53 protein-coding genes, 1 pseudogene and 1 CRISPR repeat array (2 of these 55 cut by a window edge) are annotated in these 57,671 nt (G+C 38.0%); of the genes and pseudogenes, 49 read left to right on the top strand and 5 right to left on the bottom strand.

Features of this window, described 5'->3' with window-relative positions; genetic code table 11:
• The 4 genes from AB3H93_RS03070 to AB3H93_RS03085 all read left to right on the top strand — a co-directional run.
• Positions 1-31 carry the 3' portion of an HD domain-containing protein gene (locus tag AB3H93_RS03070; RefSeq protein WP_368020106.1) on the top strand. 653 nt of this gene lie to the left of the window's left edge, so the window shows 31 of its 684 coding nt (coding positions 654-684); its start codon lies beyond the left edge, outside the window; the stop codon is at positions 29-31.
• Between the two features lie 851 nt (positions 32-882).
• Positions 883-2,073 (top strand): glycine C-acetyltransferase, encoded by a 1,191-nt coding sequence (locus AB3H93_RS03075; RefSeq protein WP_034697827.1) that lies wholly within the window; start codon positions 883-885, stop codon positions 2,071-2,073.
• 190 nt (positions 2,074-2,263) lie between these two features.
• Entirely contained in the window at positions 2,264-3,217 is a 954-nt protein-coding gene (locus AB3H93_RS03080) for an L-threonine 3-dehydrogenase (protein ID WP_176581770.1), read from the top strand.
• A 66-nt stretch (positions 3,218-3,283) separates the two neighbouring features.
• A complete protein-coding gene (locus AB3H93_RS03085; RefSeq protein WP_010719237.1) occupies positions 3,284-4,636 on the top strand; it encodes an APC family permease in 1,353 nt (450 codons plus the stop codon).
• Between the two features lie 92 nt (positions 4,637-4,728).
• Here AB3H93_RS03085 and AB3H93_RS03090 read toward each other — a convergent pair whose 3' ends face one another.
• Positions 4,729-5,055, bottom strand: coding sequence for a hypothetical protein (locus AB3H93_RS03090; protein WP_034697837.1), 327 nt, complete (start codon positions 5,053-5,055; stop codon positions 4,729-4,731).
• A gap of 131 nt (positions 5,056-5,186) precedes the next feature.
• On the opposite strand from AB3H93_RS03090, the gene AB3H93_RS03095 reads away from it, so the two are divergent.
• Both AB3H93_RS03095 and AB3H93_RS03100 read left to right on the top strand, forming a co-directional pair.
• Positions 5,187-6,332 (top strand): VanZ family protein, encoded by a 1,146-nt coding sequence (locus tag AB3H93_RS03095; protein ID WP_161652374.1) that lies wholly within the window; start codon positions 5,187-5,189, stop codon positions 6,330-6,332.
• 100 nt (positions 6,333-6,432) lie between these two features.
• Positions 6,433-7,782 (top strand): DEAD/DEAH box helicase, encoded by a 1,350-nt coding sequence (locus AB3H93_RS03100; RefSeq protein WP_123874800.1) that lies wholly within the window; start codon positions 6,433-6,435, stop codon positions 7,780-7,782.
• A gap of 130 nt (positions 7,783-7,912) precedes the next feature.
• On the opposite strand, the gene AB3H93_RS03105 is transcribed toward AB3H93_RS03100, so the two are convergent.
• Positions 7,913-8,344: a GNAT family N-acetyltransferase gene (locus tag AB3H93_RS03105; protein ID WP_010719233.1), complete on the bottom strand. Its 432-nt coding sequence runs from the start codon at positions 8,342-8,344 to the stop codon at positions 7,913-7,915.
• Between the two features lie 363 nt (positions 8,345-8,707).
• Here AB3H93_RS03105 and alaS point away from each other — a divergent pair, with 363 nt between their 5' ends.
• The 3 genes from alaS (at position 8,708) to AB3H93_RS03120 (ending at position 13,595) form a co-directional block, all read left to right on the top strand.
• On the top strand, positions 8,708-11,350 hold the full coding sequence (gene alaS / locus AB3H93_RS03110) for an alanine--tRNA ligase (protein ID WP_368020107.1): 2,643 nt from the start codon (positions 8,708-8,710) through the stop codon (positions 11,348-11,350).
• Positions 11,351-11,838: 488 nt separating this feature from the next.
• Positions 11,839-12,435: an ECF transporter S component gene (locus AB3H93_RS03115; protein WP_010737525.1), complete on the top strand. Its 597-nt coding sequence runs from the start codon at positions 11,839-11,841 to the stop codon at positions 12,433-12,435.
• Between the two features lie 20 nt (positions 12,436-12,455).
• Positions 12,456-13,595 (top strand): cation diffusion facilitator family transporter, encoded by a 1,140-nt coding sequence (locus tag AB3H93_RS03120; RefSeq protein ID WP_034697851.1) that lies wholly within the window; start codon positions 12,456-12,458, stop codon positions 13,593-13,595.
• A gap of 51 nt (positions 13,596-13,646) precedes the next feature.
• On the opposite strand, the gene AB3H93_RS03125 is transcribed toward AB3H93_RS03120, so the two are convergent.
• Complete coding sequence (locus AB3H93_RS03125; RefSeq protein ID WP_096710376.1) at positions 13,647-14,048, bottom strand: ribonuclease HI family protein; 402 nt, start codon at positions 14,046-14,048, stop codon at positions 13,647-13,649.
• 77 nt (positions 14,049-14,125) lie between these two features.
• On the opposite strand from AB3H93_RS03125, the gene AB3H93_RS03130 reads away from it, so the two are divergent.
• Together AB3H93_RS03130 and AB3H93_RS03135 are read left to right on the top strand one after the other, a co-directional pair.
• Positions 14,126-14,548 carry an EbsA family protein gene (locus AB3H93_RS03130; protein WP_034697854.1) on the top strand — a complete coding sequence of 141 codons (423 nt, stop codon included), beginning with the start codon at positions 14,126-14,128 and terminating at the stop codon, positions 14,546-14,548.
• A gap of 385 nt (positions 14,549-14,933) precedes the next feature.
• Positions 14,934-15,323: a hypothetical protein gene (locus AB3H93_RS03135; protein WP_240187678.1), complete on the top strand. Its 390-nt coding sequence runs from the start codon at positions 14,934-14,936 to the stop codon at positions 15,321-15,323.
• An 852-nt stretch (positions 15,324-16,175) separates the two neighbouring features.
• Here the strand turns inward: AB3H93_RS03135 and AB3H93_RS03140 are convergent.
• A complete protein-coding gene (locus AB3H93_RS03140; protein ID WP_010719225.1) occupies positions 16,176-16,382 on the bottom strand; it encodes a cold-shock protein in 207 nt (68 codons plus the stop codon).
• Positions 16,383-16,564: 182 nt separating this feature from the next.
• Here AB3H93_RS03140 and AB3H93_RS03145 point away from each other — a divergent pair, with 182 nt between their 5' ends.
• From AB3H93_RS03145 to AB3H93_RS03285, 29 genes and pseudogenes are all read left to right on the top strand, one after another.
• Positions 16,565-18,235 carry a formate--tetrahydrofolate ligase gene (locus AB3H93_RS03145; RefSeq protein WP_368020108.1) on the top strand — a complete coding sequence of 557 codons (1,671 nt, stop codon included), beginning with the start codon at positions 16,565-16,567 and terminating at the stop codon, positions 18,233-18,235.
• 309 nt (positions 18,236-18,544) lie between these two features.
• Positions 18,545-18,997 (top strand): LMxysn_1693 family intestinal colonization protein, encoded by a 453-nt coding sequence (locus AB3H93_RS03150; RefSeq protein ID WP_368020110.1) that lies wholly within the window; start codon positions 18,545-18,547, stop codon positions 18,995-18,997.
• A gap of 362 nt (positions 18,998-19,359) precedes the next feature.
• A complete protein-coding gene (locus tag AB3H93_RS03155) occupies positions 19,360-19,689 on the top strand; it encodes a lysostaphin resistance A-like protein (RefSeq protein WP_368020213.1) in 330 nt (109 codons plus the stop codon).
• A 260-nt stretch (positions 19,690-19,949) separates the two neighbouring features.
• Positions 19,950-20,336 (top strand): hypothetical protein, encoded by a 387-nt coding sequence (locus AB3H93_RS03160; RefSeq protein WP_053766061.1) that lies wholly within the window; start codon positions 19,950-19,952, stop codon positions 20,334-20,336.
• Positions 20,323-21,021: a hypothetical protein gene (locus AB3H93_RS03165; protein WP_368020111.1), complete on the top strand. Its 699-nt coding sequence runs from the start codon at positions 20,323-20,325 to the stop codon at positions 21,019-21,021. The genes AB3H93_RS03160 and AB3H93_RS03165 overlap by 14 nt, the downstream gene beginning before the upstream one ends.
• A 4-nt stretch (positions 21,022-21,025) precedes the next feature.
• The gene (lspA, locus tag AB3H93_RS03170; protein ID WP_010719219.1) at positions 21,026-21,490 is read left to right on the top strand and encodes a signal peptidase II; all 465 of its coding nucleotides are present in this window, start codon (positions 21,026-21,028) and stop codon (positions 21,488-21,490) included.
• Positions 21,487-22,398, top strand: coding sequence for an RluA family pseudouridine synthase (locus AB3H93_RS03175; RefSeq protein ID WP_368020112.1), 912 nt, complete (start codon positions 21,487-21,489; stop codon positions 22,396-22,398). Before lspA ends, AB3H93_RS03175 begins: the two co-directional genes overlap by 4 nt.
• Before the next feature lie 238 nt (positions 22,399-22,636).
• Positions 22,637-23,176: a bifunctional pyr operon transcriptional regulator/uracil phosphoribosyltransferase PyrR gene (gene pyrR / locus AB3H93_RS03180; protein ID WP_010719217.1), complete on the top strand. Its 540-nt coding sequence runs from the start codon at positions 22,637-22,639 to the stop codon at positions 23,174-23,176.
• A 13-nt stretch (positions 23,177-23,189) separates the two neighbouring features.
• Positions 23,190-24,473 (top strand): solute carrier family 23 protein, encoded by a 1,284-nt coding sequence (locus AB3H93_RS03185; RefSeq protein ID WP_053766058.1) that lies wholly within the window; start codon positions 23,190-23,192, stop codon positions 24,471-24,473.
• 12 nt (positions 24,474-24,485) lie between these two features.
• Complete coding sequence (locus AB3H93_RS03190) at positions 24,486-25,412, top strand: aspartate carbamoyltransferase catalytic subunit (protein ID WP_010719215.1); 927 nt, start codon at positions 24,486-24,488, stop codon at positions 25,410-25,412.
• A gap of 18 nt (positions 25,413-25,430) precedes the next feature.
• Entirely contained in the window at positions 25,431-26,711 is a 1,281-nt protein-coding gene (locus AB3H93_RS03195; protein ID WP_034697867.1) for a dihydroorotase, read from the top strand.
• A 5-nt stretch (positions 26,712-26,716) separates the two neighbouring features.
• The gene (locus tag AB3H93_RS03200; protein WP_010737537.1) at positions 26,717-27,793 is read left to right on the top strand and encodes a carbamoyl phosphate synthase small subunit; all 1,077 of its coding nucleotides are present in this window, start codon (positions 26,717-26,719) and stop codon (positions 27,791-27,793) included.
• Between the two features lie 2 nt (positions 27,794-27,795).
• Complete coding sequence (carB, locus tag AB3H93_RS03205; RefSeq protein WP_053766056.1) at positions 27,796-30,981, top strand: carbamoyl-phosphate synthase large subunit; 3,186 nt, start codon at positions 27,796-27,798, stop codon at positions 30,979-30,981.
• A gap of 178 nt (positions 30,982-31,159) precedes the next feature.
• Positions 31,160-31,936: a dihydroorotate dehydrogenase electron transfer subunit gene (locus AB3H93_RS03210; RefSeq protein ID WP_368020113.1), complete on the top strand. Its 777-nt coding sequence runs from the start codon at positions 31,160-31,162 to the stop codon at positions 31,934-31,936.
• A complete protein-coding gene (locus AB3H93_RS03215; protein ID WP_034697879.1) occupies positions 31,933-32,862 on the top strand; it encodes a dihydroorotate dehydrogenase in 930 nt (309 codons plus the stop codon). The genes AB3H93_RS03210 and AB3H93_RS03215 overlap by 4 nt, the downstream gene beginning before the upstream one ends.
• Entirely contained in the window at positions 32,859-33,575 is a 717-nt protein-coding gene (gene pyrF, locus AB3H93_RS03220) for an orotidine-5'-phosphate decarboxylase (protein ID WP_010719209.1), read from the top strand. Before AB3H93_RS03215 ends, pyrF begins: the two co-directional genes overlap by 4 nt.
• Positions 33,557-34,207, top strand: a complete 651-nt coding sequence (pyrE, locus tag AB3H93_RS03225) for an orotate phosphoribosyltransferase (RefSeq protein ID WP_164445105.1) — start codon at positions 33,557-33,559, stop codon at positions 34,205-34,207. Before pyrF ends, pyrE begins: the two co-directional genes overlap by 19 nt.
• 184 nt (positions 34,208-34,391) lie before the next feature.
• A CRISPR array of direct repeats spans positions 34,392-34,692; the repeat unit is 36 nt; unit sequence GTTTTAGAGCTATGTTGTTTTGAATGCTTCCAAAAC.
• 239 nt (positions 34,693-34,931) lie between these two features.
• Positions 34,932-35,573, top strand: coding sequence for a YfbR-like 5'-deoxynucleotidase (locus tag AB3H93_RS03230; protein WP_010719207.1), 642 nt, complete (start codon positions 34,932-34,934; stop codon positions 35,571-35,573).
• 31 nt (positions 35,574-35,604) lie between these two features.
• Positions 35,605-36,309 carry a carbonic anhydrase family protein gene (locus AB3H93_RS03235; RefSeq protein ID WP_368020114.1) on the top strand — a complete coding sequence of 235 codons (705 nt, stop codon included), beginning with the start codon at positions 35,605-35,607 and terminating at the stop codon, positions 36,307-36,309.
• Positions 36,306-37,214: a LysR family transcriptional regulator gene (locus AB3H93_RS03240; protein WP_053766051.1), complete on the top strand. Its 909-nt coding sequence runs from the start codon at positions 36,306-36,308 to the stop codon at positions 37,212-37,214. The genes AB3H93_RS03235 and AB3H93_RS03240 overlap by 4 nt, the downstream gene beginning before the upstream one ends.
• A 722-nt stretch (positions 37,215-37,936) precedes the next feature.
• Complete coding sequence (locus AB3H93_RS03245; protein ID WP_178286290.1) at positions 37,937-38,110, top strand: hypothetical protein; 174 nt, start codon at positions 37,937-37,939, stop codon at positions 38,108-38,110.
• Between the two features lie 243 nt (positions 38,111-38,353).
• Positions 38,354-39,559: a hypothetical protein gene (locus AB3H93_RS03250; protein WP_368020115.1), complete on the top strand. Its 1,206-nt coding sequence runs from the start codon at positions 38,354-38,356 to the stop codon at positions 39,557-39,559.
• A gap of 146 nt (positions 39,560-39,705) precedes the next feature.
• Positions 39,706-40,265 (top strand): annotated as a pseudogene (locus AB3H93_RS03255) (transposase); the annotation flags it as partial.
• 405 nt (positions 40,266-40,670) lie between these two features.
• Entirely contained in the window at positions 40,671-41,393 is a 723-nt protein-coding gene (locus AB3H93_RS03260; RefSeq protein ID WP_081129050.1) for an ATP-binding cassette domain-containing protein, read from the top strand.
• Positions 41,390-42,061 (top strand): methionine ABC transporter permease, encoded by a 672-nt coding sequence (locus AB3H93_RS03265; protein ID WP_094940265.1) that lies wholly within the window; start codon positions 41,390-41,392, stop codon positions 42,059-42,061. The genes AB3H93_RS03260 and AB3H93_RS03265 overlap by 4 nt, the downstream gene beginning before the upstream one ends.
• 11 nt (positions 42,062-42,072) lie before the next feature.
• A complete protein-coding gene (locus tag AB3H93_RS03270; protein ID WP_088775142.1) occupies positions 42,073-42,885 on the top strand; it encodes a MetQ/NlpA family ABC transporter substrate-binding protein in 813 nt (270 codons plus the stop codon).
• Positions 42,886-43,147: 262 nt separating this feature from the next.
• Positions 43,148-43,957: a YusW family protein gene (locus AB3H93_RS03275; protein ID WP_368020116.1), complete on the top strand. Its 810-nt coding sequence runs from the start codon at positions 43,148-43,150 to the stop codon at positions 43,955-43,957.
• A gap of 172 nt (positions 43,958-44,129) precedes the next feature.
• Positions 44,130-44,465: a PadR family transcriptional regulator gene (locus AB3H93_RS03280; protein WP_368020117.1), complete on the top strand. Its 336-nt coding sequence runs from the start codon at positions 44,130-44,132 to the stop codon at positions 44,463-44,465.
• Positions 44,458-46,005, top strand: coding sequence for a DUF4097 family beta strand repeat-containing protein (locus AB3H93_RS03285; protein WP_368020118.1), 1,548 nt, complete (start codon positions 44,458-44,460; stop codon positions 46,003-46,005). The genes AB3H93_RS03280 and AB3H93_RS03285 overlap by 8 nt, the downstream gene beginning before the upstream one ends.
• Before the next feature lie 145 nt (positions 46,006-46,150).
• Here AB3H93_RS03285 and efbA read toward each other — a convergent pair whose 3' ends face one another.
• Entirely contained in the window at positions 46,151-47,860 is a 1,710-nt protein-coding gene (gene efbA, locus AB3H93_RS03290; protein WP_368020119.1) for a fibronectin-binding protein EfbA, read from the bottom strand.
• A gap of 202 nt (positions 47,861-48,062) precedes the next feature.
• On the opposite strand from efbA, the gene AB3H93_RS03295 reads away from it, so the two are divergent.
• The 9 genes from AB3H93_RS03295 to AB3H93_RS03335 all read left to right on the top strand — a co-directional run.
• Positions 48,063-48,707 (top strand): hypothetical protein, encoded by a 645-nt coding sequence (locus AB3H93_RS03295; protein WP_368020120.1) that lies wholly within the window; start codon positions 48,063-48,065, stop codon positions 48,705-48,707.
• Between the two features lie 356 nt (positions 48,708-49,063).
• Positions 49,064-50,104, top strand: a complete 1,041-nt coding sequence (gene trpX, locus AB3H93_RS03300; RefSeq protein ID WP_368020121.1) for a tryptophan ABC transporter substrate-binding protein — start codon at positions 49,064-49,066, stop codon at positions 50,102-50,104.
• On the top strand, positions 50,101-50,982 hold the full coding sequence (locus tag AB3H93_RS03305; protein WP_010737553.1) for an ABC transporter permease: 882 nt from the start codon (positions 50,101-50,103) through the stop codon (positions 50,980-50,982). The genes trpX and AB3H93_RS03305 overlap by 4 nt, the downstream gene beginning before the upstream one ends.
• 2 nt (positions 50,983-50,984) lie before the next feature.
• Positions 50,985-51,755, top strand: a complete 771-nt coding sequence (locus AB3H93_RS03310; protein WP_034697918.1) for an ABC transporter ATP-binding protein — start codon at positions 50,985-50,987, stop codon at positions 51,753-51,755.
• Positions 51,756-52,020: 265 nt separating this feature from the next.
• Entirely contained in the window at positions 52,021-52,884 is an 864-nt protein-coding gene (locus AB3H93_RS03315; protein WP_368020122.1) for a shikimate dehydrogenase, read from the top strand.
• A 127-nt stretch (positions 52,885-53,011) separates the two neighbouring features.
• Positions 53,012-54,199 carry an LCP family protein gene (locus AB3H93_RS03320; RefSeq protein ID WP_368020123.1) on the top strand — a complete coding sequence of 396 codons (1,188 nt, stop codon included), beginning with the start codon at positions 53,012-53,014 and terminating at the stop codon, positions 54,197-54,199.
• Positions 54,200-54,461: 262 nt separating this feature from the next.
• On the top strand, positions 54,462-56,651 hold the full coding sequence (gene topB, locus AB3H93_RS03325) for a DNA topoisomerase III (RefSeq protein WP_368020124.1): 2,190 nt from the start codon (positions 54,462-54,464) through the stop codon (positions 56,649-56,651).
• A gap of 102 nt (positions 56,652-56,753) precedes the next feature.
• Complete coding sequence (locus AB3H93_RS03330) at positions 56,754-57,038, top strand: hypothetical protein (RefSeq protein WP_174270245.1); 285 nt, start codon at positions 56,754-56,756, stop codon at positions 57,036-57,038.
• Positions 57,039-57,593: 555 nt separating this feature from the next.
• On the top strand, positions 57,594-57,671 hold the start of the coding sequence (locus tag AB3H93_RS03335) for a hypothetical protein (protein ID WP_368020125.1). Its footprint extends 1,614 nt past the window's final position; 78 of the gene's 1,692 nt are visible here — the first part of the coding sequence; it begins with the start codon at positions 57,594-57,596; the stop codon falls past the right edge of the window.

Consider the following 57,671-nt stretch of genomic DNA (forward strand, 5'->3'; position numbering starts at 1 on the left):
TCCCGAAAGCTGGTTGGCAACAGGAGGTTGAGACAAAAGTGTTTAGCATCAAGAAATAAGAAGGAATTTCCGAAAATTGACAAGAAACACAAAAACTTTTTTTTGATGTTGATTGTTACCTACTTGGTGCTTCTCAAATTTTTGGTAAATTTCGGCAAATTTTCCGAAGATGCTGCTTTTGTCTCACCGTGAACAAGAGGTCGTGAAAAGAGTGCCTTGACCTGAGCGCTCACCAAGTAAAAACTGCGACGAGTAATCGCAGGAGCATTAAGGATGAAAATCTCGAAACAGCTCCCCATGTTTTGAGATTTTTTGACTTATCGCCGAAGGTCAGCTCTTTGAACACCGTTTATTCGATTTTAGAGAGACCAGAAGAGACTGAGGCAAGGTTTGTCTCAGTCTCTTCTTGTGGTCATGAGTAGTAACTGATGACCATAGGGAACGTTTTTTGTGTTGGGAGAAAGACTCCTTAAAATAGCTACAGGTAAGCGCCTTGGACCAAGTAATATATAGCTAGAGAAGCAAACATTAAAAGAATTTAATATACAAATAGAATATTCGTTTTTTTATTTCATAACAAAAAACAAGGCTAACTAATGGCGGAAAATTCAGAATATATGGAATATTTATTGGAAAGTTGATTAAGTTAAGGGTTGATATTAGCTAGATGTGATCCTCTTAAAAATAACGATATTTACTAAAATAAGTAAAAAAATATTTCGTTAGTGGAGTACCGATTGTTTTGTTATGTAAGAAAATACTCAGTTAAATAACTCTCATAATTTGTGTAAGCGCTATCAGAAAAGGTATACTTATAAACAGGAACGAAAGGCTGCATATTCGTTCCTCAACCTTGAAGGTTAGAAAAATGGGGGTGGAGACATGTCTTCTGAAGTATTGTCAACTTATTTAGAACAGGAACTGGCTTTATTGAAGGAAAAGGGACTATACAACACGATTGATATCCTTGAAGGTGCAAATGGTGCGATCATTGAGGTAGCAGGGAAAAATTTGATCAATCTAGCATCGAATAATTATTTGGGGTTTGCTGATCGAGTGGAGCTGAAACAAGCGTGTATCGATGCGACAAATCGCTATGGTGTCGGCGCAGGTGCTGTCCGAACAATTAATGGCACATTACGTATCCATCAAGAATTAGAGAATAAAATTGCAGAATTTAAAGGTACAGAAGCAGCGATTGCTTTTCAATCAGGCTTCAATTGTAATATGGGAGCTATTTCAGCCATTATGACTAAGGAGGATGCGATCTTATCAGATGAATTGAATCATGCTTCGATCATCGATGGATGTCGCCTCTCTGGTGCCAAAATCATTCGTGTTAAGCATCAAGATATGAACGATCTAGAAGAAAAAGCAAAAGAAGCGGTAAATAGTGGGAAATATAACAAAATCATGTATATCACAGACGGTGTTTTTTCAATGGATGGCGATGTAGCTAATTTACCCGATATGATCCCAATTGCCGAAAAATACGGGTTGATTACTTATGTGGATGATGCCCATGGTTCTGGAGTGATGGGAAAAGGAGCCGGCACAGTGAAGCATTTTGGTCTCCAACAGAAAATTGACATGCAAATGGGTACATTGTCTAAAGCAATCGGTGTCGTTGGTGGCTATGTCGCAGGATCTAAATCGTTGATCGACTGGTTAAAATCACGAGGACGTCCTTTCTTGTTTTCAACATCACTTACACCAGGTGCTGCTGGCGCTGCTCTAGCATCGATTCAACTGATGCAAGATCATCCAGAATTAGTCGAAAAAGTTTGGGAAAATGCCATTTATTTCAAAGAAGAACTGAAAAAAATCGGGTATGACATCGGCGTGTCGGAAACACCAATCACTCCAGTGATACTTGGGGATGAGAGTCTAACACAACAATTTTCTAAAAAGTTGATTGAAAATGGACTATATGTGAAACCAATCGTTTATCCAACCGTACCATTGGGAACAGGTCGTGTTCGTAATATGCCAACTGCAGCTCATACCAAAGAAATGCTCGATCATGCTGTAGCGATTTACCAAAAAGTCGGAAATGAAATGGGCATCATTTGATTTAGTAGAAACGATCTCGCCTGAAATCTAAGAGAAAGACGATCACAGGATAGAGCGTTTCGGTTGTATTTCTGTGAAAATCGAAAAATTACCTTTTTTTATATTTTGATCGTCGATGGAATGGTCGATGGAATGTAGGTAGCATTTATTTTTAATAGATAGTGAAAATGAACTAAAAAGGAGTGTTTGTATGAAAAAAGTATTAGTTACTGGCTGCCTTGGACAAATCGGATCGGAATTAGTTTTACGTTTAAGGGAAGATTTGGGTAATGAAAATGTTGTCGCAACGGATATTCGTATGCCTGAAAAGCTAGAAGATGGTGAACTATTTGAAATTTTAGACGTCATGGATTACGAAAAAATGCGAGCGTTAGTCGAAAAATATCAAGTAGATACTTTGATTCATTTAGCAGCGCTTTTATCAGCTGTCGCTGAAGCAAAACCAAAGTTCGCTTGGGACCTCAATATGGTTGGGTTAGTCAATGCGCTGGAAGTCGCAAGAGAATTTAAGTTAAAATTCTTCACGCCAAGTTCAATCGGCGCTTTTGGACCTAATACACCAAAAGATGAGACTCCTCAAGATACACTCCAACGACCAACAACAATGTATGGCGTGACAAAAGTCGCAGGCGAGCTTTTGTGTGACTACTATTATACGAAGTATGGCGTAGATACACGAGGTGTACGCTTCCCAGGATTGATTTCTTATAAAACTTTACCTGGTGGTGGGACAACAGACTATGCAGTGGATATTTATTATTCAGCTATCAAAGAAGGAAAATACACGTGCTTTATTGATCGTGGTACAGCTATGGACATGATGTACATGCCAGATGCCATTGAGGCGATTATTCAGTTGATGAATGCTGATCCTAAAAATTTAGTTCATCGCAATGCATTCAATATCTCTGCGATGTCTTTTGAACCAGAAGAAATCAAAGCGTCAATCAAAAAAGTGTTTCCTGATTTTGAAATGGACTATGCAGTTGATCCAGTGCGACAATCGATCGCAGACTCTTGGCCAAATTCATTAGATATTAGTTGTGCGCAAAAAGAGTGGGGCTTTCAACCACGTTACGACCTAGATAAAATGACTCAAGATATGTTGACCAAGTTGCAAGAGAAATTGACAGCAACAGTCTAATTACTATAGTTTATCGTAAACTTCCGATCGAGTGGTGGGGAGTTTACGATAAAGGGAGGATAAGCGATGGAACGTAACCAAGTATCGGTTGAAAAAAACAAAGTCGAACTAAAGCGAACGATGGGCTTTTTTACTGCTTTATCGACTGTGATGGGAACAGTGATTGGAGCGGGAGTATTCTTTAAAGCAGCGAGTGTAGCAGAAGTTACAGGATCAGTTAGTTTACATATGCTTTCTTGGTTTTTGGGAGGTATCATCTCCGTCTGTGCAGGTTTAACTGGTGCAGAACTTGCCGCAGCGATCCCCGAAACAGGTGGTATGGTCAAATATATCGAACGAACCTATGGTCAAACGGCTGCTTTTTTGTTAGGTTGGGCACAAGTTGTGATTTACTTTCCTGCAAATGTAGCGGCACTATCAATCATCTTTGGGACACAATTTGTGAACTTATTTGCCTTAGAACAGCAATGGATTGTCCCCATCGCTATTATAGCCGCTGTGACGATCATGCTGATCAATTTTTTAGGATCAAAAGTTGGTGGAACTTTTCAATCCATTACCTTAATCTGTAAATTGATCCCACTGGCAGTCATCGTCTTGTTTGGCTTATTTCGCAGCGGTGGAGTAGAGTTTCAGCTGTTTCCCATAGAATCAGGAAAAGATCTGCCATTGTTTTCAGCATTAGGTGCGGGCTTGTTAGCGACAATGTTTGCTTATGATGGTTGGATTCACGTTGGAAACATTGCAGGAGAATTAAAAAAACCGGCAAAAGATTTACCGAAAGCCATTTCTATAGGAATCATCGGGATTATGGTTGTTTATTTATTCGTTAATACCGTCTTTTTAAAAACAGCTTCGATTGGAGGAATCAGTGGCAACAGTAATGCTGCTAGCGAAGTGGCTACCATGATTTTTGGTGGCGTAGGTGGGAAACTTGTAACTGTCGGGATTTTGATTTCAGTCTATGGAACAATCAATGGCTATACACTTACTGGGATGCGCCTGCCCTATGTGATGGCCCAAGAAAAACGGTTACCTTTCAGTCACCACCTAGGAAAATTGAACGATCGAACGAAGATTCCAGTGGTTGCTGGTGTTTTGGAACTAGTGATTGCGATCGGTATGATGATGGTTGGTGGATTTGATATGCTGACGGATATGCTTGTTTTTGTGATTTGGATTTTTTATACGATGGTATTTGTAGGTGTAATTATATTGAGAAAAACAGCTCCAAAACTTGAAAGGCCTTATAAAGTTCCGCTATACCCAATCATTCCGCTAATCGCCATTCTTGGTGGTGCTTTTATCGTGGTTAGTACGTTACTGACACAAACACTTTTAGCATTTAGCGGAATCGCTTTGACATTAGTCGGAATCCCTGTTTATTTATATTTGAAAAATAAATATCCTGTAGTTTAACATATTAATGATAGTTAAACGTGCATTCTGTTGTAGCGTGTCAAGTTAAGCAATGCTAACTTTACCAACCAGCTACAAGAGAATGCACGTTTTTATCCTGTTTTTTTTCTTAACTGTTTTAGTCGGCGCCAAGCACGAAAAAGGTTTAATAAGACGAGAAAACCAGCAACAGTAATGGGAATCCAAATCAAATAGACCGGATAACCTAATTGATCTGATAAAGATCGAGAGGAAGCTTGCTCCATTTCAAGTAGTGCTTGTTGCCATGTCTGTAAGTTAAACACGAGCATGAAACTAGCAATAATTAACAAGATAAATCCAAGATAGCGGATGGTCGTTTTTTTACGTATATACGCAAAAATGAGATAGAGAATCAATAAAAAAGCGGGTACGCCAAACACAAAATAAATATTAAGCACGCTAATCGCCTCCTTTTGTTAATGATACTTCAATTAATATAAATTTAAAAATAATTACCCCATAACTTGCATAGTTTACAAGAGTACTGATAAGATGAAACCGTTAGTTAAGATGAAAAAGGGGGATGTTTATGGCTAGTTATATTGAACCGATTCGCTTTGCACTTATTGTTTTTCCATTTTTGGCATTAGCGATTTCTTCAGTTTTTTTCATTTATGAATATCGAAAGTATGGAACGTTTATTTTTTCGAGAGCGGTTATCTTATATTCGTTTGTTTTTTATTTGTTATGTGCTTATTTTTTGATCATTTTACCGTTGCCTTCAAAAGAAGCCGTTGCTCAAATGACCGGACCTAAAATGGAGTTACATTTATTTGCATCATGGGTCCATTTTCGAGAGAATACCGTCTTGGTTTTATCTGATCCAAGTACGTATTTACCAGCGATGCGACAAAGCGTTTTTTTAGAACCGGTATTTAATGTTTTGCTTTTATTACCTTTCGGGATCTATTTAAGATATTATTTTCGATTATCTTTTGTGAAAACCATCATTGCAAGTTTTTGTCTTTCCTTATTTTTTGAATTGACACAGTTAAGTGGGTTGTATTTTATTTATCCTCGACCTTATCGGCTATTTGATGTCAATGACTTATTGACGAATACGATCGGAGGAACGTTAGGGTACATTATGACACCAATCTTTACCTTCATGTTGCCTACGAGAGCAAGAATGGATGAAGTGTCATACGAAAAAGGGAAAACAGTTTCTCTAACGAGACGATTAGTTGCCTATTTCATTGATTGGGCTTTCTTATCGGTTTTATCCGTGCTGATTGCTGTGACTCTTCAATTGTCTTTGAAAATAGGTGATATCACTTCAAGTAGTTGGTGGGTATTTTTAGAAGTCTTGCTTTATTTCATGGTCATACCATATGTAACAAACGGTCTCACTTTAGGTAAAAAAATCGTACGCATTCGTGTGGTTTCAGATAACGGAAAACGACTTTCTTTTAAAGCCCTGTTTATCCGTTATGGGTATCTTTACTTTTTATTTTATGGGTTAGCTTGGCTTAGTCAGACGATCCAACATATCACTGACCATACGACAGGTGTATTACAGGTAAGCGGGATTTTTATTGTGTTGGGTGTTGCATTTGCACAGTTTATCTTCATGCTGAATCTTTTCTTGTCATTCCTTCGTAAGAAAAGAGTGCTGTTCTATGAAAAAGCCAGTCAAACACATACGATTAGTACCATTCAATCAAAAGGGAACTAGTGGATCGTGAGCGACTTTGAAAAGGATCAAGCAAATTGCTTGAGGATGTGGTATAATGCGAAAGTCGTGTAAAAAAGAAAGAGAAGAGGTGCTTACTTAAATGAGTAATTTTGAACAATTTCATTTTAAACCATATATAAATGAGGCGTTAGCAGAAAAAGGTTTTGCTCAACCAACTGAAGTACAAGAGCGTTTGATTCCTTTGATCGCTAAAGGAAAAAATATCATTGGTCAATCACAAACTGGTTCGGGCAAAACGCATACATTTTTATTGCCTTTATTTCAAAAAATCAATGCGGAAAAAGCCGAAGTACAAGTAGTAATCACTGCACCAAGTCGTGAACTAGCTACTCAAATTTATGATGCTGCTAGTCAGATCGCTAAATTTTCCGATCCAGAGATCCGAGTGACGAATTTTGTAGGTGGAACGGATAAGCAACGCCAATTGAGCCGCTTGAAACATCAACAACCACAGATCGTAGTGGGAACGCCAGGTAGAATCTTGGATATGATGAATGAACAAGCATTAAAAATCCATACAGCATTTGCATTTGTTGTAGATGAAGCAGATATGACACTGGACATGGGCTTCTTGCATGAAGTGGATCAAATTGCTAGTCGCTTGCCTGAAAAACTGCAATTTTTAGTTTTCTCAGCGACAATTCCTGAAAAATTACGACCATTTTTACGTAAATACATGGAAAATCCAATCATTGAAGAAATCAAACCGAAAGCAGTTATTTCAGAAGATATCGAGAATTGGCTGATCTCTACTAAAGGGAAAGATAAAAATCGAATGATCTACCAATTGTTAACAATTGGTCATCCTTACCTTGCAATTGTCTTTGCAAATACGAAACAACACGTGGATGAAATTGCTGATTATTTGAAAAATCAAGGCTTAAAAGTAGCCAAAATCCATGGAGATATCACTCCAAGAGAACGAAAACGGGTGATGCGCCAAGTTCAAAACTTAGAATATCAATACGTGGTTGCGACAGATCTAGCGGCACGTGGCATCGATATTGAAGGGGTTTCTCATGTGATCAATGCAGAAATTCCTGAAGACCTTGACTTCTTTATCCATCGAGTAGGTCGGACTGGACGTAATGGTTTAAAAGGAACTGCGATCACTTTGTACTCACCAAGTGATGAACAAACGATTGACAGTATTGAAAAAATTGGTGTCACATTTGAACCGATGGAAATCAAAAATGATGAAATCATCAAGACTTATGACCGCAATCGTCGGACGAAACGGGAAAAATCCAAAGATACACTGGATCCTACATTGATCGGCTTAGTGAAAAAGAAAAAGAAAAAAATCAAACCTGGATATAAAAAGAAAATCGATTGGGCAATTGCTGAAAAGAACAAAAAAGACCGTAAAATCGAACGCAGACAACAAACTAGAACTGCAAGAAAAAATAAGAAAAACTCCAATAAGTAAGTCAATGACCAGACCCTTTAAAAGAGATGTCATGACTTCACGCTCAAAGACCAAAGGATTGCATGTCTTCTGCATTCCTTTGGTCTGTTTTTAAGTGTTCATTTAGCAGATAATCTAGTGATAATAGATCTTAAATCAATTCTTTTTGCATCCCTACGCAGGTAATCCCATCCTCGATAAAAGGATCTGTACAAGTCTCGTAACCTTGTTGCTGATAGAAACTAAGGGCAGTCATTTCTGCTACTAGGTAACTTGACAGCAAGCCTTCTTTTTTCGCTTTCTGTTCAGCTAAGGACAACAGCTGACGACCGAAACCTTGTTGGCGATAATTTTTGGCGACGCAAAAACGATCGGGGTTAAGACAAGTGGACGATTTTTTTTGATAACGTAATGTTGCAATTGGAACATTGTTTTCCATTAACAGAAAGTAGTTATCAGAAGTGTCCGTTTCGTCAAATTCTAATTCTGGCAAAATGCCTTGTTCCAGAACAAATACCTGATAACGAAGATAAAAACTCGCCCCTCTGATCCAGGACTTGTTTCCAAAATAAACTTGCATCATCGATTCTCCTTTTGATTAATAGGCGTAATTCAAGCTTAACAAAAAATATTCTAGAAAGAAATAAGAGTTGAAGGAAAAGAGCGGTTGACAGAATAAAATAGAATACGTATACTTGTAAAGTACGAAAAGGACATGGTTTGTTTAAGTCTGACTTACAGAAAATTCTTTCCAGGCTGAAAAAAGAATAGTCAAAAAAACAAATTGCTCCCTTTTTTATTGATAGAAATATCAACGCTACTCAGCGTTATCGAGTTCAAGAGGTAATGATCGAACATCATTGCAACCAAGGTGGTACCGCGAGTTTTCGTCCTTGGCTGTGAGGGTGTTTTTTTGTCGTTTAAAATAAAGAAAGAAGGTAATAAAATGAAACAATTAAGTAGTGCACAAGTTCGACAAATGTTTTTAGATTTCTTCCAATCAAAAGGACACACGATTGAACCTAGCGCATCATTAATTCCGGTCAACGATCCAACGCTTTTATGGATCAACTCAGGGGTTGCTACGTTAAAAAAATATTTTGACGGCTCTGTCGTACCAGAAAATCCACGCATCACAAACGCTCAAAAATCAATTCGTACGAATGACATTGAAAATGTAGGGAAGACAGCACGGCACCACACAATGTTTGAAATGCTTGGGAATTTTTCTATTGGTGATTATTTCAAAAATGAAGCAATCCATTGGGCATGGGAATTTTTAACAAGTCCTGAATGGATGGCATTTGATCCGGAAAAATTATATGTTACCGTTTATCCAAAAGACACAGAAGCAAAACGAATCTGGCATGAAGAAGTCGGCTTGCCACTTGATCACATTGTAGATGTTGAAGATAATTTCTGGGATATTGGTGCGGGTCCTTGTGGTCCTGATACAGAAATCTTCTATGATCGAGGCGAAGCATACAATGATGTCGCAGAAGATGATCCAGAAAACTACCCTGGTGGAGAAAACGAACGCTATTTAGAAATTTGGAATCTAGTATTTTCTGAGTTCAACCATAAACCAGATCATACATTTGAACCTTTACCACATAAAAACATTGATACGGGCATGGGGCTGGAACGGATGGTTTCGATCGTTCAAGACGCACCAACAAACTTTGAAACAGACTTGTTCTTACCGATCATTCATGCGGTAGAAAAACTAAGTAACCAAGTAAAATATGGTGAAAACCCGACAACCGACATTTCTTATAAAGTAATTGCGGATCATATCCGAGCATTATCTTTTGCGATTGGAGATGGGGCGCTTCCTTCAAATGAAGGTCGTGGCTATGTTCTTCGTCGTTTATTACGCCGAGCAGTGATGCACGGGAAAAAATTAGGGATCGAAAAAGCTTTCTTATATGATCTTGTTCCAGTAGTTGGCGAAATCATGGTTAGCTATTATCCGGAAGTCCTTCAACAAAAAGAATTTATTGAAAAAGTAGTTCGTACCGAAGAAGAACGTTTCAATGAAACGATCAACGAAGGTCTTGAAATCTTGAATCAAGTGATCGCTGAAGTCAAAAAAGCAAATGGAACAACACTTGCTGGAAAAGATATCTTCAAATTATATGATACTTACGGTTTCCCAGTGGAGTTGACCGAAGAAGTGGCAGAAGATGAAGGCTTAAAAGTCGATCATGAAGGCTTTGAAAAAGAAATGGAAGCACAAAGACAACGTGCGCGTGCTGCTCGTAGTACAGAAAAATCAATGGGAGTCCAATCTGCCCTATTAACAGATATCAAAGTGGATAGTAAATTTATTGGCTATGATCAAGTTGAATCAGACAGCAAACTATTGGTGATTATCAAAGATGAAGAACTAGTGAGTGAATTGTCTGCTGGACAAGGTCAAGTGATTTTTGATCAAACACCGTTTTATGCAGAAATGGGTGGACAAGTGGCTGATCAAGGTTGGATCATCAATGCCTCTGGAGAAACGGTTGCGACAGTTGATGACGTTCAAAAAGCACCGAATGGACAATTTATGCACACCGTAGAAGTGCTTTCAACATTGACTGAAGGCGAAGTTTACCACTTGTTGATCGATGTACCGATGAGAAATCGCATCATTAAGAACCATACAGCGACTCACTTATTGCATAAAGCTTTAAAAGAAGTTTTAGGGGAACATGCAAACCAAGCTGGTTCTTTAGTTGCTCCTGGACATTTACGCTTTGACTTTACTCATTTTGGACAAATCACAGCTGATGAATTAGTAAAAATGGAACGAATCGTTAATGAGAAGATATGGGAAGCAATCCCAGTAGAAACCATCGAAACAGATATCGATACCGCTAAGAATATGGGTGCTATGGCTTTATTTGGTGAAAAATATGGTCAAGAAGTCCGTGTAGTGAACATTGGTGGATGGTCTATCGAACTTTGTGGTGGAACCCATGTAGCAAATACTGAAAATATTGGGATCTTTAAAATCGTTTCTGAATCAGGAATCGGTGCCGGTGTTCGTCGTATCGAAGCTGTAACAAGTAAAGAAGCTTATGAGTTATTGGAAGCAGAAGAAAAACAATTAAAAGAAGTTGCCACAATTGTCAAATCACCTCAATTAAAAGAGGTTGTATCAAAAACAGAACAATTACAACAACAACTAAAAGAACTACAAAAAGAAAATGAACAATTAGCAAGTAAACTAGCGAACCAACAAGCAGGCGATGTCTTTAAAAATGTGGAAACAGTTAGTGGTCATTCAATGATTACTGCACAAGTAAAAGTAAAAGATATGAACCAATTACGTCAATTAGCAGACCAATGGAAACAAAAAAACATTTCCGATATTCTTGTTTTGGCAAATGAACAAGACGGAAAAGTTAGTTTGTTAGTCGCTATGACGAAAGAAGCAAATGATGCTGGGCTAAAAGCTGGTGACTTGATCAAAGCAATCGCACCAAAAGTTGGTGGTGGCGGTGGTGGTCGCCCTGATATGGCGCAAGCAGGTGGGAAAAACCCTGCTGGTATCCCAGATGCTTTATCAGAAGCTAAAACATGGTTGTCTAATCAATAATCAACTTTAAATACTTTTCCAAATAAAATGGGAAAGCGTCGAATAGCTCAGATGATAATAACCTCCTTTTGAAACGGTATTTTATGTTTGGGAGAGAAAAAACTTATTTCAAGGAGCGAATACTTGACCTGGTTTTAGCAAATAATGGGGAATAGAATGCTTTCATTGAAGCGAGTAAGCGGTCATTTTTTAAACAGCTTTTCATAGTTTAAACACTGATCGCTTATTGCTTAAGGAAGCACCGATAATACTATTTATTTTCATACATGCTAAAGGGCTCAAGAACGACTTTTTTTGTTCAAGGAGTATTGAATCCTCCTATTTGTTAAAGAAAAGTTCTACCGAATTTGTTTGAAACGGAAATCCCGTTGACAAATTCGGTTTATTTTATGAGAACTGAATGCAACCAATCAGCATTTTCTTTGAGAGTAATTAATTGACAAAAAAGCAAAACCTTTTACGATTAGAATAAAAAGGAGGGGGTAAAATTGAATAGTAAAAATAAAACTTTTCGTTTAGTTTTACGAGCGATTTTATTAGCAATCATTATCGTTCAAGCAATGGTTCCATGGTTAGGGTTTATTCCTTTAGGATTTATTAGTTTGACGATTATTCACATAACAGTTATCGTTGCTGCGGTTGTATTAGGACCGAAAGACGGCATGGTCATTGGTTTGTTTTGGGGGATCGCCACGATCATTCGTGCTTACGCCATGCCTACGACCCCATTTGATACCCTCGTCTTTACCAATCCGATCATTTCAGTTGTTCCTAGAGTTTTAGTTGGCTTAGTTGCAGGAATCATTTTTCACTGGATTTATCAACGTTATCATTCTGTAGTCGTCGGTTCGGTTTTAGCAGGAGTATTTGGCTCACTCGTGAATACACTTTTAGTTCTAGGGTTTATGGGACTGTTTTATACTGGGGCAACTGCTGATGCGTATGGCGTAGATGCGGATCTATTATTTAAAACTTTGGCAGGAGTTGCCGCAATCAATGGGATTCCGGAAGCGATAGGTGCCGGAATCATTACGCCACTGATTGCTAAAGCGCTGTTTGCTGCAACGCCACTCAAACCAGAATAAAGAATAAAGGAAGCGAAAAAGTGTCAAAAGAACAAAAAACGATTAGTGGGCAAGAACGTACCAAAAAAGGCATTATAGCTGGAATCTTAGGTCTTATCTCAAATATGTTATTGTTTGTTGCGAAGTTTATGATCGGCCTTTTTTCTGGCAGTGTTTCGATCATGGCGGATGCTATCAATAGTTTATCCGATACAGCTTCATCCATTTTGACGCTTGTTGGGTTTAAGATTGCTGCAAAACCCGCAGACCAAGAACATCCATTTGGACATGAACGATTTGAATATATCAGTGGCTTATTTGTTTCAATCATCATTACGTATGTAGGGTTTCAATTTTTGGACGCTTCTATACGGAAAATTTTTCGGCCGGAACATTTAGTCCTGACACCGATCGTGTTTCTTGTCCTGATATTTTCGATTCTGTTAAAACTTTTACAAGGACGTATGTACACTAGATTTTCAAAAACAATTCAGTCAGAAGCACTAAAAGCGACAGCCAAAGATAGTTACAATGATGTATTCACGACGTTAGCTGTTTTAGTATCTGCAGGTATCGAAAGATTCACTGGATGGCGTATTGATGGCTATGTTGGTTTTGTCTTAGCCGGGTACATTATTTTTAGTGGGATCATGATGTTACGTGATTTTGTCTATGAATTACTAGGTAGCCGTCCAACAGCTGAAGAAATCAAAACAATGGAAAAACAATTAAGTTCTTATAAATCGATTTTAGGTTTTCATGATCTGTTGGTTCATAATTATGGACCAAATAAAAAGTTTGCTTCTGTTCATATTGAAGTTGACGACAGTTTAAACTTGAATGAAGCACATAAAATCATTGATATTATCGAAAAAGACTTTAAAAAGACTTTGGATGTAGATTTAGTTTGTCATCTAGATCCGGTAGCAATCCATAATGAACAATACCGTAAGATATTGAAACAATTGAGACAAATTATCAAAGAGTTGGGGGAAGAGTTGAGGTTGCACGATTTACGGATCATACGTAAAGGGAAAGAGTTGCAATTCGATATTGTAGTTCCTCAGAATTTCAAGTTACCAGATGATGTTTTAGAAGAAAAGATTCGTCAAGCTATTGAGAAAAAGGTTGGTTCTTTTGAACTCGATATTACTTTTGATCACAATTATCTTCTCTATTAAATCAGAAACTTTAAAAAGACTTTTTAGTAAGTAGCTAAAAAGTCTTTTTTTTTATGGATTTAATTGTTTTTGAAGCGCTTGGCGTGCCAGATTATCCGCCCCTTTATTCTTACTCTCGGGAATCCATTGTAAGATGAGTAAATGGAACTGAGCGAGTAATTGTTGGATCTCATATAGAAGGGAAGAGAAACTTTCGTTGTTCGTGTGGTTTTTGTCGATTGTAGAAACAAGTACTTTGCTATCGGAATAACAGAGAATTGTTTCATTGACCCAGCCTTTTTCCTTTAAAATTTCTAAAGTTTTTAAAAAGACTTCGAATTCAGCTTGATGATTGGAGCCATCCGAAAGTGGGACGGTAAGCTGTTCTTGTTTATTTTTATGGATAATTAAAATGCCTCCACCACTAGGTCCTGGATTGCCTTTTGTGGAAGCATCAATGTATACTTTGATCATAATAAGGAAGCTCTCCTTTTTATAAAAATAGTGTTATGCTATAATTATACCATTACAAATAGATGCGAGGTTAAAGAATGAAAAAAATAATTCGCTGGCAGCCGGAATGGGCGCAGACGATCATCTATTGGTCTTTATCTTTGATCATTTTATTTTTTAGTTTGATTTTATCACTTGAAAACACTAGACCCTATTGGAAAAGTAACTTAGTGATGGGGCTATTTTTAATTTTTCTTTTTCTTGGGTATCGTCGGTCATTTATTTTGAAAAACCATGCAATCAAAATTAAATATGCTGCTTTTTGGAAGGACCAAAATATCCCGCTACAAGATATTGACTCTGTAACACCGGTCAAAAGAGGTGTAAAGATTAAATATGTAGGGAAGGCTGAGCCAACCTTCTATCTGATGCGCAAAAAAAGTCAGACAGCTTTTTTGTCCTACTATTCTGAAGGTAAAGAGCAACAAAGCACTAACAACCAAGTAAATACAACTAGCTGATTGATTTTACTTGTTTAAACCAATTGATTCAGCAGATATAAAATAGCTGCGAGAAAAACATAACTATATATAACCTCTGAGAAAACAAGTCGAAGAATCCGAAGATCATTTTATGATCAGGGTGAGATTCTTCGGCTTGATTGTGTCTTGCTGACGTTTGTATGAACTTGACCTTAGGATAATGGATGATATGATGTTCGACCAGTAACTTTCGATAAAGTAATGGACACCTGACCATTCAACCAAGGGATATATAACTTAATAACATAAAGGATATTATAAAAAAATTGCACTAAATATTTTTTAAAGGAAAAAAAGAAGTAAGATAACATTTTTTCTTATTTATAATAAAACTTACAGAAAAAGTATAAGGAGAAAAACGGACGTGGAAATAAAAAAAATGTTAGAAGATCTCAACCGAATTTGGAAGAAAACAGGCATTCTCAAGAGAAGAGGTGCGAAGCTAAGAAATATGTGGAAAAGAAATCGTGCAAAAATAGGGAGGCTTTGGAAGAAGAATCGTGCAAAGATAAAGAGAATGCGGTCAAAAAATCTAAAAGAAAGGAAAGACAACGACAAGGAAAAAAGGATAAAAATGGCTCAGAGTAGATGGTCGAAACAAGATAGGACGGGCAATAAACAAGAAATACGTTCGCTATCTGTCCGTGCAACAAATCAAGCGAGTTGGAAAAATGCGCAAATTTCAAGAAATTTAGCGAATCAGCAAAAGGGCTACTCCAGGAGTCAACAGACATCTATCACCTCAACGAGATGAATCTTTCTATGGGTTCACATAGTTTTGATGTCAATCGTTGGATTCAGTGTTTTGAGCAATTAGGAGTGATAAATGGTAGGTAATTTTTAAAAGAAAACAGCAAAACACAGGGTTATAACCTTCAGGACTTAAAAAATATCATGGCTGGGTTTGATTCGCAGGAAATAACTTCAGGAACCAGTTCAAGAAGATACATAAATGAACGAATCATAAATAGTGAAAGTGACCGTTGAAACTAGTTATTAGAAAAGCTCGGTAAAAAAATGGTATAAAAGCAATCAAAAAAGATTATCAACCAAGGCTATATAACAATCAAGCCCTTGCTCGGATTGTCGATTCTTTAAATCCGTTGACTCGATTTAAAAAGATTCTTTTAAAATGGCAATTAATGTTGAAAAGAAAACAATCTGATGCGAAAGACATCATTCACTTGGAAATAAGTGAGAAGGATGCATAGATACAACGATAAGAAATAATAGCGAAGAAAAAAGAAAAGAAATTTGTAAAAAATATTAAAGCAAACGCTAGAAATCAAGTTTTCAATACAGTCGAGCAGTCTTTTTCAAATCATCTGATAAATTCGAGATAACCTTCTTTCGATAGGATTAGAAAACAAACAGAAATATGTATCTTTTTATTGAAAAGTGAGATTTTGTAATATTAGTGAACGTAGTACTGTATGGAAGAGACGCAGCATAAGTTGATTTTCTATCGTTCAAGCAATTATAAAATTATAAAAAAGCCGATACTTTGCAAAGAACATTTTGCGGAGTATCGGTCTTTCTTTAAATTGAATATTTTTGATGCAATCTCTTCTGTTTTGAAGAGAAGTTACTCATTGTTGAAACTTTCTTATAAGATCATTTTTTTGACATGAGCGGCTTGTGCCCCACGGTTTCCTTCGATTATTTCAAATTCTACAGATTGATTTTCTTCAAGGGTTTTGAAACCTTCTTCTTCAATTGCAGTAAAATGGACGAATATTTCTTCTGTTTCATCATAACTAATAAATCCATATCCTTTTTTGTTGTCAAACCATTTCACAGTTCCTGTGGTCAAAGCTCTCACGACCTTTCTAAAGTCTGATCATAACTAACATTATAAAGAGTATTTATATATACGTCAATTAAATTAAAAAAGCAATCTTGCCTATTTTGTTTTAAAATAAAAAAAGGTATAATAGATATAACTGAACAAATTCTTTTGTTTTGGGTATAAAGTTCGTGTAAAGGGGTAATTTGATGAAGAGCGATCTACAAATATCACAAGAAACAGATTTAAAACCGATTATTAAAATTGCGAAAAAATTGGATATCCAACAAGATGACCTGGAGCTTTACGGAAAATATAAAGCGAAAATCGATTTTTCCACCATCAAGAAATTAAAGAAAAAACCAGATGGTCACTTGATTTTAGTTACATCCATCAATCCTACACCAGCTGGAGAAGGTAAATCGACCATCACGGTAGGTCTTGGGGACGCATTGAATCAAATTGGTAAAAAAGCAGTGATTGCGTTAAGAGAACCTTCCCTTGGTCCAGTCATGGGAATCAAGGGTGGTGCTGCCGGCGGAGGCTATGCACAAGTATTACCAATGGAAGATATCAATTTACACTTTACTGGCGATATGCATGCGATTACGTCTGCTAATAATGCATTGTCTGCACTTTTGGACAATCATATCCATCAAGGGAATGAACTGAGAATCGATTCACGTCGTGTGATCTGGAAACGTGTCGTCGATTTGAATGATCGCGAACTGCGAAAAGTGATTGTTGGCTTGGGCGGTCCGATTCAAGGTGTGCCGAGAGAAGATGGCTTTGACATCACCGTAGCAAGTGAAATCATGGCGATTTTATGCTTAGCAACAGACATCGATGATTTAAAAGCGCGTTTAGCTCGAATTGTTGTCGGTTATACCTTTGATCAAAAGCCAGTGACAGCTGGTGATCTCAAAGCAGAAGGCGCATTGGCACTGCTATTAAAAGAAGCAATCAAACCAAACTTAGTACAAACGATTTATGGCACTCCAGCATTTGTCCATGGCGGTCCTTTTGCCAATATTGCTCACGGGTGTAATAGTGTTTTAGCTACCCAAACAGCTCTTAAATTAGGGGAGTATGTGGTGACTGAAGCTGGATTTGGTGCAGATCTAGGTGGAGAAAAATTCCTAGATATCAAAGTTCCGAATTTGAAAAAGGCGCCTGATGCGATCGTGATCGTAGCAACAGTTCGTGCATTGAAAATGCATGGCGGTGCAACTAAAGAAGAGTTGAAAACGGAAAATTTAGCAGCATTGGAAAAAGGATTCAGTAATTTAAAACGTCATATCCACAATATGGAAAAATACCATATCCCCGTAATTGTTGCGATCAACGAGTTCGTGACAGATACGGAAGCTGAATTTACTTTGTTAGAACGTCTTTGCGAAAATCAAGGGGTGATCGTAAAACGAGCAAATGTTTGGGAGCATGGCGCAGACGGTGGAATTGAACTTGCCAAAGCGGTCGTTCGTGCGATTGATAGTCAGCAAGCAGATTATCAGCCCCTGTATCAACCGACAGCGACTATTGAAGAAAAAGTGGCAACGATCGTCCAAGAGATTTATGGTGGAAGAGGTGTCAATTTTAGTAAAAAAGCAAAAAAACAAATCGATGAGTTTGTCCTTAATGGTTGGGATAAACTGCCAATTTGTATGGCGAAAACCCAATATTCATTTTCTGACGATCCGACACTTCTAGGCGCTCCTGAAGGATTTACGATTACCATCAGAGAGTTCGTTCCCAAATTAGGGGCTGGGTTTATCGTTGCGCTAACAGGTGATGTCATGACTATGCCGGGACTTCCCAAAAAACCAGCTGCATTGAATATGGATGTTACCAGTGATGGGGAAGTACTGGGATTATTCTAAAAAAGAAAGAGGATAGGGTGCTTCATAAAAAAGCCATCTATCAAAAATGATTAGTGAGAATACCTAAAATTAGGTAATGGCTCTCTTTCGATCAAAAAAAGGATAAAGTCAGCTCTTGTATATGTTCATACAAGGGCTGACTTGTTTTTATACATATTGTGTTAGTCAACAAGTAAATAATGGCGGTTTCACGGATGATTTTGAGTTCAAAACAGCTTTTTATGATAGCAATCATATGTCTAAAATAAAATGATTTATAATCATTGCGAAGAAAACGTTTTTTTAATACTAAAATAGGAGTGCAAATTTTTGAAAAAGTATTTATTTAGAACAATTTTGGTGTCTACGTCACTTTTGACTTTAGGAACTGCTGTAACTCCGTGTGTTCCAGTATTAGCCGATGAAACGAATAGTTCTGGCATAGCAATTTGTAGTGATGATGAGTACTATGTATTAGACGAACCATCGATTCAGACAAAAACTTGGTCACAACCTCAAAGTTGGCGTATTTCTAAAGGAAATCGTACATATTCGGGTACAGAAACCCACAATAGAAAAACCACATTATCAATTGGTGCAACGATCTTCGGAATGAATATTAAAATCGGGAACGAATACTCAGTAAACGGAAAATTCAAGAAGTATTGTCAAAATGCAAGGATAACGGTCACTTACCGAGTTTATCGTAAAGTAGACAATAAATATATTCGTACTCAAACTGCTACAGCAAATACACAATATATTGATTATGTAGCAATATGATACATAGGAATACTAAGAAACATTGGAAATTCATTCTTTGCTTGAGTTACTTTATTATTTATTTTATGATCCCAAATATAGGGATCCCAATCAAATATGATTTCATATTTGATTGGATTTCTTGGTTTCCGTTGATCCTAAGTTTTATGTTTTTGGTGTTGTTCCACCAGCTTCTCTATCAATCATTAGTAGAAATACAATGGCTGAAACTCATATTTATTGCAGTCTTTTGTATCGTTAGTATTATTGTCATTAATACTGCTTTGCCTGATACAAATAGCTTACCCCTAAATTCTTTAGCTAATAGTGAATTGAAAAAATATATAATAAGTGCTACAACGTACGGTGTATTTTTAGAAGAAATGATTTTTAGATTTAGTCTAATCAGCTTACATTCTGACAGGAAAACAAAGGCTTCTCTCCTCATAATCTCTTCATTCTTGTTTTCAATCGTACACGGAGGAAATTTCAACCTTTTTTTCTGCGGCGTTCTATTTGGATTCGTTTATATAAAAACTTCTAATGTGTGGTACGCCATATTGACCCATTTTTTTATAATGGTGTGGGTATATTTCTTTTTTTATTCTTTACTTAGTTGTTGCAAAGCAATGAACGATAAAGTAGTTAAAGCAAGTGGAGATTTACAAAAAGTGAGGTTGAAAAAAATACTTCTAAACAGTAAAAAAGGATGACACAATTATTCATTACGGATAGTTGTGTCATCCTTTTATTTTCGATCGAACATTTTTAATGGATATATAAGGAGTGAAAACGATGTTACAAAAGATTTCTAATAGTTTTGCTGGTTGGCTACTTTTGCTGTACTCGCTGCATTTAAGCAAAAAATGTCTATAAATTAGTTAAATATAGGGAACTCAAACACTTTGAGACATCTACTTTCTTGTTCGGGTGTTTTACGGTATACTAAGAAAGCATCAGAAGGAGGGGCGTTATGGACGTACGAGTGACAAGACGAACAGGTTTTTATGGCATGGGTAGTCCGATCCAACTGCGGATCAATGGAAAGAAAAAAGGACAATTGAATCATAATCAATCGGTTTTACTTAAGTTAGAAGCACCTTTTACAATGCAAGTTTCGTTTTATTGGTTAAAAAGTCCAGTGTATACAATAACGCATCCGACCAAAGGATACGTCATTACAATGAATCTCTTATTGTTACAGATTTATCCCTTTTTATTTTTAGGAAGTGGATTAAGCGCATTGTGGTTACACAATCTAATTTATAGTATGTTCGTGGTACTTGTAATGATTGGCTTCTTTTTTTTCATCAAAAACCAAGCCTATGTAATCAAGGAGGAGAAAGATGGCAAACTCTGATATTTTTTTAAGTAGTTTTAATCGGATCGAAAAATGGATGAGAGATGAAATGGGTAACGCCCGCAATATGGGATTTACTGAGTTAGTTCGGCGACTTGCCCAACGCAAAAAAGCAGTGATTCGTCAATATGAAGAAGATTTGCTTCAGCTGGCGCAGTTACGAAATGCCATTGTTCACGATTGGATTGCTGTGGAATTTGTGATTGCTGAACCCAATGATTGGGCAGTCAATAAGATCCAGCAGATTGAAGAAGACTTGATTCGTCCAGCAAAGGTTTTACCTCGCTTTGCGAAACATGTCACAGGTTTTGAACGAGATCTTCCTTTACTTGATTTGTTAGGAACGGTTGCCAAAAAACGATACTCACAGTTTCCTTTGTATAATAAAGGGAAATTCGTAGCGCTTGTGACATTGCGGGTCATTGGTTTTTGGCTAGCAACGGAAAGTCAAAAAGGGACCATTGATTTAACAGATAAAAAAGCGGCTGATTTGATTTTTAGTGATGGCAAATATACGAATTATCGTTTTGTAGCTGAACATACTTATGTTTATGAAGTGGAAACAATGTTTCGGGAACAAGGAACTCTAGAAGCAGTCCTGATTACCAAAGATGGTCATCCTGACGGCAACTTACTGGGGCTCATTAGACCTAGAGATATTTATCAACAAATAGAAAAGGAATGATTTTTTGTTAGCAATTTATTTTATGATCAGTGGATTATTAGTGGCTCTTGATCAGTGGGTCAAATGGTGGATCGTCAATGATTTATCTTTAGGCGAAACGAAGACATTGATTCCAGGCGTCTTATCGTTGAATCATATACGCAATACTGGGGCAGCTTGGAGTATGCTTGAAGGGAAGATGTGGTTTTTCGTCATAATCACAGTGGTTGCTGTCATTGTTGTCGTGACATTGATGGTCAAGAATCGCAAACAGGGCAATCGATGGTTGCTGACAGGACTAAGTTTTATTTTGGCAGGAGCTATTGGGAATTTTATTGATCGTGTAAGACTGGGATATGTCGTCGATATGTTCCAAACAGATTTTATGAATTTTCCGATCTTCAATGTAGCTGATATGACACTTGTTTGTGGTGTGATTCTTATTTTGATATATATTATTTTAGATGAAAAGGAACAAGGGAAAAAATGACAGAATTAAACGCAACGATTCAAACAGAAACAGGACGGATCGATAAAGTACTCACAGGTTTATTCAACGATTATAGTCGTTCACAAATCCAGCTTTGGCTCAAAGATGGTGCCGTTTCGGTCAACGGACAAGTGGTGAAAGCAAATTATAAAGTGAAGAAAAATGATGAAATCGTGATCGCTGTGCCAGAACCAGAGACCCTTTCAATTGAAGCAGAAGACATTCCATTAGAAATCGTTTATGAAGACGAAGCGGTTGCTGTTGTCAACAAACCACAAGGCATGGTCGTCCATCCTTCAGCAGGTCATCCGAATGGTACGATGGTCAATGCTTTAATGTATCATGTAAAAGATCTTTCGTCGATCAATGGTGTAGTCCGTCCAGGGATCGTCCATCGAATCGATAAAGATACTTCAGGTTTATTGATGGTAGCGAAAAATGATTTAGCACATGAATCTTTGGCCAAGCAATTAAAAGATAAAACTTCTTTACGTAAATACGTAGCGTTAGTCCATGGAGTGATTCCTCATGAAAAAGGAACGATCAACGCACCGATCGGTCGATCAAAAGTGAACCGTAAAATGCAGGCAGTCAGAGAAGATGGCAAACCAGCCGTGACCCATTTTAATGTCTTGGAACGATTCAATGATTTTACGTTGGTAGAGTTGACGTTAGAAACAGGTAGGACCCATCAGATCCGTGTGCATATGAAATATATAGGCTATCCTTTAGCTGGAGACCCAGTTTACGGACCAAGTAAGACATTGAAAGGAAATGGGCAATTTCTTCATGCGAAGCTCTTAGGTTTTACCCATCCAATCACAGGTCAGAAAATGGTCTTTGAAGCACCGCTTCCAACAATCTTTGAAAAAACTTTAGAAAAACTAAGGAAAAGTGTTGCATTTTGATTTAGATAACGGTATAGTATTTAACAACGAAAGCATAAAAACTTCATATCAGTTCCTTTAAGTTTAGTCCCGTGAGGCTAAGAAGGGTGTGGGTAAGAGAGCTATGGTGCGCCATAACATCGATTACTCAATGACGTAGTATAACTATCAGTGTATCTAAATGTACACTCAGTCTAGACATTCCTCCTGTCCTCTTAGGGCAGGAGTTTTTTTGTGTATAAAAAAGGAGGAAACAAACATGCAAGCAAAAGAAGTTGTGGATCAAGTAACCATGAAGCGGGCATTGACACGTATCACTTATGAAATCATTGAAAGAAATCAGACGATTCAAGATGTTGTCTTAATTGGGATAAAAACAAGAGGCATTTACATCGCATCAAGAGTTGCCGATCGTTTGAAGCAACTAGAAGGCATCGAAGTTCCGGTTGGAGAGCTGGATATCACATTGTATCGTGATGATAAAAAAGAAACACCAGCTGAAGCAGAACTTCATTCTTCAGATATTCCCGTTTCACTAGAAGGAAAAGAAGTGATTTTGATCGATGACGTCCTTTACACTGGACGAACGATTCGAGCAGCGATGGACGCAGTAATGGACTATGGTCGTCCTAGAAAAATTTCTCTGGCTGTCTTAGTAGACAGGGGACATCGGGAGTTACCGATTCGAGCAGACTATGTTGGGAAAAACATTCCCACAGCAAAAACAGAAGAAATCTTAGTCGAAATGCAAGAACTTGACGGCAAAGATCGAATCATGATTTTGAAAGAGGAAGAATAGAGGAGCAATTGATATGTCAGAACAGAAAAAATTCCATAATCACGATGCGGTTTTAGATATCCACGATCGCCCAAAAACAGGACATTGGATCGGCTTAAGTTTACAACATCTCTTTACGATGTTTGGTGCTACTGTACTTGTGCCGATTTTAGTGGGGATCGATCCAGGGATTGCCTTAGTCAGCTCAGGATTAGGAACATTAGTTTATCTTTTTACTACTAAAGGAAAGATTCCAGCCTACTTGGGTAGTAGCTTTGCCTTTATCGCAGCTATGCAAATGCTGATGAAGACTGACGGTTACCCAGCGATCGCCCAAGGAGCCGTAACGACTGGTCTGGTTTACTTGATCGTCGCATGGATCATCAAAAAGATCGGTTCAGCATGGTTGGACAAAATTTTACCACCGATTGTCGTTGGTCCCGTGATCATGGTAATCGGTTTGGGGTTAGCAGCGAATGCTGCAACGAACGCAATGTATAACCAAGGCAACTATGATTTTAAATATATTGCCGTGGCACTGATCACTTTAGCATTGACGATTTTCTTCAACATGTGGCTAAAAGGATTTTTAGGACTTATTCCAATTTTGTTAGGGATCATTTGCGGCTACCTCGTTGCTTTACTCTTCGGAATCGTCGATACAAAGCCGATCGCTGATGCTGCTTGGTTCGCTTTACCAAACTTCGAGATTCCATTTGTTCAATATGAACCGAAGCTTTACTTAGGGGCAATTACGACGATGGCACCTATTGCTTTCGTTACGATGACGGAACACATTGGACACTTGATGGTCTTGAATAAATTAACAAAACGTAATTTCTTTGAAGAGCCAGGTTTACACAAAACATTGATGGGAGATGGCTTAGCACAGATCGTCGCAGCTTTCGTCGGTGGTCCTCCAGTTACAAGTTATGGGGAAAATATCGGTGTGTTAGCAATCACTCGTGTACACAGCGTATTCGTCATCGGTGGTGCAGCAGTTTTCGCTGTGATTTTAGGATTTGTGGGCAAATTAAGCGCTTTGATCTTAAGTATCCCCGGACCCGTAATTTCCGGAATCAGCTTTATCTTGTTCGGAGTGATCGCAGCGAGTGGAATGAAGATTTTGATCGAAAATAAAATCGATTTTGATAAAAAGAAAAATCTGTTGATTGCTTCAGTGATCTTAGTGGTCGGAATCGGCGGCTTGGTTTTTGAAGTAGGCACCTTCACGTTATCAGCAATGGCTTTAGCAACTGTACTTGGTATCATTCTGAATCTTATCTTACCCGAAACTTCACGTAGCGAAGAAAACTAAGGAGGAACTATCATGATCATCAAATCAGAACGCATTAGTTTAAAACATTTATTGACAGTGGAAGCTTTAACGGATCAAGAAGTCATGGGCTTGATCCGACGAGGTCAAGAGTTTAAACAAGGAGCAAACTGGACACCACAAAAACCGCAATACTTTGCGACGAATCTGTTTTTTGAAAATAGTACTCGTACACATAAGAGCTTTGATGTAGCCGAAAAGAAACTAGGCTTAGAAGTGATTGAATTTGAAGCGAGTACGAGTTCTGTACAAAAAGGGGAAACCCTTTATGATACGGTCTTGACGATGTCTGCGCTCGGTGTGGATGTTGCAGTAATCCGCCATGGAGATGAAAATTACTATGATGAATTGATCCAAAGTAAAACGATCCAATGCTCGATTATCAATGGTGGTGACGGAAGTGGCCAACATCCAACACAATGCTTACTTGATTTGATGACGATCTACGAAGAATTTGGTTACTTTGAGGGATTGAAAGTAGCGATCGTTGGGGATATCACACACTCACGAGTAGCAAAATCAAACATGCAAATGCTGAAACGATTAGGAGCACAAGTCTTCTTTTCAGGTCCACGCGAATGGTACGATGAAGAATTTGAAGTCTATGGGCACTACCTGCCATTAGATGAATTATTAGAACAAGTGGATGTCATGATGATGCTTCGCGTACAACATGAACGGCATGATGGGAAAGAAAGTTTTTCAAAAGAAGCCTATCACCAAGAGTATGGATTAACAGTCGAACGTGCGAAGAAATTACAAAAGCATGCGATCATCATGCACCCAGCGCCAGTCAATCGTGATGTCGAATTAGCTGACTCCCTTGTGGAAGGACTACAATCACGAATCGTACAGCAAATGAGCAATGGCGTCTTTGTTAGAATGGCGATCTTAGAAGCAGTACTAAACGGAAAAGCGTAAAGCTAGGAGGAAGAAAAGATGAAAACACTCATTAAAAACGGTCAAATCAATACACGAAAGAATGAAACAACACCTGCAGAAATTTGGATCGAAAACGGAAAAATCAAAGCAATCGGCGAAGGATTTTCCGAGGCTGAATTTGATGAAGTGTTTGATGCCAAAGGACAACTGATCACACCTGGTTTAGTGGACGTCCATGTCCATTTAAGAGAGCCAGGTTTTACATACAAGGAGACGATTGCAGCTGGTACTAAAGCAGCAGCAAGAGGCGGCTTTACAACTGTTTGTGCCATGCCTAATCTGAACCCTGTACCTGATACCCCGGAAAAATTAGAACAGGTCTATGACTTGATCAAACGAGATGCAGTGGTCAAAGTCTTGCAATATGCACCGATCACTGAAAATCTTCGAAGTGAAGTCTTAGTGGATCAAGAAGCGATGATTAAAGCAGGAGCATTTGCATTTACGAATGATGGCGTGGGTGTTCAGACTGCAGGAACGATGTATCAAGCCATGAAAGAAGCAGCAAAAAATAACAAAGCACTGGTAGCACATACGGAAGATGAATCATTACTATTCGGTGGAGTGATGCATGCTGGTGATAAAGCAAAAGAACTAGGTTTGCCAGGTATTTTAAGTGTAACTGAATCCTCACAAATCGCACGGGATCTCCTTTTAGCTGAAGCAACAGGTGTGCACTATCACGTCTGTCACGTTTCTACCAAGGAAAGCGTGCGGGTCATTCGTGATGCCAAAAAAGCGGGTATCCACGTTACAGCAGAGGTTTCTCCCCATCATTTGATCTTGATCGATGAAGATATCCCCGAAGACTTCGGCTTTTGGAAAATGAACCCACCATTAAGAGGAAAGGAAGATCGAGAAGCGTTGATCGAAGGACTTCTTGATGGAACGATTGATTGTATTGCGACTGACCACGCGCCACACGGATTAGAAGAAAAAAGCAAAAGTTTCTTAGAATCACCATTTGGGATCGTAGGAAGTGAGACAGCTTTCCAACTGATTTATACGCACTTTGTTGAAACCAATCGTTTCACACTCGAACAAGTGATCAACTGGATGGCTACCAAGCCAGCGGAAATCTTCCAGTTAGAGGCTGGGACATTGACAGTTGGGGCACCAGCTGACGTAGCTATTTTCGATATTGAACACTCAAGTACAATCGATAAGAAAGATTTCTTATCGAAAGGCGAAAACACACCTTTTGTTGGATGGAACGTCAAGGGCGAAACATTAGGAACATTCGTTGATGGAAAATTGGCGTGGCACAAAGGGGAGTGAAGCAAATGGAACGATTATTGATTTTAGAAGACGGAACAGTTTTTAAAGGAAAAGCATTCGGAGCGAATAATAATGTGTTTGGCGAGATCGTGTTTACTACTAGCATGACAGGCTATCAAGAAACGATCACAGACCAAAGTTTCAATGGGCAAATCATTACCTTTACGTATCCGATGGTGGGAAATTACGGTGTCAACCGTGATGATTATGAATCTATCGCACCAACTTGCAAAGGCGTAGTCGTCAAAGAACATGCGAGAGTGGCTTCAAATTGGCGGAGTCAAATGACATTGGACGAGTTTTTGAAACGAAAAGGTATCCCTGGAATTTCAGGGATTGATACTCGGGCCTTGACACGAAAAATTCGTCAAGTTGGAACGATGAAAGCGAGTATCGTGGATGCTGGTGATTCCTTTGAACATGCTTTTGATCAATTGAAAGCGACCGTTTTAGCTACAAACCAAGTGCAACAAGTCTCAACGAGTAAACCATATCCAAGTCCTGGAACTGGAAAAAATGTGGCTGTCATTGATTTTGGTTTGAAACATAGTATTTTGCGTGAACTAAGTAAAAGAAACTGCAATTTAACCGTATTACCTTATAATACGGATGCAAAAACAATTCTCTCCCTAGCACCGGATGGCGTCATGCTGACGAATGGACCAGGAGATCCAAAAGACGTACCAGAAGCTATTGAAATGATTCGAGAAATCCAAGGGAAAATACCAATTTTCGGGATCTGTTTAGGGCATCAATTGTTTGCCTTAGCTAATGGTGCGGATACCTATAAAATGAAATTTGGTCATCGTGGCTTGAATCATCCTGTCCGAGAAATCGCGACTGGAAGGATCGATTTTACTTCTCAAAATCACGGCTATGCTGTGGATGAAAAAACAGTTGATCCAGATCAGTTGCTGATCACCCATGTAGAAGTAAATGATGGGACTGTGGAAGGAATTAGACATCGTCATTATCCAGCGTTTAGCGTCCAATTCCATCCTGATGCAGCTCCCGGTCCACATGATGCGCTTCATTTATTTGATGAATTTATGGAAATGATGGATGCAGGAGAGGAGAAATAAACATGCCAAAACGTACAGATATCAAAAAAATTATGGTGATTGGATCAGGTCCGATCATCATTGGTCAAGCGGCGGAATTTGACTATGCCGGAACCCAAGCTTGTCTTGCTTTGAAAGAAGAAGGATATGAGGTCGTTTTAGTAAATTCCAATCCCGCAACGATCATGACTGATCAAGAAATTGCCGATCAAGTGTATATCGAACCGATCACACTAGAATTTGTTTCAAGGATCTTGCGAAAAGAACGTCCTGATGCTTTGTTACCGACATTAGGCGGACAAACAGGCTTGAACATGGCAATGGAACTAGCAGAATCTGGTATTTTAGATGAACTAGGCATTGAGCTGTTAGGGACAAAATTATCTGCTATCGATCAAGCAGAGGATCGTGATTTATTTAAAAAGTTGATGGAAGAACTGAATCAACCAATCCCCGAATCTGAAATCGTCACAACTGTTGAAGAAGCAGTCGAATTTGCTAATAAAATTGGCTATCCAATTATCGTTCGTCCCGCTTTCACATTAGGTGGAACAGGTGGTGGAATGTGTAAAAATGAAGAAGAACTTCGAGTGATCGCAGAAAATGGTCTGAGCCTTTCTCCAGTGACCCAATGTTTGATCGAACGCAGTATTGCAGGATTCAAAGAAATTGAATACGAAGTTATGCGTGACTCGGCTGATAATGCCATTGTTGTTTGTAACATGGAAAATTTTGACCCAGTGGGTATCCACACAGGCGATTCGATCGTCTTCGCCCCAAGTCAGACCCTTTCAGATCATGAATACCAGCTGTTGCGTGATGCATCATTAGCGATTATTCGTGCATTGAAAATCGAAGGCGGCTGCAATGTCCAACTTGCACTTGATCCACATAGCTTCAATTATTATGTGATCGAAGTTAACCCACGTGTTTCACGCTCTTCTGCTTTAGCAAGTAAAGCAACTGGTTACCCGATTGCAAAATTAGCGGCTAAGATCGCTTTAGGTTTAACACTTGATGAAATGAAGAATCCGGTAACTGGAACGACTTATGCAGAATTTGAACCAGCTTTGGACTACGTCGTTGCTAAGATTCCTCGTTGGCCATTCGATAAATTTGAGAATGGGGAACGAGTTTTAGGAACTCAAATGAAAGCAACTGGCGAAGTAATGGCGATTGGTCGTAACATTGAAGAATCCCTATTAAAAGCTGTCCGCTCTTTAGAGATTGGGACACACCATTTGGAACTACCAGAATTAAACATGATCGATGATAGTGAACTGATCGAAAAAGTCGTCCGTGCCCAAGATGATCGCTTATTCTATGTCGCAGAGGCGATTCGCCGCGGCTATCCAATTGAAGAATTGGCGGAGTTGACAAAGATCGATTTGTTCTTTTTAGACAAGTTGCTCCATATCGTTGAACTAGAAACTGAACTGTTGGAACACCCGCAGGATGAAAACGTCTTACGCACTGTGAAACAAAACGGGTTTACGGATCAAAAGATTGCTGAACTGTGGAAAACTGAAGCAAAGCAGATCAGAGAGCTTCGTGAAAAATCCGACATCAAACCCGTATACAAAATGGTCGATACGTGTGCGGCTGAATTTGCTTCACAGACGCCTTATTTTTACAGCTCATACGAAGTTGAAAATGAAAGTGAACGATCCGAAAAAGATTCTGTTCTTGTCTTAGGCTCTGGACCCATTCGAATCGGTCAAGGGGTCGAGTTTGACTATGCAACGGTCCATTCAGTTAAAGCGATCCAACAAGCAGGTTATGAAGCCATTATCATGAATAGCAATCCAGAAACAGTTTCAACCGATTTCTCGATCTCTGATAAACTGTACTTTGAACCATTGACTTTTGAAGATGTGATGAATGTCATTGAACTTGAACAACCGATTGGGGTAATCGTCCAGTTTGGTGGTCAGACAGCTATCAATTTAGCGGAGCCGTTAGTTCAAGCGGGCGTCAAAATTTTAGGTACTACAATTGAAGATCTAGATCGAGCTGAAAACCGGGATTTATTTGAACAAGCGTTAAGAAGCCTGGAAGTACCTCAGCCACTAGGTGATACTGCAACTAGTAAAGAAGAAGCAGTAGGGATCGCTTCAAAAATCGGTTATCCTGTTCTTGTCAGACCAAGTTATGTCTTGGGCGGTCGAGCAATGGAAATCGTTGAAAATCAACAAGATTTGGAAGATTATATGGAACATGCAGTGAAAGCTTCCCCAGAACATCCTGTTTTGATTGACCGTTATTTGCTTGGAAGTGAATGTGAAGTAGATGCCATTTGTGATGGGGAAACAGTTCTAATCCCTGGAATCATGGAACACATTGAACGTGCAGGGGTCCATTCGGGGGATTCCATGGCTGTTTATCCGCCACAAGCACTCTCAGCAGAGATCAAACAAACCATTGAAGACTATACGATTCGCTTAGCTCGTGGTTTAAACTGTATCGGTATGATGAATATCCAATTCGTGATCCACGACAATCAAGTTTACGTGATTGAAGTCAATCCTCGTGCAAGTCGAACGGTTCCGTTTTTAAGTAAAGTTACAGGAATACCGATGGCTCAAATCGCCACAAAAGCGATCTTAGGTGAAAAGTTAAGTGACTTAGGCTTTACGAATGGCTTATATCCAGAATCAAACGCTGTCCATGTGAAAGCTCCTGTATTCTCGTTTACTAAATTGCAACAAGTGGATACCTACTTAGGTCCTGAAATGAAATCTACTGGAGAAGTCATGGGCTCTGATCAAAACTTAGATAAAGCATTATACAAAGCGTTTGAAGCATCAGGTCTACGCCTGCCAGATTATGGTGCCGTCTTGTTCACGATTGCTGATGAAACTAAAGAAGAAGCGTTAGCACTAGCCAAACGTTTTTCAGAAATTGGTTATAGCCTATTAGCAACTAAGCATACGGCAGCTTATTTTGAAAAAAATGGGCTGATCGTCACGCCTGTTGCTAAAATCTCTGAAAAAGCAACGGAGAAAAATGTTGTTGAGTTGATTCGAGAAGGAAAAGCACAGGTCGTTGTTAATACCATCGATAAAGACCGAGGAAATGCCTCGAAAGACGGATTTATCATTCGCCGAGAAGCAGTTGAACATGGTATTCCTTTATTTACTTCATTAGATACAGCGGATGCGATCATTCGGGTAATGGAGTCTCGAGCTTTTTCGACACAAGCGATTTGATCAGCATGTTCTAAAATGACAGTTCCTATAATGATTAAGTAATAGTTAAAATAGCTTGTAGGCACCTAAACAGAGATAAAAGTGATCATTTTCGTTCGCCTTGTTACTGACATTGGCTGAAAGGATCACTTTTGTCGAGATGTTTGGCAATGAAAAAATCCCAAAGAGGAGAGCAGATATGAAGCAAGAAGTCATGACAATCATTCAACAAACACAACTAGCACCACGTATTTATGAATTGACTTTAAAAGGAGAATTGGTCAAAGAAATGTCAATACCTGGGCAGTTTTTGCATATTCGAGTACCTAGAGCAGATTTGCTTTTACGCCGCCCCATCAGTATCCATTCGATTGATCAACAAAACTACACTTGCCAGATCATCTATCGAATCGAAGGTGAAGGAACGAAAGAATTTTCTACGTTGAAGGCTGGCGATTCTTTAGACGTTTTAGGGCCATTAGGCAATGGTTTTGACCTAACTGGATTGTCCGCAGGAGAGGAAGTGTTCATCGTAGGGGGAGGTATTGGTATTCCGCCTTTATATGAATTAGCCAAACAACTGACTACACGTGGCATAAAAGTGACTAATTTTTTAGGATTTGCATCAAAAGAAGTCATGTACCATGAAGCAAAGTTTCATGAATTAGGTGAAACCAGAGTAGCGACGGATGATGGTACTTATGGGATCCATGGAAACGTCGGGAATCTGCTAATGAGTACTCATAAGCAACCAAAAGCTGTCTTTGCTTGTGGTGCAAATGGTCTCTTAAAAACAGTCGAACAACTTTTTGTGGATCACCCAAATGTCCAATTGTCCTTAGAATCACGAATGGCTTGCGGTATCGGTGCTTGTTATGCGTGCGTTTGTCATCGACCGGATGATGAAACTGGAACAAAAAGTGTCAAGGTGTGTGACGAAGGGCCAATTTTTAAAGTAGGAGAGGTTGTCTTATGAGTAATCCCTTAGCAGTTAAGCTCCCGGGTTTGGAATTGAAAAATCCGATCATGCCAGCCAGTGGATGCTTTGGATTTGGAAAAGAATATGGGAAATATTACGATTTGAATCAATTAGGGTCGATTATGGTCAAGGCGACAACGCCGCATGCAAGGTTTGGTAATCCCACCCCACGTGTGGCGGAAACACCCTCCGGTATGTTGAATGCGATCGGATTGCAAAATCCCGGTCTGGAAGTTGTCATGAATGAACTGTTACCAGAATTAGCTGTCTATCCAGATTTACCTATCATTGCGAATGTCGCTGGTGCCTGTGAAGAAGACTATGTCGAGGTTTGTCGTAAAATTGGTGAAGCGCCGAATGTCAAAGCGATCGAGTTGAATATTTCTTGCCCGAATGTCAAACATGGCGGCATTGCCTTTGGGACAGACCCAGACGTTGCCTTTCAATTGACACAAGCTGTCAAAAAGGTTGCAAGTGTACCAGTTTATGTGAAACTTTCCCCTAATGTGACGGATATCGTACCTATCGCACAAGCAATCGAAAGCGGTGGGGCAGATGGCTTTACGATGATCAATACACTACTTGGTATGCGGATCGATCTGAAAACACGTCAACCTATTTTAGCCAACCAGACAGGCGGTCTTTCTGGTCCTGCGATCAAACCAGTGGCGATTCGTTTGATCCATCAAGTCGCCGCTGTTTCCGAGTTACCGATCATTGGTATGGGCGGTGTCCAAACTGTTGACGATGTCTTAGAGATGTTCATGGCAGGAGCCAGTGCCGTGGCAGTAGGAACAGCTAATTTTACGGATCCGTACATTTGTCCGAAACTGATTGAAGAACTACCCGTACGAATGGCAGAATTAGGGATCGAATCCCTCCAACAACTAATCAAAGAAGTAAGAGAGGAACGAATGAAATGAACCAACGACCAATTATTGCTTTAGACTTTTCGACGTGGCAAGAAGTGGAACAATTTATGCAACTATTCCCTGAAGAGGAAAAATTATTTGTAAAAATCGGAATGGAATTATTTTATCAGGAAGGACCGATTATTGTTCGTTGGTTGAAAGATGCTGGACATGAAGTATTTTTAGACTTGAAACTTCATGATATCCCTAACACGGTGGAAAAAGCCATGCGTGGGTTAGCAAAACTAGGCGTGGATATCACTTGTGTCCATGCAGCTGGCGGAATCAAAATGATGCAAGCGGCACTACGTGGGCTAGAAGAAGGAACGCCTGCTGGCAAAAAACGCCCATTGTTGTTAGCGATCACTCAGCTTACTTCAACGAGTGAAGCGGATATGCATCATGATCAATTGATTCAAGTTCCCTTAGAAGAAAGTGTGATCCATTATGCGAAATGTGCCGAAGCAGCTGGACTGGATGGCGTTGTTTCTTCTGCCTTAGAAGTGAGTGGCATCAAAGCAGCCACCCGCCAAGATTTCATTTGTCTTTCTCCGGGTATCAGACCAGAAGGAAGCGTCGCAGGTGATCAAACGAGGATCGTCACGCCTGCCCAAGCTCGAGGAATTGGTTCAACGTTTATCGTGGTTGGACGACCAATCACTCAAGCGAAAGATCCCTACCAAGCCTATCAAACAATCAAAGAAGAATGGAGTCGATCAATTTGAATACGATTGAAAAGAACATTGCCAAAGATTTGTTAGCTATTGAAGCGGTTTTCTTAAGCCCAAATGAACCATTCACGTGGGCAAGTGGACTAAAAAGCCCGATTTATTGTGACAACCGCATCACGATGAGTTATCCAAAAGTCAGAAAAGCAATTGCTCAAGGGTTAGCAGAAAAAATCAAGCAAGCATTCCCTGACGTGGAAGTCATTGCTGGTACAGCAACAGCAGGAATCCCTCACGCTGCATGGGTGGCAGAAATCTTGGACTTGCCTATGGTTTATATCCGTAGTAAAGCGAAAGATCACGGTAAAGGCAATCAAATCGAAGGACGGATTTTTGAAGGTCAAAAAATGGTTGTGATCGAAGATTTGATCTCGACAGGCCAAAGCGTTTTAGAAGCAACGGAAGCAGCCAAAAGAGAAGGCGCTAATGTATTAGGTGTAGCAGCGATCTTTACGTATGAACTACCAGCAGGTGAAGAAAATTTTGCCAAAGCAGAGTTACCACTATTTACTCTCACGAATTATTCTGTCTTGATCGAAACAGCGTTAGCCGAAAAATATATTGATGAAGCGGAATTAGCCTTGTTAAAAGAATGGAAAAAGAATCCAGCGGACTGGTTAAAACAGTAACGAAGAAAACGAAGGTGGAACAAAAACAAAAGACTCAAAAAAGGGCTTTCGTTGAACAAAATCCATGGTATACTAGGATCAAACAAAACAACTGAATGAAACAAAGGAAGCATCCAAGGCGAAAGTTTTGCTATGGACGAGTAGCGCGATTACGGAATTTCGTAAGAAAAAATTTTTCTGCGAGGTTTTAGAGCTATGTTGTTTTGAATGCTTCCAAAACGCTTCATCAAGTTTATATTAAAGTGTCGGTGTTTTAGAGCTATGTTGTTTTGAATGCTTCCAAAACGTCACAACCGCAGCGTGGGCATTCATTAATGTTTTAGAGCTATGTTGTTTTGAATGCTTCCAAAACTGTAAAACCGCCTTCAATATCTTTGATATAGTTTTAGAGCTATGTTGTTTTGAATGCTTCCAAAACCTTCTGTTGGAGCTATCACAGGTATGTCTTTGTTTTAGAGCTATGTTGTTTTGAATGTTTCTGAACTAATAGTTGCTGTGCTTCGCTTGTCGTTTTTAAGGCGAGGAGCTTACACAGAGTTGGTTTTGAATCTTATGATTATTTTGATGGAAACTAGAGTTGTTTTTCTGGTTTCTATTTTTTTATAGTAAAATTGCGTGATTCTCAGTAAAAAGATTAATTTTTCGTTGATTTACAAACGGGATGTTTGCGAAAGATAGTTATTTAATGATAAAATCATCGGAAAAGTAAAGGGGAGGCTATTTTATGGGATTGAATGAATTTATTTTAGGTTTGAATAATTTGGAAAAAATTACACGAGCGCCAGGGTTCTTTAAATTTACTGAACATACGGTAGCCGCTCATTCTTATCGAGTGGCTTCGATTGCTCAAGTCTTAGGTGACATTGAAGAGGTTCATGGTCAAGCGATCGATTGGAAATTACTTTATGAAAAAGCGTTAAATCACGATTACACAGAACGTTTTATCGGGGATATCAAAACACCGGTCAAGTATGCAAATAAAGAGTTACGGGGAATGTTACAAACAGTTGAAGAAAAGATGACGGATGAGTTCATCAACCAAGAGATTCCGGAAGAGTTTCAAGAAGTTTACCGCCGGCGATTGTTTGAAGGAAAAGATGACACAGTGGAAGGTGAGTTATTAGCAATCTCTGATAAAGTCGATCTATTGTATGAATCATTTGAAGAGATCATCAAGAACAATCCAGAAAAAGTATATAAAGAGATGTTTATTGAAGCGGTAACTACGATCAAAGGGTTTGAGCATCGTCCTTCTGTCAAGTATTTCTTCAACGAGATTTTCCCTGAATTACTGAATCAAGAATTTTATGGGAAAGAAGACTTTTTAGCGACTGTTTCCACGATCGTTAAAAACAGTCAACAATAGAAAATTTTGCAAAGATGCAGGAGGAATAAAAGTGAAAAAGAATATGGATGTTGAATGGGGATATACGGGAGAAAGAGGACCAGAACATTGGGCTGAATTATGCGACTGGTTTGCTAAAGGTGCGGCGTTTGAATTGCAGTCGCCCATTCCATTGACCACTTGTGAACCAGCGGAGGATCAATCAGATACCATTGCTTTTCATTATCAGAAGCAACGGTTTACAGATAAAGAATTTAAAAATACGATCCACTTGGTTCCTTATGATCAGCTTAGTTATGTCGAATTTAAAGGTCAGAAATATTATCTCACAGATATCCATTTTCATATGCCTTCTGAACATCTGATCAATGGTAATCAAGAAGATATCGAGTTCCACTTTGTTCATATGAATGCTAAAAAAGAAAACTTAGTTGTTGGTGTGATGTTTCAGCTAACGACGGATGAAGGTTGGTTGTACGATCGAGACAATGGCGATAGTTGGGATGTAGAAAAACATGAACATTGGACCAATCCATTGGTTCTTTTTCCTGAACAAAAAAGCCATTACCATTATGTCGGCTCTTTAACTACGCCACCAACGAGTGGACCAATCCAATGGTTTGTCATGGATCAAGTGCAAAAACTAAATAAAGATTTCTTGATTCCTTTTAAAGGACAGTATGCACAACCAAACAACCGTCCGCTCCAACCGTTGAAAAATCGTCCAATCAGTTATTTTGTGAGGGATCATCAGTGAACTTCCAACAATTAAAATATGTAATTGCTGTAGCGAACAATGGGAGTTTCAGAGAAGCAGCTAAAAAACTCTATGTCGCACAACCAAGTCTTTCCGCAGGAATAAAAGAATTAGAAACCGAGTTAGGGATCACGCTGTTCACTCGAACGAATCGAGGGGCGTATCTGACCGAGGAAGGACAAGAGTTTTTAAAAAGAGCGGAACGGATTCTCTTACAGTTAGAGTCTTTAGAAAATTATTATTTGACGAATGAGAAGCGTGAAAGCTTTTCAATTGCTTCGCAACATTATGATTTCTTAGGTCCTTTAACAGCAAAGTTGATCTCTTCTTTCAAAAGTGAGATCAAACAGTTTCGAATCATTGAAACAACGACTGCTAATGTGATTGAAGAAGTGAAGGATCAGCATAGTGAGATTGGGATTCTTTATATGAATGAACACAATCAAGCAGGGATCAAGCGCTACTTAGAGCAAGGGGAGCTAGTTGCCCATTCATTAGGAGAATTTCAAACGCACATTTTTTTACGTCAAGGACATCCGCTTAGTGAAAAGAAAGAAATCTTTAAAGAAGAATTACTTCCTTATCCCCAAGTGAGATTTACACAAGATGGCAATAATTTTCCTTATTTTTATGAAGACTTGATTGAAAGTCCTGATCAAGAAACGGTGATCTATACGAGTGATCGGGGAACATTGATGAATATCGTGTTAGAAACAGATGCTTATGCTTCAGGTTCTGGGCTGGTCATTGGTGAGATCAAAGAGTATTTACGTTTGATTCCATTGGCAAATAGTCCCCAAAATGAATTGTACGTGATTTATTCAGCTAAGCGCCAATTAAGCGAAATTGCACAAAAATTCATGGAAAGTCTAACCGTTTTACTAAGTCAGATCAAAACAAATTGAAAAAGCTCTTTGTCAATAAGGGCTGATGAGTGGTGTAAAATCAAATCTGGGTCAGAATGAACCTCATTCTGTCTCAGATTTTTTTTGTGTTTTGAAAGACAATGAGACAAAATAAATACCAAATAATATTTTTTTCTTCACATTATTTAAGTTTCCTTAAAAGGTGTTAGATAGCACTTTCAACAAAAAAACGTTTTCTTATTCTGATATATTATATACTTTAAGTTATGTAAAAAAATTTCATAAAATATGTGTTTTACGTCATAATCGCTAATATTTACTCCTCCGTAATTGTTTAACTAAACCAATTTTTCATGGTATCTTTTTAGATATCTATCACTAAATTATCTCTCGCTACTCCTTATAGTAATTTATCTAGTTGATTGATTTGTAAAATACGATCAACCTGTACAAATGAACAATGAATAAATTTATAAATTACCTTTATAAAATATAATAACAATTGTAAATTATTTGTATGCAAAAAATTTCGAGTTTTTATATCAACACCTTAATCTATATCCTAAAATGAATTGAATTTCGTTGTTCTTATTGACTGTGGATGTGGAAATAATTTTTTATAAATAAAGGACAATACAGAAAAAATGAACGATTATGACATGAAAACTATTTTTTATGACTTTTATATATATAATTTGATTTCTCTGTTATGATTTATTCAGAAAGCGCTTTCTGTTTTTTGGATTTCGAGGTAATAGAAAATGAAAAATAAGTTTATCTTATCTTTAGATATTTTAACTATTGGAATTAGCGTATCTGAAAGCAAAATCTCTGGATATGCTTCTACAATAAATGAACCATCTACTGTGGCAGATAGTAGCCAAGAATTAACTCTTTTAGATAAAAATGTAGTAGCTAAGGTAAATATCTATTAAAAGTGAAGCGTCTCTATGTGCACTCTATCGTTGGGTACAAAAATAGGAACGTGAAGGACTAGTTGGTTTGATTAGAAAGACTCGAACAGACTTTGGGCAAATTAAAGTTTCAGACGTTAGATTTTTGGTCTAACTTTTGATGATCGGTGCATTATGGCTTTTGAAACAGAATTTTTTCTGTATAAGTTTTTATTTTCCGTAGGATAAGTGAAAATCATTAAATGAAAAGGAGATTGATGGCATATGAGATTAGACAAAATGATAGTTACTTTTATTAATGCTTTAAGCATAGCAAGTGGAATAGGCGGAGCAAGGGCACTGCCTAGTTTAGACAACCAAAATCAAGGGAGGGGATTAGGAAAAGTACTAGATTTAGAAAACAGGAATGAAACCACCCGTTTATCTGATAAAACTTATTCACACAAAAAACTACACTCAAAACACAGAAATAAGGGGAACTTAAAACATTTAGATAAAATACAAGATGATGTTTCAAGACAGCCATATTCTGCTAAAAAATTTTTACATAAAAAAATAAAGAATCTTATTAAGCAAGAAGAGACAGATTTTAAAAAATTAAAAGAGGGAATTTCTACTGAAAGTTCTATAGAAGTTAATCAATTACAAACGAATCTCCAGCGGGTTCAAAATTTTTGCTCGAAATTCCGTAAACTAAGAAATGATATAGTAATTGAATATGGTAAAATGACACAGCAAAAGGTAAATTTAAGAAAGCATAAAATAAAGAACAAAAAAATGCTTAAAGAATGCTATAAAGAAATAAAAGTTTTAAGTACAAATAAAAAGCATATCGACTATCTTATATCCAATTGTAAAGACATGGTAAATCAATTACAAGAGTCTATAGAATCAAAGAAAACCCATTCTGTGAGCACAAGTAAATCAACTATGACAACATCACACACAGAGCAACCTACGACAACATCACGCACAGAGCAACCTACTATTTCTCTACAAGAAACAGAACGTATTCTAATAAGAAGTAAAAAACTTATATCCCAGTTCAACGAGAAAACTCAAGAAATCAATGCTTTCCGTAGGCAAGAAAAAGAGTTACTTTTACTATTACAGGATCAGTATAGGACTCAATTTGAAAATCCTCGTAATATTAGTGACGTAAAAGCAGACCTTAATGAGATAAATCGTAACATAATTCCAAAATTAGAGTCGGAAAAATTTCATATTCAAGCTGAAATAATTAAGGAGGTAAATCATATAAATTCGCTTGAAGGCCAAGGGAAAATAAGTCCTTTTGAAGCAAAAAAGTTTCTTAATGAGTATAATAAACTCAATATTAACTTTGCTAAAGAAAGAAACAAAAGAGACATATCATTGAAACAGAACCTTTCAAAAAAACTAGAAAGTATAGTTTTAAATAATTCAGAGAAACCTATTGCACAAAATACAACTATATCTATGACAAGATAGTCTACAAAAAGTGTGTAAACCTTGGCTCTTTGTCAATAAGGACTGATGAGTGGTGTAAAATCAAATCTGGGTCAGAATGAACCTCATTCTGTCTCAGATTTTTTTGTTATTTCATGTTGATTAATTGATTAATCAAAAAAATCCTAAGTTATCACAAAGAAAACAAAAAGAAATACAAGGAGAATCCATTTAACGTGGAAAACTGGCACTACCTTGAAGAACAAGATGAATACATTTGCCCAGCGAATCGTCCGATACCGTTCAAAAATGATAGTCGAAAGATAAAGGTGGCTTTATTCAAGATTTCAAAATCTATGAATGTGAGGATTGTCGGAACTGTCCAGTCCGTCGTTAATGTACGCGTGCGAAAAGTGAACAAAAGCGAAAAATTCAAGTAAATAATAATGGGCGCTATTTCAAAGCAGAATGCAGAAAAAAGCTTTTAGAGGAGAAAATCGAGGTCGAACCAGTGTTCGGGCATCTAAAGACTCACTTGGCGTTCCATCGTTTCCATTTACGTGGGAAACAAGGAGCAACGATTGATATTGGTTTGGCACTGATGGCATTAAATTTAAGAAAATTAGGAAAATATATGGAGAGGAAAGTGTACATAATAGAAAAAATAAGTTCGATTTTGACACTAGCCATCAAAGTCGAACTTATTTTCTTTTTGAGAAAGAACTATTGTCCCGCTCTCAAATTATAGAGCCATTGAAAAAGTGGTTGAATGATCGGCAACAGCGATCGTTTGACCGCTTTTTCTTTTCCTCCTATTTTTCGTTTTTATGAAAAAGAAACTGAATTTGTTGAAAAAAGAAATAACAACGTTGTTAGCTTATGGTGATTAATGGCAATAGATAGAATACATGCTTGTTACAGTGAGGGTTCTTAAAAGATACAGATAAATCGGTTTATAAAACACCATTATTAATACAGTTAAAAAACAGATAGAAGATGAGTAAAAAAGTTGCTTTTTTACGAATACTCCGCCATTATAGAAACAGTTAGTATTTAGGAAGCGTTTTTTATTTAAATAGAAAACCAATAAGCTGATTTATCTATTTTTATCAAACAGTTTGATAAGGTGTACTATTTTTCATTGGAGGAACAGATGATTGAATTGATCAATGTAACTAAAAGCTATGAAGGCACGCAAGCGGTAAAGAATATTCATTTGACAATCGAACCAGGTGAGATCATCGGAATCGTTGGGAAAAGCGGTTCTGGTAAATCCACGTTACTTCGTTTGTTGAACTTAATGGAAGAACCTAGTAGTGGGGAAATCCTAATCGATAGTGTGGCCGTTCAAAAGTTGAACAAAAAAGAAAAAAGGCAGCAAAAACAAAAAATGGGGATGATTTTCCAAAACCATAATCTATTAGATAACTTAAAGGTTTATGAAAATGTAGAATTACCATTGAAGCTGCAAAAGAAAAAGAACCGTGAAAAAATCGATTATTTATTAAATTTTGTTGGGATGGCTCATAAAGCTGCTGTATATCCAGTAAAACTATCTGGCGGTGAAAAGCAACGAGTGTCGATTGCTCGGGCGTTGACACGTGATCCAGAAATTTTATTGTGTGACGAAGCCACCAGCTCACTAGATGAAGAAAATACGGAAAGTGTGATTCGTTTATTGCATAAAGTCCATGAAGAATTCCAGCCGACAATTTTCTTTGTTAGTCACGAATTAGAAACAGTGAAAAGCTTATGCCAACGAATTTTGGTCATGGAAAATGGCGAGTTGATTGGCGAGTTAAGAAATCACCCACAACGATTTACGGAAGAAAACTTGACGTATTTTGAAAAAATAAAAAGGAGCTTAGCGCAATGATTCATTCACAAAGCATGATGGAGTATTGGCCAGCCCTACTGACCAGTCTCGAAGAAACGGGCATCATGATGGCTATTTCGATGGGCGTGTGTGTGGTTGGCGGATTGCCACTAGGTTTAGGGTTGTTTTTGACGAATCCTAAAGTTCGAGGTCATTATCCTTGGATTTATTGGACTTTGAATTTTTTAGTCACAGTGATCCGCTCTTTTCCATATCTATTATTTGTGATTGCGTTGATCCCAGTAACTCGCGCGGTATTAGGCAAAGCCTTTGGTCCTATACCAGCTTCTGTACCACTTAGTATCATTGCGATCACCATCTTTGCCCGGCTAGTTGAACAGGTTTTGCTGGATGTTTCTGACGAAACTTATGCATTGGCCAATTCATTAGGGACGACTCGCTTTCAATATATCTGGCATTTTTTACTAGTAGAAGCGAGAAGTGGTTTAGTCTTGGCGTATACGACGACGACTGTCAGTATGGTTTCCTATTCGACTGTCATGGGAGTCATTGGCGGTGGCGGAATCGGTGATTTTGCTGTTCGTGTCGGTTATCAACGCTATGAATATGGGGTCATGTATGTCGCCATTGTGATCATGATCTTTTTAGTCTTTATTTTACAAATGCTGGGAAACTTTGTTGCTCAGACACTGGATAAACGAAAATAGGAGGAAGAAGAATGAAGAAGTTTTATTTGATTGGTTTCGCAATGATTGCGATCTTAACTTTAGCAGCTTGTGGAGGTCATTCAGCGGATAAAGACAAAAAGGAAATCAAAGTGGCTGTTCAGTTAGAGTCATCAAAAGATATTTTGGAGATTGCCAAAAAAGAAGTGGAGAAACAGGGTTACACCATTGATATTATGGAAGTAAGTGACAATGTAGCTTATAATGATGCCGTTCAACATGATGAAGCAGATGCCAATTTTGCACAGCATGAACCGTTTATGGCAATGTTCAATCAGGAAAAAAAAGCAGATTTAGTCGCCGTTCAACCCATTTATTATTTTGCGGGAGGCTTTTATTCCAAAAATTATAAGAATGCTGATCAATTGCCCAAAAATGCTAAAGTCGGTATTCCAAGCGATCCAACAAATGAAGGTCGGGCATTAGCGATCTTAAATAAAAATGGTGTTATCAAATTAAAGGATAACATGGGGTTCAACGGTACAGTGGCGGATATCGTTGACAATCCTAAAAATCTTCAATTTGAACGAATCGATTTATTGAATCTAGTAAAAGCCTACGATGAAAAGGACATTGCGATGGTCTTTTGTTACCCTGCTTACTTAGAACCAGCGGGCTTATCGACCAAAGATGCGATTTTACTGGAAGATGAAGCTGCCAGCAAACATTACGCTTTGCAATTGGTAACGAGAGAAGGGGAAAAAGACAGCGAGAAAATCAACGTATTGAAAAAAGCAATGACGACGAAAGAAGTCGCTGAGTATATTAAGAAAAATTCTAAAGGCGCAAATATTCCAGCTTTTTAAAAGAACAAAGAAAGTGAGAAGAAATCAACAAAACGCCTGTTTTTAACAAACGAGTAAGGGTGGCATTCGACATCCTACTCGTTTTTTTGCTGTCATGAAAGACAAGAGTGAAGTGCTTGGATGAACCCGTTCAAAGATAGCAACAGATAAACCAAACGCTGACGATTAACTTTTTTGCTATTATTTGACACTAAGTACTATTCATTATATATTAGTGGTGCAACACAGAAATACTTACATATATCAGAAAGAAGGAATACATATGAAAATGAAAAAATTGACAGGTTTATTATTAGCGGGAATCATTCTATCCACTGGAGCCACTACTTTGGCAAGCTCACCAGATGTTTCTGCTGCAACAGTAATTTCAGAAAACCAGTATGAGAAGATCATGAGTTTTACCAAAGCAGACTTAATAGCTGTAACGGGAATAGTGTTAGAACCAACAGAAGCGTCCATTCAGCGCATGTATGATTCATTGAAAAAAGAACGTGTTTGGTTGGCTCTTGGTTATTCTTCGACTGAAGCACAACGAATTACTAAAAGAATGGCGCAAAGTACATATCAAGCAATAGGTATTTTGACAAGTATGGCAAATAACCAAAATATCCAATTGAAAGTCGTTGTCATCAACAAACCTAATTACAGTACAATAAACATTGGGACAATTGGATCTGTCGACAAGCCAACCGTCCCAAAAGATGAACCTGAGAAAGAAGAAAACACCAACGTACCAGGCGATTCAGCGCTACGTTCATTGGTAAAAGAAATTGAAATTGAAATCGAGTATCAGAAAGAGAAAATCAAACTAGATTATGAAGTCAAGTCAAATGGCAAAATCAAAGCAGAAGTCAAAAATGAACAAACAGGTCTTAAGTTACAGGATGCAAAAGCGCAGACCTATGTCGAAACACTGTTTGTAGGACTAGATGCAAAAACAAGCAGTCAAGAAGAAATCAAAACGCATATTATGGAACAGTTAGATGCGAATCAAAAAGGGTTGAAAAAATTTGCTTTTAAAGTGAAATATGCAGATAAAACAAAAGTAGATTTCAAAATCAAGTACAAGTAGATCAGGAAAAAAGGTGTACGGGGAATAAATGGGAATGCGTTAGAGAATCAGTCTAACACAAGGTTCTCAAGACTTTCTGTCCACCTTTTTCTTTTCTAGGGGGGAAAAATAAGGTAGACTCAAAATAGAGAAAAAGAAAACATGGCAGCATGGATTATGGAAGGTGAAGTTATTGAGAAAATCAAATCAATTTAAAAAAGGTGTATTGGAATTATGCGTTCTTTATTTACTGAAAAATAAGGATCGATATGGTTATGAAATTACCCAATTGGTCAATAAAAATATTCCGCTTACAGAAGGAGCGCTTTATCCAATATTGAGACGATTTGTCAAAGAAGGGTATTGTGTGACCTACCTTAAAGAATCAAAAGGAGGACCTGCACGCAAATACTACCAAATCACTTCACTGGGAAAAGAATATCTGGCTGAGTTAAATAAGGAATGGATGGTGTTTGTAGAAAATGTGGCGTTGTTAAAACAGGAGGAAGATGAGAGAGCAAATGAATGATTTTTTTGAAGCGTTAGAAGGATTATTTTTAGAAAAAGATAAAGAAGCTTTTCTTGAAATAAAAGCAGATCTTTCAAGAGAAATCAAAGTAAGGATGGCAGAAGGAGAATCTTGTGAAGCAATTTTAAAAGCTCTGGGAAGTCCGCAAGAAATTGCTGAAGCTTATTATGAAGACCAGCGCTTAGAAAAAGCGATGAAAGCAAAGCAAGATATAATTGCTGGCGAAGACCTGGTACGTGAATATAAATTGAAGCGTAATTCTTGCTTAAAACGTTGGATGATCAAACTAGGTAAGTTATTCTTGTTTTTGTTCCAAATTTTATTGCTAGTGACTAGTTTCTATTTTTTGATGATGGTGCTATATTATCTGATTTATGAACAGGTTATGATGTGGGGAGCCGTGGCTTCGTCGTTATTTTCGTTATGCTTCGTTATTGTATTAAAGAAACCTGAGCAGGTAAGGAAGAGATTGTTTCTAGTTTATTTTGTGGGAATAGTTAGTTTTTTATGTAACCTATTACTTGTGTTCAATCACAGCTGGGTTTATCAAGGGCAATTTTTGACAAGAGACATAGAACTTAAAGCAAATGCGATTGAGTCGTTGAATGTGTCTTCCACATATCCAGTAGATATTAGTGTAATCCAACTATCCGAAAATGAAACAGCGAAAGTAGAAGTCAAGGGTCATATCAGAAAGCAAGATCAAAAACAGCTGTTCAGCATGAGTAGCAGCAAAATGAACTTGACCATTGGACACCCAAGATTTTTTGACTGGTCACAAAACATGGGGAAAGTTGAGATCATTTTTTATCTTCCGGAAAATACCAAACATAAATCCCTTCGTTTTAACTTAGAACAAGGAGAAGTAACGTTAAATCATACATATGCAGAAAAGATTAACTTGAAGATGAAAAAAGGACGAATAAGCATAACCGATGTTTATAGTAAAGCAATCCAAATAAACAGCCAATCTTCCGATGTTAGTGTCCATCAATTTTTCTCTGAGCTGGCTATAAAAAATAAAGTTGGAAAAACAATTCTTTCTGATGGTCAAGGAAAAATCCGGGTAGTGACTGACAGTGGGGTAATAAAAGTTCTCTCAACGATGAGTGAAAAAATGGAATTGAATAATATCGAAGGAAAAAATATTGTTTCATCAGGAGCGATTCAACGATTGACTGCCCGTAATATGAAAGGGACTACGATTATTGAAAAACAAGCAGGAGACACATCGATAAAAAATGGCTCTGGGAAATTGGTATTGACGGATTTAACTGGTGGTTTATCGGTAGGAAATGATTCAGGGACGGTTATCGTCAGTCAGCAAGTCCCTTTAGAAGCAACAGTGAAAAGTGCTAGTGGTCATGTGAAGTGGGTGCAGTCACAAGACGTTATTAGTCGTTTTGATTTAAGTAGTACGTTCGGGGAAATAACTAATCAGTTTAAAGAGCAGACAAAAGACGAGGCGAACACTATAAACATCTCCACTAAAAAAGGCAATATCATGGTCTTAAAAAAGGAACTTGAGGGGAAAAGCTAGATAATAGAAACAAGTGCCTGTTCCAGAAAAATCATCCGATATTTTCTGGAACGGGCACTTGTCATGTTAGCGAATAAAAAGGGGAGTGCTTACTCATCGATGATGGCTAGATGCGATACTGTTGACTAGATTAAATTGCATTACATCAGTTAGTCATCTGTTTCATCTTGTTGATCTTTTCTTCTTCCGGAGTAACAATGATCGTTTTTTGATTTTCATAAATCACATAGCCTGGTTTTGCGCCATTCGGTTTGCGCAAATGCTTGACTTGAACCAAGTCCACTGGTACTTGGGCAGAATGACGGTATTTTGAGAAATAAGCAGCTAATTCAGCGGCTTCAGTTATCGTTTCATCAGATGGCTGGTCACTTTTGATAATGACATGAGAGCCAGGAATATTTTTGGCGTGGAGCCAATAGTCTGTTTTCTTCGCCGTTTTTAAGGAAAGTTGATCATTTTGAAGATTGTTTTTCCCTACCAAGATCAACGTACCATCAGTAGAAAGATATTGATCTGGCTGTGAAGGTTTCTTGCGTTTTTGTTTTTTCGAAGATTTCTTTTTTAAATAACCTTCTGCTGTCAATTCTTCTTTGATCACTTCGATATCCATAGGTCCAGCAATCTCTAATTGGGACAAGACAGATTCTAAATAATCGATCTCATTTTTGGCTTCTTCGATCTGTTTACCAATCAATTTGACGGCATTTTTTAGTTTTTGGTAGCGATGGAAATATTTTTGGGCATTTTGATTGGGCGTTAATGCTGGATCAAGCTTGATTGTGATCGGCCGATCTTCTTCATAATAATTAGGCAATGTTACTTCATTTGCGCCCCGAGGTACTTGAGCCATAAAAGTAGTTAATAGTTCGCCATCTCTACGATAATCTTCGGCATTTTCCGAATCTTTTAAAGTCTGCTCCCGTTTTTTCAGTTTATTTCTGTTTCGTTTAAGCTCGTTTTCAATCTTGCGGATGAGCTCGCCACCTTGTTGTTTGGCACGGTCTTTTTCTGCTTTTTCTTGATAAAACGCATCTAATAACGCACTGAGAGTCGGGTACATCTTTTTTTGTTGCGTATTTGAATCAAAGAAACGATAGTTGATCGGCGTAAAATATTCTTTCTCCGCTACTTCATAAAGGCTAGGGGAGCATTGGGTGTCGATTGCTGTGAAGAATTCTTGCCATACCAACATTTTTTCATTGGGGCGTTCTGTTAAGCGAGCTACCAATTCTTGCGCAGTATCAAAACCGATTCCTTGAAATTGTTGTTGGATTCCTTTTGGTGTCAAGTCCATTTGAGAAAGCCGATGGAAGACTTTTTCTTTTTCCTGACTAAAGGGATTCAGCTGGTTTTGTTCAGGTGGAGCAATATAGTCTACACCAGGCAGAAGGGAACGATAAGTGTTTTGTGAACTACCAATATGCTTGATCGCATCTAAGATTTTTCCTGATTCTTTATTCACTAAGATGATCGTGCTATGTCGACCCATGAGTTCCACAATCAAAATGATATTTTGGAGATCTCCTAGTTCGTCTCGTTTCGTGAAATGAAAGTGGATCACTCGGTCGTTTTCGATTTGTTCGATCGACTCCAAAATTGCCCCATCAAGATGCTTGCGTAACATCATCACAAAGTTCGGTGGTGTGTCTGGATTTCGATAGTCGATCTGAGTGATCTGGATTCGAGCATAACTAGGATGTGCAGATAAGAGCAAACGCTGATTTTTACCACGTGAGCGAATCACTAATACGACTTCATTTTCGTAAGGTTGGTGGATTTTAGAAATCCGACCAGATAATAGAGTCTCACGCAATTCATTGATCATTGCATGAGTAAAGACACCATCAAAGGACATGGTTCATTCCTCATTTCTTTTCATAAGTAGTTTCATTATAACGAAAAAAACGTAGAAAGACCAATTTACTAGGTAGTTATCAACTGATTTGATCATAAAAAGATACTGGATTGAAAAATAATCGATATTCTTTAAATGTATTTTTTTCTATCTACCTCAAACTTAGGTATAATAAAAGAAAACGAAAAAGAAGGTGATCGCTATGTGGAAAGAGATAAGTGAGACCATCAAAGTCAAATACCATCATTTTTTGGCTGATTTCGATACGCATCCACAACGCTATTTTATGCGTTTATTATTCGTATTCCTTGTTTCACTGGTCATTACGATCACGATGTTTGTCTTTCCTAAAAATATTAGAGAAGCACAGGTGGAGAGCTTAGTCTATGCAGACATCGATTCTCCTAAGCTTAAACCTTTGAATATCAATGAAGCCTCGCAAACAATTGAAGAAAGTAAAGCTATTTCAGTTTTGTTCAGTGTGCCAAGTGGAGAAATGTATCAAGCATTAATGGACATTTTTCATGATCCAAAAAAAATGGCGGAATTGAATCGCCCTATTTATTTTTACCCATTGGTTTATCAGGTCAATGAATTAGAACAATGCTACGATTTAAAGCAAGAGCATTTGACGGTAATCTTTTTCCAAAATGGCAAAGAAACCAATCGCTTAGTCTATAACGCAAATCAGTTAAGTGATTTCCCTACGCAGCTGATTCCCGAATTAAATCGTTTGCCATTAGCGAATATCAAGAAATTAGAAGAAGAACTTGGGAAAGAAACGCAAACGACTTCGACTAATGCTCAACTGGGAACAGATCTTAATGCTGGAAATAAGACGGAATAAAAAAACAGTTGACGAACATGCTAAATTCGATTAGACTTAGATTAATTATTAAGGAAAGGGTGATCCACAATGAACTTATCAAACCAATTTTTAGCAGGAACAACTCAAGCTTGGCGTAACTGGCGTAGATAAGTTGTATTGATGGCGAACTTTGACCGTAGATACAACTTTTTAGAGTACAAATCTAAAATTTGTATCTATGCTGGACAAGAAATTTGACTACCGCATAGATTCGATCTATGCGGTTTTTTGTATGTAAGAAGACAATTACCGTTGGGGTGATTGTCTTTTTTTGTCAGTTCGTGTCATAAACCAGACTTGAATAATAATGATTAAAGGAATGAGGGGGAAGAAAAATGAAAAATAAACGTTTGATCACAGTTGTTGCACTTATTATGCTTTACTTAGTAGGAACCTTTATTTATGAAAAAATAACGCCTGCTTCTACTGAATCGAAACCAAAAGAAACGGATCAAACTGTTTCCATTGGGGTTTTGCAATATGTGAGCCATCCGGCATTAGATGAAATTTACCGTGGGATCAAAGACGGTCTCAAACAATCAGGGCTTGAGGAAGGAAAAAATTTAACGATCTCCTTTCAAAACGGGCAAGCAGATCAAAGTAAATTAGCCACCATGAGTCAACAATTAGTACAAGCTGACCCAGATGTCCTAGTAGGGATCGCTACTCCGGCTGCTCAGTCTTTAGCTAATGTAACGAATACGATCCCACTAGTCTTAGGTGCGGTCACAGATCCAGTTGGTGCCGGCTTAGTGAACTCTTTAAAAGAACCAGGTGGAAACATCACAGGCGTATCTGATCAGCCTCCTGTTGAAGCGCAAATCAAGTTAGGCGCTGAATTGATGCCGAATGCGAAGAAAGTCGGAATTTTATACGCTTCTTCAGAAGATAATTCAAAATACCAAGTAAGCCAAGCAGAAAAAGCGATTCAAAAAGCAGGTTTAACTTCAGTAAAATATGCTGTACCTTCTACGAATGAAATCGCCCAAACTGTCCAAGTGATGAGTCAACAAGTGGATTTCATTTATGTTCCTTTAGACAATACAATTGCTAATGCTATGCAGACAGTGGTAAAAGAAGCTGATAAAGCGAAGATCCCAGTGATCCCTTCAGTTGATTCAATGGTCGAACAAGGTGGCTTGGCAACGATCGGGATCAATCAATATGATTTAGGTGTTCAAAGTGGGAAAATGGCTGCGATTCTTGCATTAGGAAAAGAAAAACCAGCAACGACACCTGTTTACGTCTTTGATAAAGGCGATGTCATCATCAATGAAAAACAGGCGGAAAAATTAGGGATCACGATTCCTGATTCAATAAAGCAAGAAGCTAAAAATGTTTCAGAAGAACCGAAAGACGAGGGGGATGAACAATGATCGTATCAGCAATTTCACAAGGGATGTTATGGGCAATCTTAGGATTAGGAATCTTTATGACTTATCGGATTTTGGATTTTCCTGATATGACGACTGAAGGATCATTTCCATTAGGTGGAGCAGTTTGTGTAACAGCTATCACTCACGGAATCTCACCGGTTTTAGCAACACTGCTTGGCGTTGGTGCAGGCATGCTTGCCGGACTAGTTACGGGGCTGTTGTATACCAAAGGAAAGATCCCCGTGATCCTTGCCGGAATCTTAGTCATGTCTGGATTAAACTCGGTGATTTTATTCGTGATGCGCACACCAAATCTTTCTTTATTGAATCATTCGATTTTACAAGATACGTTCAATGGTCTTCATTTACCTGACTATTTTGATACCGTGTTACTTGGCTTGCTTGCATTAAGTCTCTTGATTGGTGTCTTACTGTTCTTTTTCAATACCGATTTAGGTCAAGGGTATATCGCGACAGGAGACAACGAAACGATGGCTCGTTCCTTAGGGATCAAAACAGATCGAATGAAAATCTTAGGATTGACTCTTTCAAATGGTGTTATTGCTTTATCAGGTGCATTGATTGCACAAAATGATGGGTATGCCGATGTCAATAAAGGAATTGGTGTCATCGTGATCGGGTTAGCTTCTATCATTATTGGAGAAGTGATTTTCCACGAATTAACGTTAGCAGAACGCTTGATTGCCATTGTCGTGGGAAGCATCATCTATCAATTATTGATCCTGATCGTCATTAAACTTGGGTTTGACACAACATATCTCAAACTCTTCTCCGCTATTATTTTAGCCATTTGTTTGATGATTCCTCAGTTAAAACAAGCATTGAAACTTAAAACCGGTTTTGAAAAGGAGGTTTGACCATGACAGCGATCATCACAATTAAAAATGGAAAAAAAGTCGTTAGCAATGGCATGAATGAAGAAAAAGTATTATTAGATGGAATTGATTTGACAATCAATAAAGGCGATTTTATTACGGTCCTTGGTGGTAATGGTGCGGGAAAAAGTACGCTGTTCAACACGATCGCAGGAACATTACAATTAAGTCAAGGGTCGATCGCTTTTAAAGAGCGGAATATCACGAAAGAAACAGAAGAAAAACGGGCTTCTTTTCTTTCTCGGGTGTTCCAAGATCCTAAGATGGGCACAGCTCCAAGGATGACAGTAGCAGAGAACTTGCTTTTGGCTCAAAAAAGAGGAAAGAAAAGACCCCTTCGTCTCCGTAACCTAAAGAACCAAAGAGAAACATTTTATCAATTGTGTCAAGAAGTTGGAAATGGGTTGGAGCAGCATTTAGATACGCCAGCTGGGGAATTATCAGGAGGGCAACGCCAAGCATTGAGTTTGTTGATGGCGACCATTGAAGCGCCTGAGTTGCTGCTATTAGATGAACATACAGCAGCGCTCGATCCTAAAACTGCCAAATCATTGATGCAATTAACCAATCGCAGGATTACTGAACAACACTTGACTTGCTTGATGATCACCCACCGGATGGAAGATGCCTTGAATTATGGGAATCGTCTGATCGTTTTACAAAAAGGACGGATCGTGAAAGATTTGTCTAAAGAAGAAAAAGAGCAATTGTCACTAGCGGATCTATTACAATTTTTTGAAGAAGTGTTAGATTAGTTTTTGATTACTGACTGCTTTTCCTTCTACTTATGCCTAGTATGCCTATAGTAGATTGATTTGTTTTAAATGAATGAAAAAGAGGCCCCGCTTGTTTGACAATCATGTTGACAAGTTTCTCATCCCTCCTTTAAACTTAGAAAGACTCGTCAATCATAGACATAAGAAAAAGCACAAGAAACAGAACTAAACAATCGACCATCTGATGTCTCGTGTCATGTTTACGAGGATTGGATGGTTGTTTTATTTTATAAGGAGGAAAAAGATGATCTCTGGTAAAACAAAACTCACAGGCTTTTTTGCAAAGCCTGCTTCTCATAGTCTTTCACCGTTGATGCACAATCTGGCATTTTCACATTGGGGTATTGATGCCGTTTATCTAGCTTTTGAGGTAGATCAAACGAACCTAGGACAAGCCGTTGAGAGTATCCGCACATTAGATATGTTGGGCGTAAATGTTTCAATGCCGAATAAAACGGCTGTCTTGGCATACCTTGATCAGTTAAGCCCTGAAGCGGAATTGATCGGAGCGGTCAACACGATCGTTCACCAGGAGCAACGTTTGATTGGTTACAATACAGATGGTATGGGATTTGTACGTTCCGTCAACGAAACGGGGCATCCGATCAAAAATCAAAAAATCGTTGTTCTAGGAGCAGGTGGTGCAGCAAAAGCAATTGTCGTACAAATGGCACTAGAAGGCGCACAAGAAATCACGATTTACAAACGTTTGAATGCCACTTTTTTACCACTAAAAGAGTATTTTGCGAAAGTCTCTGAGAAAACAGGTTGTCCCATCCGATTACATGATTATGCGGACGAAAGTCAACTGGCATTAGATTTGAGTCAGGCGAATCTATTGATCAACGCAACTGATATCGGAATGGGAAGCAAGAAAGACCAATTACCGATTGCTGATGTAAAGTTGTTGCATTCGCAATTAGCCGTCTTTGACTTGATCTACTCCCCTAGTGAGACACGATTAATCCAAGAAGCCAAAAAAATGGGAATCAAAGCCTATAATGGTTTAGGTATGTTGATTCATCAAGGAGCAATTGCTTTTGAACTGTGGACACATCGAGAAATGCCAGTCCAGAACGTACGAGAACGATTAGAACAAGAAGTGTGACGAGCTTTACGTGTAGTGGCTTGTCTCATTTCGTTATTTTTTATTAAATTGTGGTTCAAATAGCTGTTTTTATCAAGAAGATAGCGTATCCTTTATTTACTTGTACAGATAGCAGGGAGGAAACAAAATGAGTCGGATGGATCGTTATAAGAACATCCATAAAAAAGCAAAACCATTAAAAAAAGAATCAACCGGTTTTTTTAGACGTGAACGTCAAAAGGACAAAGCGTTGAATGATTCAAGAGATGAAGCTACTCGGATCTATCAACCTGATCAGGATTCTTCTTATTCTTCCAGAGAAGGACAAGCTAATGACTATCAAACTCCTTATTCCTATGCAAAAGCAGGAAACAAAAAAGGATTTAATCAAACGAAGAAAAGCTTTTTTAAGAGGAAGAAAGAGCCAAAAGAAGTTCGTCCAAAAAAGAAACGTTCGTGGGGGAAAATCATTCTAGGCATTATCCTATTTTTATTCTTATTTTCAGTCATTTCCTTTTTTGTCGGGAAATCCATGGCAGAACATGATACCAGTTTGCCGAGTGTTACAACGGAATCATTTGATGGTGTACAGTCTTCGAGTGGCGCACATAATATTCTGATATTAGGTAGTGACACTAGAGGTGAGGATGCTGGTCGTGCAGATACGATCATGGTGTTACAGTTAGATGGACCTGCTCATAAACCAAAATTGATTTCATTTATGCGTGATAGTTTTGTAACAATTCCAGGAGTTGGTCAAAATAAGATCAATGCAGCTTATGCTTATGGCGGTGCTGATCTGGTCCGTCAAACCATCAAAGAAAATTTTGGACTTGATTGCCAGTATTACGCAAAAGTCGATTTTAAATCGTTTGAAAAAGTGGTCGATGCATTGTTTATGAATGGTATCAAGATCGATGCAGAGAAAGATTTGAATCTGGATGGTGTCGATATCAAAAAAGGTGTCCAAAAAATGGATGGCCATACACTTTTACAGTATGCACGTTTTAGAAAAGATGAAGAAGGCGATTTTGGTCGAGTAAGACGGCAACAACAAGTCATGAATACGATTTTTAGTCAGCTAAAAAATCCCCTAAACTTGGTTCGTGCCCCTTACGCTGCCGGAAAAGCCATTGGTTATACCTCAACGGATGTTTCATCATTGTTTATTATCAAAAATCTCTTGTCGATTGCTCGAGGTGTCGGTGGTGTGGATCGTTTAAGCGTGCCTGTTGAAGGTTCATGGAACTTTGGAAACAGTAGTTATGCCGGAAGTATTTTGGTGATCGACAATGACGCCAATCGTGCAGCAATCAGTGATTTTTTAAGTAAATAAATGGAAGAAAAGAAATAGAAAGTTACTATCTGCAATCATCTATTTCACTTCGTTTAGTAAAAGTCCTCCATCTGCAATAGGTGGGCGATGCAACACTTTGGATTTTCACCAATTGTAAAAGCTAAGTTCATAAAACGACTGTTAGACAAGGGTCTTCAGTCGTTTTTTTCTTTTGAAAAAATAGTTTTGGGTTGTCATATGCGAATGTTTGTTCCATAATAAAGAAGTCTGTTCTAAGACTGAGAATCATGGAGGGGATAAAATGAAAACTGTTATACTGGCTGAAAAACCTTCCCAAGCAAAAGCTTATGCTGAAACATTTAAGAAACGAATACGTCACGAAGGGTATTATGAGATCGTTGATCCGTTGTTTAGTGGGGAAGTAACGATTACTTATGGATTCGGTCACTTAGTGGACATGGTCCCTCCTGGTGCATATGAAGAACGCTGGAGTAAATGGTCCTTAGCTAACTTACCAATTTTCCCAGAAACCTTCCGCTATGAAGTGCCGAAAGAAAAACAAGCACAATTTTCAATCGTCAAAAAGGAATTACAATCAGCGGATACGATCATTATTGCGACAGATGGAGACCGTGAAGGAGAAGCCATTGCTTGGTCGATTATCATTCAAGCGCAAGCCTTCACCAAAAGCAAAAAGTATCAACGTTTGTGGATCAATTCGCTGGAAAAAGAGGCGATTTATGAAGGCTTTAAAAACCTTCGTCCAGGCGAGAGCTATTTTCCTAAATATAAAGAAGCGAAAGCTAGACAGAATGCGGATTGGTTGATCGGGATGAACGGGAGCCCATTATACAGCCTCTTACTGCAACAAAAAGGGATCGATGGCAGCTTTTCTTTAGGACGTGTCCAAACGCCAACCTTATATATGATCTATCAGTTACAAGAAACGATTAAAAACTTCAAAAAAGAACCATACTATGAAGTAGAAGCGACGATCAGTTGTGATGATGGACGGTTTACAGGGAAAATCGATCCCAAGCAGAATTTTAAAACCCTCGAAGCGCTACATCAAGCAATTGAAAAATCAGGCGCGTATTTAGGGAAGCAATCAGGACAGATCTTATCGGTCATTAAAAAAGAAAAACAACTAAGTAGTCCACGTTTATTTTCTTTATCTAGTCTCCAGACAAAAATGAACCAATTGATGAAGGCGAGTGCCAAAGCGACATTAGATGCTGCCCAAGGGCTCTACGAAAAGAAATTTTTAAGCTATCCTCGGACAGATTCTACTTACATTACTGAAAATGAACATCACTACTTGGTGAAAAACTTAGTACGTTATAAAGATTTTTTAGGGATCAGCAGCGTAGAGACTCCTGAAACATGGTCGAAAAAAAGATATGTTGATGCGACAAAAGTCCAAGAACACCATGCAATTATTCCAACAAAAACGATACCTTCCAAGGAACGTTTTGCGCAATTATCACGTCTGCAACAAGCCATCTATTTACAAGTAGCGAAAACGACTATGGCAATGTTTGCCGAAAATTATGTATATGAAGAAACAACGATTTATACTGGTGTCCAAGAACTTCGCTTAAAAAGTACAGGGAAAATCCCAATCAAAAAAGGGTGGCAAATGATCTTAGCAACCAAAAGCAAGCAGAAAGAAGTCCAAGTATTACCAGATGTGGTAAAAGGTCAGGTGGTCGGCGTTGATCTGAAAAGTATTCAAAAAGAAACCCAACCACCAAAACCATACAACGAGGGAACACTAATCACTGCGATGAAAACGGCAGGGAAAACATTGGATGATGAAGAAGCACAGGAAATCTTAAAAGAAGTTGAGGGAATCGGAACAGAAGCGACTCGAGCCAATATTATTGAAAATCTAAAGCAACGTCACTATATCGAGGTCACTAAAAATGAAATCACTGTTACGGCTAAAGGAATCACTCTTTGTAAAGCGGTCGCTCAAGAACCTTTGTTGACTAGTGCGGAAATGACTGCTCAGTGGGAAGGATACCTCAAAAAGATCGGTAACAATGAGGGCACACCCGAAGTCTTTTTAGCAAATATCAAAAAATTCATCCTTCATTTACTCGAATCCGTGCCAAAACAACTGACTTCAGTCGATTTATCTGAAGAAATCACTGGAACGCGCCAAATCAAAGCGCTGGAGAAGAAAAATGATCAACTAGGCAGATGTCCAAAGTGTAAACAAGGGATCGTCATGTTGCATCCAAAAGTAGCAACTTGTACCAATGCTTCCTGTGATTTTAAACTTTGGCCAACGATTGCAAAGAAGAAGCTGACGAAAACGATGATGCGGGAATTATTGTCTAAAGGCAAGACTAGTAAAGTAGTTAAAGGGTTGACTGGCAAAAAAGGGAAGTTTGATGCAGTACTAGAACTAAAAGCAGATTATTCGATCGGTTTTTCTTTTCCGTGGATGGAAAAATCAGGAGAAAAAAATAAAGAAGAAAAATAATTATTCCGAAAAGTGTTGGTTTATTTATCCAAAAATAACATACGATTTATAAATAAGGAGTTTAAGCGTTTGAAAAAAGTTCATTCATTGTTAAATTATTTGATGGGAACGATCACGATCGTTGCTGTTTATCAAGCATTATTAAAATATCCAGAATATGGTACGAAATTATTGTCTATCACGAAAGACCCTACGGCTTATTCACCTACACTGCTACTATCAACACTAACAGCTGGAGCGAAAAGTGCCACATACTTTTTACACAAAACAAGTAGTCTGTTGAAACGAAAGAAACAACGTAAGCAATTACTGATGGTCATCGCAGCACTAGTAATCATTTACTTTCTACCCGTATTGACACAATTATGGCATCAGTATTTTGGTTGATTACCGGAAACAAACCACATTCACAGTTATAATAGAGCATGATGATTCACTTTGAAATTTCTTTATCATAAAAGTATCATGATAAATTAGTAAAATATATAACTAAAGATCTTAGAACATATTTGTGTTTTAAGATCTTTTTCTATTGGAAATGCTAGGTTAAGTCCGTTTATTATCAAGGAATTAAGCTCACTTACTTATAACATCAATGAATATGTCGGTTATTGATTTGTTAGTGATTATAAGATTTGAACATTAGATGTTTAAGAATGAAAATTGTCGTTTTAGACAAGTTAACAGCTAAAGCTCGCAGAAGTGGGTACGACAATTCATAAAAAATTAGAGAATAACAAGTTATTTCTTGTGGTGCTTTTTATTTCTATTTATGGAAATTAATGGATTATTTCTCACTAATAATAATTATAAAATAAAAGCGCATTAAAAAATCTTTTGTTTCGACAAAATCTTATATGCCAGATATTTAATAAGGTTAAGAACTAAACAAATGATTATTTTTTATGCAAAAAATAACGTAAATAGGAAGGTGCAATCATTATGCCGGAAACAAATAATCAAATCGAGGGTTCAACGTTAACGAATGATCAGGAGCTGTATGAACATCTGAATTTTTCT

The sequence above is a fragment of the Enterococcus sp. C74 genome, assembly GCF_040887125.1.
In the GTDB taxonomy this organism is placed as follows: Bacteria; Bacillota; Bacilli; order Lactobacillales; family Enterococcaceae; genus Enterococcus_B; species Enterococcus_B hirae.

Coding starts and splice junctions, on each gene's coding strand:
- AB3H93_RS03130 (WP_034697854.1), top strand. CDS start 14,126: ATGAAAAAAATAATTCGCTGGCAGCCGGAATGGGCGCAGACGATCATC.
- AB3H93_RS03260 (WP_081129050.1), top strand. CDS start 40,671: ATGATTGAATTGATCAATGTAACTAAAAGCTATGAAGGCACGCAAGCG.
- AB3H93_RS03080 (WP_176581770.1), top strand. CDS start 2,264: ATGAAAAAAGTATTAGTTACTGGCTGCCTTGGACAAATCGGATCGGAA.
- AB3H93_RS03330 (WP_174270245.1), top strand. CDS start 56,754: ATGGGAACGATCACGATCGTTGCTGTTTATCAAGCATTATTAAAATAT.
- AB3H93_RS03155 (WP_368020213.1), top strand. CDS start 19,360: ATGATTTTTAGATTTAGTCTAATCAGCTTACATTCTGACAGGAAAACA.
- AB3H93_RS03125 (WP_096710376.1), bottom strand. CDS start 14,048: ATGATCAAAGTATACATTGATGCTTCCACAAAAGGCAATCCAGGACCT.
- AB3H93_RS03085 (WP_010719237.1), top strand. CDS start 3,284: ATGGAACGTAACCAAGTATCGGTTGAAAAAAACAAAGTCGAACTAAAG.
- AB3H93_RS03310 (WP_034697918.1), top strand. CDS start 50,985: ATGACAGCGATCATCACAATTAAAAATGGAAAAAAAGTCGTTAGCAAT.
- AB3H93_RS03195 (WP_034697867.1), top strand. CDS start 25,431: ATGAAAACACTCATTAAAAACGGTCAAATCAATACACGAAAGAATGAA.
- alaS (WP_368020107.1), top strand. CDS start 8,708: ATGAAACAATTAAGTAGTGCACAAGTTCGACAAATGTTTTTAGATTTC.
- AB3H93_RS03295 (WP_368020120.1), top strand. CDS start 48,063: ATGTGGAAAGAGATAAGTGAGACCATCAAAGTCAAATACCATCATTTT.
- AB3H93_RS03200 (WP_010737537.1), top strand. CDS start 26,717: ATGGAACGATTATTGATTTTAGAAGACGGAACAGTTTTTAAAGGAAAA.
- AB3H93_RS03270 (WP_088775142.1), top strand. CDS start 42,073: ATGAAGAAGTTTTATTTGATTGGTTTCGCAATGATTGCGATCTTAACT.
- AB3H93_RS03245 (WP_178286290.1), top strand. CDS start 37,937: ATGAAAAATAAGTTTATCTTATCTTTAGATATTTTAACTATTGGAATT.
- AB3H93_RS03265 (WP_094940265.1), top strand. CDS start 41,390: ATGATTCATTCACAAAGCATGATGGAGTATTGGCCAGCCCTACTGACC.
- trpX (WP_368020121.1), top strand. CDS start 49,064: ATGAAAAATAAACGTTTGATCACAGTTGTTGCACTTATTATGCTTTAC.
- AB3H93_RS03315 (WP_368020122.1), top strand. CDS start 52,021: ATGATCTCTGGTAAAACAAAACTCACAGGCTTTTTTGCAAAGCCTGCT.
- AB3H93_RS03095 (WP_161652374.1), top strand. CDS start 5,187: ATGGCTAGTTATATTGAACCGATTCGCTTTGCACTTATTGTTTTTCCA.
- AB3H93_RS03160 (WP_053766061.1), top strand. CDS start 19,950: ATGGACGTACGAGTGACAAGACGAACAGGTTTTTATGGCATGGGTAGT.
- AB3H93_RS03230 (WP_010719207.1), top strand. CDS start 34,932: ATGGGATTGAATGAATTTATTTTAGGTTTGAATAATTTGGAAAAAATT.
- AB3H93_RS03165 (WP_368020111.1), top strand. CDS start 20,323: ATGGCAAACTCTGATATTTTTTTAAGTAGTTTTAATCGGATCGAAAAA.
- AB3H93_RS03215 (WP_034697879.1), top strand. CDS start 31,933: ATGAGTAATCCCTTAGCAGTTAAGCTCCCGGGTTTGGAATTGAAAAAT.
- pyrF (WP_010719209.1), top strand. CDS start 32,859: ATGAACCAACGACCAATTATTGCTTTAGACTTTTCGACGTGGCAAGAA.
- AB3H93_RS03320 (WP_368020123.1), top strand. CDS start 53,012: ATGAGTCGGATGGATCGTTATAAGAACATCCATAAAAAAGCAAAACCA.
- AB3H93_RS03075 (WP_034697827.1), top strand. CDS start 883: ATGTCTTCTGAAGTATTGTCAACTTATTTAGAACAGGAACTGGCTTTA.
- topB (WP_368020124.1), top strand. CDS start 54,462: ATGAAAACTGTTATACTGGCTGAAAAACCTTCCCAAGCAAAAGCTTAT.
- AB3H93_RS03210 (WP_368020113.1), top strand. CDS start 31,160: ATGAAGCAAGAAGTCATGACAATCATTCAACAAACACAACTAGCACCA.
- pyrE (WP_164445105.1), top strand. CDS start 33,557: ATGGAGTCGATCAATTTGAATACGATTGAAAAGAACATTGCCAAAGAT.
- AB3H93_RS03190 (WP_010719215.1), top strand. CDS start 24,486: ATGATCATCAAATCAGAACGCATTAGTTTAAAACATTTATTGACAGTG.
- AB3H93_RS03100 (WP_123874800.1), top strand. CDS start 6,433: ATGAGTAATTTTGAACAATTTCATTTTAAACCATATATAAATGAGGCG.
- AB3H93_RS03105 (WP_010719233.1), bottom strand. CDS start 8,344: ATGATGCAAGTTTATTTTGGAAACAAGTCCTGGATCAGAGGGGCGAGT.
- AB3H93_RS03275 (WP_368020116.1), top strand. CDS start 43,148: ATGAAAATGAAAAAATTGACAGGTTTATTATTAGCGGGAATCATTCTA.
- AB3H93_RS03185 (WP_053766058.1), top strand. CDS start 23,190: ATGTCAGAACAGAAAAAATTCCATAATCACGATGCGGTTTTAGATATC.
- AB3H93_RS03305 (WP_010737553.1), top strand. CDS start 50,101: ATGATCGTATCAGCAATTTCACAAGGGATGTTATGGGCAATCTTAGGA.
- AB3H93_RS03250 (WP_368020115.1), top strand. CDS start 38,354: ATGAGATTAGACAAAATGATAGTTACTTTTATTAATGCTTTAAGCATA.
- AB3H93_RS03285 (WP_368020118.1), top strand. CDS start 44,458: ATGAATGATTTTTTTGAAGCGTTAGAAGGATTATTTTTAGAAAAAGAT.
- pyrR (WP_010719217.1), top strand. CDS start 22,637: ATGCAAGCAAAAGAAGTTGTGGATCAAGTAACCATGAAGCGGGCATTG.
- carB (WP_053766056.1), top strand. CDS start 27,796: ATGCCAAAACGTACAGATATCAAAAAAATTATGGTGATTGGATCAGGT.
- AB3H93_RS03175 (WP_368020112.1), top strand. CDS start 21,487: ATGACAGAATTAAACGCAACGATTCAAACAGAAACAGGACGGATCGAT.
- efbA (WP_368020119.1), bottom strand. CDS start 47,860: ATGTCCTTTGATGGTGTCTTTACTCATGCAATGATCAATGAATTGCGT.
- AB3H93_RS03145 (WP_368020108.1), top strand. CDS start 16,565: ATGAAGAGCGATCTACAAATATCACAAGAAACAGATTTAAAACCGATT.